Genomic DNA, 57671 nt, shown 5'->3' with positions numbered 1-57671 from the left:
TAGAAGAGGTGACGAAGGACCTGCTGGAATCCGGCGATATGCCCGATGCTCCAATCGCCCACGCAAGCGGAGGGGCGTCTGCTGCAAGCTCGGTTCCCAGTGCGCTGCATGATGCGTTGATGGCGCGTTTGGATCGCTTGAGCTCGGCCAAGGAAGTGGCGCAAATCGGGGCTGTGATCGGGCCTCAATTCTCGTACCCGCTTATCTCGAAAGTGTCGCGATTCAGCGATACTGTGCTGCGGTCCGGTTTGGACCTGTTGGTTGAGGCTGGCATCGTCACGACCTCAGGAGATGACGAGTTGCAGACCTTCAGCTATCGCCACGCCCTGATCCGCGACACCGCCTATAACAGCCTTCTGAAAACCGAACGCCGGGTTCTGCACGAACGGGTTGCCAAGACTTTGGACCAGAAAACTTCGGCAGTCGAGGATGCAGGCCCCGAAGTTCTGGCCCATCACTACACCCTTGCAGGTATGGTGGATGAGGCGATCGACTGTCGCTATTTGGCCGGTCAGCGCGCCGTCAAACGCTCGGCCAATACCGAGGCGAATACGCAGCTGTCCCTGGCGCTTGATCTGCTGGGCGACCAAACGACCAGTACTGAACGTGACAAGCGAGAGATTGAGATACAGACCCTGCGCGCAGGGGTTCTGCGCTCGACTGCCGGTATCGCCGCAGATGAGACCGGTTCGACCTATGCCCGGATACGGGACTTGTGTGAACGCATGGATGAGAAAGAGAACCTGTTCCCGGTCCTCAACGGCCTCTATTCCTTTCATCTGGTGCGCGGTGAGTATGATTTGGCGCGGGTCGTGGCGCGGCAACTTCTGGACTTGGCGGACACATCAGGCGAAACGCAACATCAAATGGTGGCCCATCGGGCGATGGGCGCGGTGCTGTTTCATATCGGAGAGCTGGACCCGGCGCACGCGCATCTCGAACTGGCGCTGGCCCTCTATCGCCCCGACCGCGATGCGCATCTGGCCTATGTCTATGGCTCCGACCACGCGGCCATAACTTCTTGCTTCCTGAGCCTCGCCACCTGGATGCGCGGTGAGCCGGACAAGGCGCTGGAAATACAGACTCAGGCGGTCGAGGCTGCCCGCGACCTAGATCATGCCCATAGCGTGGCGCAGGCTCTTACTTACCTTTGCATGCTGCATCTTCTGCGCCGCGATCCAGGCGCTGTGATCCGAGAGATGGAGCAACTGGAAGAGCTGTCGAACAAGCACGCATTCACCTTCATGACCCTGACGGCCAATGTCTGGAGAAGCTGGGTCAAGGCCTACGCATCCCCTGGCCCGGACACCATCAAGGACCTCAAAAGGGCGACGGATGCATGGTGGGCCAGCGGAGCGGGAAATCACAAACCGTTCTTCATGACACTGATTGCCGAAGTCACACTTGCCATGGGCGACCATGAAGGCGCTCTGACCGCATTGGCGGAAGCGCGTGAACATCAGCGTTTGACCAACGAGGGGTGGGCGCAGGCAGAAACTGACCGGGTTTATGCGCTGGCGAAATCCTCGACCAGTCCCGCTGAGGCGGAATTCCGACAAGCTTTGTCCCGCGCACAGAACCAGAAAGCACGGATGTTTGCCCTGCATACGGCGATAGATTTCGCCCGAACCTGCGAGCGGTTTCACTGCGCGGCGAACGCAAACACAGCGCTTCAGGCGGCGGTTGAGGCGATCTCGGGCGGGGACCAAACGGTTGAGATGCGTCTGGCTCGTGAATTGTTGGCCGGGGAGGAAACGGCCTAGGCGCGCATCCGCGTGTGTTCAGGATCATAGGGTGAGGCAGGGATGATCCGCACGTCGACCAAATCCCCGTACATATCGATCCGAACGTTGGTCCCTTCGCCCGCCAACGTGGGATCAATGAACGCGTAGGCCAGGTTTTGCCCGACCCGATGACCCCAATCGCCCGAGGTGACGGTGCCAACCACAGTGTCGCCATGCATCAACGAAGCCCCGCCATGGGCGGGTGCGTGGGTTGCGTCGATCTGCAGCGTCACGAGTTGCTTGCGTTTGCCGCTGGCGCGGCGTTCCAACAGGGCCTCCTTGCCGATGAACTCAGCTTTGTTCAGGTTTACGAACCGATCCAAGCCGGTCTCATATGGGTCAAATTCCGTGAGGATGTCGGATTTCCAATGCAGAAAACCCTTTTCCATCCGCATGGATTCCACCGCGCGCGCTCCAAACAGCTTCATGTCATGGGCCTCACCCGCCGCGCGTAGGGCCAGATAGGCCGCGTAGAGCGAGGCGTTGGGCAAGTGGATTTCATAGGCCAACTCGCCCGAGAAGCTGACACCCATAACCGTTGCAGGGGCATAGCCGATGAAACATTCGCGAACCGAAAGCCACGGGAAGGCCTCTTTCGACCAGTCGCCCCGGGCGCAGGCCGACAGAACATCGCGGGCCTTTGGGCCAGCCAGAACCAGAATGGTCTGGTCATTGGTCAGCGATCGGATCTGAACATCCTCATCCTCGCGAACATGCTGGGTCAGCCAGTCCATGTCGTGATATTCGCTGGCCGCAGCCGAGCCGTACCACACACGCTCTGGCCCCCGATCCGAGGCAGGCAGGTTTGCCACAGTGGCTTCGGCTTTGACCATGCCGTGGTGGTTCAGCAGATAGCCCAGACCCACGCGACCGTCGCGCTTGGTGACCGAGCCGCAGACCATACGATCGAGGAAGCTGTGGCGATCGGTGCCGGTGATCTCGAACCGGTTAAAGCCGTTGACTTCGCACAGGCCAACATTCTCCTGCACATTCTTCACGTCGGCGGCGACGATGTCGAACGCCTCATCGAAGTTGAAGGTGAGCGTCGGGTGAAAATCGGGTGATGGCTTGATGTAGTCCATCCGCTCCCACCCGTTCACGACGGTAAACTCGGCCCCTTCTGCCGCCAGTACGGGCGTCAGCGGGGTCGTCTTGGCCGGGCGTCCGGCGGGGCGATGTTCATGCGGGAAGTGGAACCGGAATTCGTTCTGATAGTCTTCGATAGCCTTCAGAGAGGTCAGTTCCACATTCGTATGACCAGTGAACCGGCGCGGATCGAGGCACCACGTGTCATAGCATGCCTCACCATGCACGATCTGTTGCGCCAGCAGCCAGCCATGGCCACCGCCTTCGCCAAGGCCCGCGCGCAGGCCGATGATGCAGAAGGCGTTGCGCTTGCCGGGGATCGGCCCGACCAGAGGGGCCCCGTCGATGGTATAGGTGATCGGTCCGTTCACGATGGATCGAATGCCTGTTTCTTCCAGAGCAGGCATGCGTTCAAACGCTCCGGCAAGAACGTCCATGACACGTTCCAGATCATCGGGGCAGAGCGCGTTTACAAAGTTTGGATCAATCCCGTCCATGCCCCAGGTTTTGCAGTCCTGCTCATAGAACCCGACCAGTAGCCCGCCCTTTTCCTGCCGGCAGTAATAATCACTGATCGGGCAGCGCAGCAGAGGCATCCGGTGACCGGCTTCGGCAATGCCTAGAATATCTTCGGTCAGGAAATACTGATGCTCCATCGAGGCGACGGGGTGGTGAACCTCCATCATCGCGCCCACTTCGTTCACGCGGTAGCCACAGGCATTGACGACGATATCACAATCGATGTCGCCATGTTCCGTATGCACAGTCCAAGTGTCATCCTTGTGCTGCGTCAGAGCGATGACCGGCGTATTGCGATAGACCTCGGCGCCAGCTTTGCGAGCGTGATAGGCCAGCGCCTGACACAGCTGGGCCGGGTCGATGTCACCGTCCAGAGGGTCCCACAATCCACCCAACAGGTTCGAGGTTGAGATCAAGGGGTGGCGGCGGGCGCATTCCTCGGCGTCGATCACCTCAAAATGCACGCCCATTCCACGCGCCATCGAGGCGAAATGGCGATAGCCCTGCATCTGCGCTTCGGTATTGGCCAGCCGGATGCCGCCATCGGCGTGGTGGTAGTTGATCGGATATTCGGGGTTTTCGGAGAGTTCTTTGTACAGGTTGATCGAATGCGTCTTCAGCCCGACCATGGTCTGGTTCATGCCGAAATTCGTCACCTGCGCTGCCGAATGCCATGTGGTACCGCTGGTCAGCTCGTTCCGCTCGACCAGAACCACATCGCTCCAGCCTTCCTGCGTCAGGTGGTAGAGCGTCGAGCAACCAGCAATGCCGCCGCCGATGACAACAACTTTGGTACGGGATTTCATGGCGGTTGAGCCTCCGGAGTTCGCTTGCCCTGCATACGAAGTCCGTTTGTCACCATGTGCAATTGTAGAGTGATATAATGAGACTTTATCAAAATTAGAAATCTATTTTTTCGAAGTAAAAGAGATGATCTTGCGCCACGGGCAACAATTCCTCTTGCTTCATGTCACAAACACCCTGTTTCAAAGGACTGGGAATGGCTGGACAGCGTAGCAAGCGAGGTGGGCGCGAAGGGCGTCTGGCACAACGAGCAGCCAAGCCCGCGTTTGATCCATGCCCGCCGGGTCAGATCGGCGGGATGTATAAGCCGCTCAGCGAAGCCGACCTGCGCCGCATCTATGATACTGCCCTCGACTTGCTTGAGAAACTGGGTATCGGAGAGGTGCCGGACAGATTGCGAAACGATCTGTTGGCCGTGGGAGCCGTAGACAACGGCAAGGGGCGCGTTCTGTTCCCGCCCGAGCTTGTCGAAGAGGCGATTGATCAAGCCGCAAAGACTTTCACCTTACATGGCCGCGATCCCAAGAGGTCGATCGAAGTTGGTGGCAATAAAGTGTATTTCGGAACCGGTGGGGCCGCGGTGCAGACGCTTGATATGGAAAGTGCTCTCTATCGGCCTTCGACTCTGAAGGACCTGCATGACTTTACACGGCTACAGGACACGTTGGCCAATATCAGCTGGTTTACACGTTGCTGCGTGGCGACCGATGTGCCGGACAATTTCGATCTGGATGTGAACACCGTTTTCGCGCTGCTCAAGAACACCACCAAACCGACGGCGACGTCGTTCACGCTGGCCGAATATGTCGCTCCGATTGTCAAGATGTTGGACATCGCCGCAGGAGGGCCCGGAGAATTTGCCAAACGCCCGTTCATGAAGGCTCATATCAGCCCGATGATATCGCCCATGCGTTATGGCGAAGATGCGGTGGATGTCACCTACGCATGCATCAAACACAACATTCCGATCTCGTGCATCACGGCGGCGCAGGCCGGAGCAACGGCGCCTGCGACCTTGGCGGGGTTTCTGGCGCAATCTCTGGCGGAAACCTTGGCAGCTCTATTGATGGTCCACGCAATCCAGCGCGGGTTTCCAATGGTTTTTTCGAACTGGCCTTTGGTCATTGACCTGCGCACCGGGGCATTTTCCGGTGGTAGCGGAGAGACCGCGGTGTTGAATGCCGCGTCGGCGCAGCTGTCCAATTGGCTTGGTTTGCCGTCTGGCGTGGCCTGTTCGATGACCGACGCCAAGGCAATAGATGCGCAATATGGGATGGAGAAAGGCATAACCTCCATGGCTTCGGCTTTGGCGGGAGGGAACCTGATCTACGAAAGCTCGGGCATGACTGCATCGTTGTTGGGGGCCAGTTTCGAGGCTTTCGTGCTGGATGATGAGATGCACTCCAACACCTATCGCGCCTTGCGCGGGGTCGAGGTGACGGACGAGAACCTCGGGTTCGATGCGATTTGCGATGCCGTTCTGGGCGATGGGCACTTCTTGGGGGGCCAGCATACTCATGCGGCGATGGAGCGGGACTACTTCTACCCCACACTTGCTGATCGAGCTGAGCCGCGCACATGGGCAGAAAATGGCGCTCAAGATGCATGGGGTAGGGCAAAGGCCCTCGCGGGCGAGATTCTTCGCGACCACAAGCCTTCTTACCTGACGCCCGAACAGGAGGAGGCTATCCGGTCTCGGTTCAATATTCTGATCTGATCATTCCACCAGTTTGAAGCTATCCGCCAGCCACGGAGTTTTCTCATATTGCGCAGTCAAAGCGTGATCTCGGATCAGCGCGCGCAGCTTGCCATCTATCAGGTCCAACACGGACCGCGAACAATCGGGTGTAGAGACAATCGCAAGCGTGCGGGCAAAGCTCTTGCCTGGAAACTTGTGCATGCTGAGATTTGGGTGAAACCTTTTGGCACGCGAGAACAGCAAAGGGGTGGTGATGGTCCAGCCCGCACCGGCAGCGACCATCGCCATTAAAGTCTGGTTGTTGCTGCATTCGAAATTGGACTGCGGTGAAAGCCCCAGCCGTCGCATTTGGGACTCGATCTGCCGGGCGATGATCAGATTGCTGGAAAACCGCAAGAACGGAAGTTTGGTGCGCCCTTCGACAACGTCGGAAAGGGATTTCTCGCTGAACCGAGGGAGGACCACCACAAACGGGTCTCGTAACAACGGGCGATCCTGTAGGTCCCGTAGCCGTTCCTCAGGGGTGGTCGTGATCCCCAGATCAAGATGCCGGTTGCGCAGCATCTCGACAATCGCGTGGCTGGAATCGGTGTGGTACATGAAATCGCAGCTCGGCATATGGCCCGAAAGAAAGACGGCGAGTTCTGGGATGATATCGCTGTCGAAATCCTCGATCGTGCCGATCCTGAGGTAACTCGCTTCGGCAATATTCCCGGCGGATGCTTCGGCCTTGGCCTTGCGGATGGCATAGAGCGCATCGCTGATATTGCGCAGAAAGACCTGCCCTTTTGGCGTCAGAACCATCGGCCTGCGCGAGTGGTTGAACAGCTCGACCCCAAGGTGGTCTTCGAGATTGCGCAAGTGATGCGAGACAGTGCTGATGGTCAGGCCGGTCTCTTCAGCTGCGGCCTGAAGCGATCCTTTCTGGGCGCAGATCTGAAACAACTCCAAGCCTTTAAGGTTCAGGTCTTTGGAGGCTAAATGGCGGGACATGTTTCCTCGGCGCGAACTAGGCGTGAATTAGCTACAATGATTTGAAATTATTGTTGGTAAATAATCAAATCAACGAAAAGCCGCACCTACTAACCGGTACGCTACAATCTTCTCGTGTTGCAGATGACACAACAGCGTGAAGATGCGGTATTCCTTTTTTCTTTCGCCCTATCGTTCTTTATTCGTACCCAAGCAAAATGGCACGATCCTGCGGATGTCGTGCAAATAGGTAGTGAGGCAACTCAAGTTGGAAAACGGCCTTCTCTTTTCGATTCTGTCCGATGCCACAGCATGTGAAAGCTGCGTCTCCGTGCCAATTGTCCGCAGCCCGGAGGCCAACCATGCTTGATGCTCGCATCCGCCCTCTGATCGATCCGCCGCTGAACGCGATTGGGCGGGGTTTGGCGGCGCGTGGTGTTTCGGCTGACCTTGTGACTCTGGCAGGTCTTGGGTTCGGCTTTTTGGCAGCAGGGGCGATCGTATTGGGATTGCAGGCTCTGGCCGTCCTGTTCATCCTGCTGTCGCGTCTGGCGGATGGCCTGGATGGGGCAATCGCGCGCGCTGGGCGTAAGACAGACTTTGGCGGCTATCTCGATATCACCTGTGACTTTTTGTTCTACGGTGCGATCCCCATGGCTTTTGTCTGGGCGGACCCGTCGGCAAATGCCCTGGCCGGAGCGTGGTTGCTGGTCAGCTTCTACTTCAACGGCGCGACCTTCCTGGGCTATGCGATCCTCGCCGAAAAACGTGGGCTGGAGTCGCAGAAATATGGTGCCAAGTCACTGTATTTCACCGGCGGTCTTCTGGAAGGCACTGAAACCATTGCCTTCTTCATCGCAATTTGCCTGCTGCCTAAATGGTTCGACCCGATGGCATGGGCGTTTGGCGCGGTTTGCTTTGTCACCGCCATTTCGCGCATCCTGTTGGCGCGGCAGGTCTTCACTCACTCGGAATAAACGCAAGGAAAACCCATGAAATATCTATTTGCTGCCCTCTGCGCGGCGCTGGCCGGAACAGCATGGGCTGAACCTGATCCCGCAAACTGGCAGGACGTTCTGGATAAGGCCAACGGCCAGACCGTCTATTGGAACGCATGGGGCGGCTCGACCACGATCAACGATTTCATCAAATGGGTCGGAATCCGCGTCGAAGAGGAACATGGCGTCAAGCTCGAGCATGTGAAACTCACCGATACGGCCGACGCGGTCAGCCGGGTGATTGCCGAGAAGTCCGCCGGTCAGGACACGGACGGTGCGATTGATCTGATCTGGATTAACGGAGCCAATTTCAGTGCCATGAAAGAGGCCGATCTTTTGTTCGGCCCCTTTGCTGAGGCTCTGCCCAACTGGCGGTTCGTAGACGTGGACGGCAAGACTGTCACTACCGATTTCACCGTCCCGACCGAAGGGTTCGAAAGCCCTTGGGCCATGGCGCAGGTCGTGTTCATCTATGATAGCGAGGTTCTGCCCGAACCTCCCAAATCCGCCGAGGCAATACGCGAATGGGCGGCTGCGAACCCGGGTCGGTTCACGTTCCCTCAGCCCCCGGACTTTCTGGGAACGACCTTCCTGAAACAGATGCTGATCGAATTGGTCGAGGACCCGGCTATCCTGCAGCAGCCCGCCGGCGACGACTATGCGCAGGTGACGGCACCATTGTGGGACTGGCTGCAGGATGTAACTCCGGACCTCTGGCGTGCAGGTCGCGCCTATCCGCAAACCGGGCCAAGCCAACTGCAGCTGATCAATGATGGAGAGGTCGACATGGCGATCAGTTTCTCTCCGGGTGAGGCGACAACGGCCATTGCCAACCAGCAGCTGCCGGAAAGCGCGCGGACTTTCGTTCTGGAGGACGGAACACTGGGCAATGCCAGCTTTGTTGCGATCCCCTACAATGCCTCGGCCAAGGCGGGTGCCATGGTCGTTGCAGATTTCCTAATGAGCCCCGAGGCGCAGCTGCGCGCGCAGGACCCAGATCTGTTGGGTTTTAGCACCGTGCTGGACATGGCCGCCCTTTCGGCGGAGGACCGCGCAGGCTTCGACGCTTTGGAGCTGGGCGCGGCAACCTTGTCGCCCGCTGAGCTTGGCCAAGCCCTGCCGGAGCCGCATCCCAGCTGGATGACCCGGATCGAAGCGGATTGGGCCGAGCGTTACGGCGTTGGCAACTGATCGCAGCCCCGGCAAACGATGGGAGCTGGCACCGACGCTGACGATAGCATTGCTGCTGGGTCCCATCGCAGCTGGGCTTTTGGGAACGATCCTCCCGGCCTTCGGAGGCATGCGCCCGGACGGGCAAAACGGGTTTTCATTTTATCCGTGGACGCGCCTCTGGGCCGAGCCGGGCGTGGGCAAAGCCCTCTGGCTGTCGTTCAAAACCGGTTTCCTTTCGACACTTGGGGCGCTGATCGGGTGTTTTCTGCTGATCGCAGGTTGGCAGGGCACACGCGTGTTTTCGCGGCTTGAGACGCTGCTGTCGCCCCTTTTGTCAGTCCCCCATGCGGCGGCCGCGCTGGGGCTGGCGTTCCTGATTGCACCATCGGGGTGGATTGCGCGGTTGATCTCGCCCGGTTTGACGGGATGGACCCGCCCTCCGGACGTGTTGATCCTGCAAGACCCCGGAGGGTGGTCATTGATTGCGGGGCTATTGATCAAAGAGCTGCCCTTCCTGCTGTTGATGTCACTGGCCGCGCTGCCCCAGATCAAATCGGCCGAGCGGTTGCGCGTGACGCAAGTGCTGGGCTACGGCAGGGTCCGAGGGTGGTTCTTGGCCGTGATGCCCGCGCTCTACACGCAGATCCGGCTGCCGATCTATGCGGTCCTGGCCTATGCGATGTCGAATGTGGATGTCGCGATGGTTCTGGGGCCGTCGCGCCCGCCGACGCTGTCCATGTTCATCCTGCGCTGGATGACGGACCCCGATCTGGCCCTGCGCGCGCCCGCTGCTGCGGCTGCGTTGGTTCAATTGGGGCTGGTGGCCGCAGCCATCATGGTCTGGCGGGGGGGTGAAAGGGCCGTTGCTGCGCTGATCAACCGTGGCGTTGAAAGCGGAACGCGCGGCATGGGCTTGCGCGACACGGCCCTCAGAACCCTTGGCCTCGTGGTGTCACTCACGGCGGGAATCGCGGTGTTCGGCGGGCTGATCAGCCAGTTTATCTGGTCTTTCGCCGGGCGTTGGAGGTTTCCCGACGCGCTACCGAGCAGCTTCAGTCTGATTTCCTGGGAGCGCCACGGCCCGGACGCGGTTGAGGTTACCCTGGTCACCTTGGCACTAGCCTTTGCCACCGCACTGATCGCTTTGGTTCTGGTGATCGGCTGCCTGAACGCGGAGCTCCGCGCCGGGCGTGCAATGAACAGGACCGGGATAGTTATTTTGTACCTGCCACTCATCCTGCCTCAGATCGCTTTCCTGCCGGGCCTGCAGATCCTGACGATCCAGATCGGAGCGGCACAGGGCATCCTTCCCGTGATCCTGACCCACCTGGTCTTCGTTCTGCCCTACGTTTTTCTGGCCTTGGCTGGCCCTTACCGCGCACTCGACCGCCGCTATGCCACGATAGGCGCCGCTATGGGGCTGGGATCGGTCGGAGTGCTTTGGCGTATCCGGCTGCCAATGTTGCTGGCTCCGATCTTGACCGCGCTTGCGGTGGGGATGGCGGTGTCAGTCGGCCAATATCTGGCAACCCTTCTGGCCTCGGGCGGGCGGCTGAACACGTTGACGACCGAGGCACTGGCCCTGTTTTCAGGCGGTGATCGCCGTGCGATAGGGGTCTGGACCATCGCGCTGGCGTTCACGGCATGGCTGCCGTTTCTGCTGGCCTTGATGATCCCCAGACTTGTCTATCGCAACAAAAGCGGACTGCGCCATGATTGAAACCGGCCTCTCACTGGATCAGCTTTCGATCTCTCACGCCGATGGCAGAGGGCTGGTGCAGCTATCGGCTGACATCGCGCCCGGAGAGGTTCTAAGCCTGATGGGGCCGTCCGGGGTTGGAAAATCTACTATACTTGCGGCAATCACCGGAACGTTGTCGCCCGCCTTTCGTCTTGAGGGGCGCATCACGTTGAACGGGCGGGTTCTGAGTGCCCTGCCGCCTCAGAAACGGCGCGTTGGGATCCTGTTTCAGGACCACCTTTTGTTCCCACACCTGTCTGTTGGTCAGAACGTCGGCTTTGGCCTGCCGCCCCGCACCCCGGATCGGACCGCGCGCATTCAAGCCGCCCTGTCCGAGATCGGGTTGGACGGGTTTGAAGCCCGCGATCCCGAGACTCTGTCCGGAGGCCAGCGCGCCCGAGTCGCCCTGATGCGGATGCTTCTGGCGGAGCCCGATGCGTTGCTTTTGGATGAGCCTTTCTCGCGCCTCGATGTCGGCCTCAGGGACAGAATGCGGGACCTCGTCTTTACCCGAGCCCGCGCGGCAAGGCTGCCGGTTTTGTTGGTGACGCATGACATCGCCGATGCCGATGCCGCAGGAGGCAGTGTTGTGACTCTGCCTGAAAAGCGGTGTTCGTCGAGATGATCAGCTTTGCCTAGTTCGTCAATCCGGACAGGTACTTGATCGCCGTCAGGCTGGGCAGGAAAGTGTACGCGCCGCCGCGTGTGTGTATCAGGCGGGGAAAGCCGTGCAGGCGGATCGTGTCGCCATCCGGCAGGCTGAGGTCGAACCAGCTGGTTTCCGGCGTGTTCGCCCCCAGCAGAGGGTCATTGGCCCCTGTGATTGTCGGGTCGTGCAGGCCGAGGTTGATCCAGTCGCACATCACCGCTTCAAACTGTGCGCCGATATTGGCGCCGATGAAGCTGCCTAGCAGGCCGCGCTCAGCCGTGTCGGGGTTTTGGGGGTCGAAGTCTGGACCGTAGGACATGCCGCGCCGCACCAGTCGTCGCGTATAATTGGCGATGCGCTGTACGATTCGACCGCCGCGCGGGTTGCCCCGTCGCAAATGTGACCCGGCAGGACAGCGGGAATGGGCGTTGTAGTTGAAATTCGTCAGCGAGACCTCATGCTCGGGCCATTGCGCGTCTGGTGACAGCTCGTATGGAACGCCGTTACGCCAGCGCCCGCACATCTGGGCCGCGACGACTTCGCGCAACGCGCCGTGGATGTCCAAGCCTTCGCCGATGCGATCCAGATTGTTCGGGTCGACCAGTTTGTCGCGATCCGGGTGATCCATCAGATCATCGGCGGCTTTGTCCAGATAGGCCTCGAAACCGGCCGCATCCTGCGCCAGAACACGGAACGCATTGAACGACCCGTTGAACCCAAGCGCATTGGGCGAGGGGACGCGGAACACCACGCCCTCCTGCCGTGTGGGATAACCCAGAAGGGCTGTGCCCAACGGGTCGATCGGTTCATCGACACCGGCTTGCTCGGGGTCATAGACCTGCTCGAACCGGGGCTGGGAAATGCCGTCGACATAGCCGAAAAACACCTTGCTATCGGCCAGATTGCGACCGTCGCGTTTGCCCAGAATAGTGAAGGCCGCGCCAACCTGTTCCTCGACCAGGTCGAGGTGATCCTGAACGTCGGAATAGACCGACGCCATGATGTGAACCCGGTCGGGCTGATCAAACGGAGCAGGCCAGTGATCCGGCGCGCTGGTGCCGAAATCGCCCAGTTTCATCGCGCGTTTCGTCATGCCCTGCACGAATTCGCTGGGGAAGGTCTTCAGATCCTCGGGTGCGGTGCCAAGGGCGCGTAGCCCAGCATACGTGAGGCCAACGTTAAAACAGAAGGGCGGTTTAACCTCCCACAACACACCTCGGGTGATTTCGGGGACGGTGTCACTGCCGCCATCGACAGCGGTTGCCAGAAACTGGCGTGCCGCGGCGCGGTCGGTGACTTCAAGAAACAGATGGCGCACCAGATCGCGGCGATAACCGCGCAGGATATTGCCCTGAATGTCGGCGAGATCGAGTTTTGTAGTCACCAGCCTTGTCCAAATTTTTGACGCACTTGCGCGGCGGAAACGCCCGGATAGGCGCGATAACCGCCCCCCAGCGACAGGTTAGGGTTCGCGTAGAGTTGCAGAACAAACGCACGCGGGAGGGTTTCCAGCCGATGCGGCGGCTGGTTCGGAGGCAGCCCTTTGGCCTCATCCTGCAGGTCGAACAGGTCGGTCGGGAAATCGGGCGCCTGAAACAGGTCGTGCTCATGGACCCAGTCGATGAACTCTTCGACGTTGTGCTCGGTCGGGATTAGGTGTTCCGCCCCGTCCACAAGCGAGATGACGTCGTTGAACACACTGCCGATGGTGGTGATGAAATCCCGAATGTAATTGCTGAAATCGCCGTCATAGACCGAAATCATGCAGATCTTGTCGTCGATCAGCAGAAACCGGGCGAAATGCACCGTTCCGACATTGTCGAGCCCTGCAAAGATCTCTTCGACATTTTGCGCGATGGCCAGAGCAGCATGGGCACGTCCAGCGGGCGAGGGGTCTTTCAGCGGCATGATCAGGTTCATCATACGCTGCACGTTCTCGCTGGGTTGCGGTGAGGGACGCGGGCCACCGGGCAGTTTCGGCTTGGGATCGCGCCAGTGCCAATAGGGCACAACGATGTAGCGCGACAGGAACTTGAACCATCCCCGATCCGGCAGGGTGTTGACGTAGCGGTTGAACCAGCTGTTCTGACGAGTCATGACCTTACCCCTTCGAGAACGGGCAAGGGGACCCGCCGCGCCAAGCGCTTGAGATTTTGTACGAGTCGATGCGCATTTTCAGCACCGGATCATCCGAAGCCTCGATGCCGGTGGTCAGCAAACCGGGATTGAAGCTGAGCTTCTCAGACTGTTCTATCTGATCTTCAGGCACGGCGTTCAGCGTGAGAACGCCCATCATGATCCGCTTGCGATGGGGCGGCCAGGGGCGCGAGGAGTTGTTGAAATCGTCTCCGACCTCACCGATTGTCATCATCAGCGAGAACCGCGCAGGTTCCTTGGCAAGACGTTCCCTGAGTTCGGCCTGCAGATAGTCATCCACGGGGGTCTCATCCGGGTCGGTGTTCAGCACGCCTGCGATGGGTTGCCACGAAAACCGCACCCAGCGGCGTACGCCCTCCGCTCCGGTCACGATGAATGTATGGCAGGCGTGATAGGCCGCCCGCGCATAGCTGGTCGGCGCTCCGATCTGGGCGGCCTGCAATACACCAAGCTGAGAATAGGCGTTTCGGTCGGCAAACCCGATGGCACCTTCGTCCGGGCTGATCGTCTCGCCCGGATAGGGGTCGCGTTCAGGCAGCATCAGCTGAAGGTAGCTCCAGATTTTCTGCCAGGGGGTCTGGCCGTTGTAGAGCTTGGGTTTGGCGGCCTCGGCGAAATCCAGAAACGTCTCGGGCGTCGGCGTGAAGAATTCGGGCAGATTCATCGCGATCAGGTCGGTATCGGACCCGTCCGACAGGTGAAACCGCACCGCCAGCCCCCGGACATCGGACCAGCCGTCATGCACCACGGCGCAGCCCGATCCGTTCGAAAACCGAACAATCACATCCGTCTTTTCATTGGTGAAGTGATCCGCGGCGCAGAAATTCCGGGCGATGGGTGTGGGCTTGAAATAGCCGGTCGCACTGATCCCGATTGTGTGAACGGGGCGCAGGGCCAGATCACCATCAGGACGATGCAGAACTTCTACCAGCTTCTCGGCAAGGCCGGGATCGCTCATGACTGGACCACCTGTTAACTGAAGTTACCCCAAAAATGTGGCGTTAACCATAAACACTGGTTGGGCAAAGGCAACAGGAAGAATACATAAAACCCGGCGAAGCCACTGTTTGATCACACAAAACTGAGGTCGGCTACCATTTGTTCAGCATGTCTTTGGCACGGGTCCAATATTCACTTTGCCGGCAGGTGTAGAATGCCTTCTCCATCAGATCGTAGGATTCAGGTCGGTGTGTTGCCAGTCCCACGACCTTGGGCAGCGGAGGGTTCAGACGCACCATCCGCTCTTTCAATACGAGATGGGCCATCCAATACTGGTTCTCAGCCGATGTGGTTAGCAGCAGTTCGATCAAAGCACCGCGAGGCGCGCCCGACGTGATCCCGAACCACTTCAGCAGGCCCCAGTCGTCGGGGTTCTTGATCATCTCCTCCGAGATATCTGTGGGCTGTTGACCGGTGCCGATCGACAGAGCCTCGATATGTGCCAAACCCTCGGCTCGGCCTGCCGCGATGGCCACGTTGATGCCGTTCATCACTGGATTGTTGGCAAAGGCCCCGCCATCAGCGAAATAGCCGTAGTCCACTCCATCCGAGATGATCTGATGCGGCGGGAAATAGGATGGCGCGGCCGAACTTGCCATGGCGACATCCAACAGGCCGACATCGCTCATATCCAACCATTTCTCGTAGCCCAGCGTCTGGTTGGTGATAGTGAACGGGGACCACCCTACCTTGTCGCTGCGATGCAGGCACACGGTGTTGACCGCGAGAACCAGATCCGGGGACAGAGAGTTGACTTTGCGGTCTCCAACTAGACTGCGTCCGATCTCCTCCAGCCCGGTCGCATTGTATTGCGAGGCGGTGATGCCCGGGCCGCCGCCTAGTTTGAACCGCCGCAGCACCTCATCCAGCGCCTTGTCCAGAAAGCTGTGTTCGTTTTCGCGGAAGATCTTGTCGGCATCTTCGCGGTAATGCGCGGCAAGGTCGCCGATCAGCCGGCCCATATCCTTGCCCTGCGTCCGGCCATCCGCCAGCGCCACGGCGATCAGCCCACCGGTCGAGGTGCCGGCGAACCCGTCCGCCTTGTCCAGAACGCCGGTCTCCTCCTGCAAGCTTTGCAGGATCAAGCAGGTCAGGTAGCCCCTGATCCCCCCGCCATCGCAGGACACAAGTTTGAATGCCATTCGATGCGCCTCATCGCTTTTTAGTTGTAGGAGGTTTTAGGATAACTGGGCTGGGAAAAGCCAGCCGTTTTGCGACCCGTTGAGGCTTATCCCGCATAGCAAATTGGAAAAAGCCTTGCGAAAACCTGTATTTGTCAGCACAGTTCGCCGCGAAAAGGACGGGCTTGGCCCGCAATGGCCGACCCCACCGGGGCCACGGCGCAATCAGGGAGTTGAGGCTATGGCGTTGGAACTACATGAGATGTGCAGCGGGCTGGGCTTTCCAGAAGGTCCGGTTGCGATGAATGATGGCTCGGTCCTGTTCGTGGATATCAAAGAGCAGACCCTCGTGCGCCTGTCCGTCGATGGCACCGTCAGTGTGGTGGCCGAAATCCCCGGCGGCCCGAATGGCGTGGCGATCGGCCCCGATGGCGCGGCTTACGTCTGCAACAACGGCGGTGTTTACAGTTTCGTGCCTTACGGTCCCGACGATATCACCGTCCCCGCCCCCATTCGCCCGCATTACAAGGGTGGGTCCGTGCATCGGGTCGATCTTGAGACCGGAGAGGTCACGATGCTGTTTGACTCCTACGAGGGGAAACGGCTCATCGCGCCCGACGATCTGGTCTTCGACAAGGATGGCGGGTTCTGGTTCACGGACACTGGGATCGAGGACGCGGAATCTACGCGCTATGGCGGGCTGTACTATGCCACGATCGACGGCAAGACACTTATCAAGGCTGCTACGATCCCGATGCCCAACGGGGTCGGGCTGTCGCCGGATGGCGGCACCGTCTACGTCTCGGACACGGTGTTTGGGCGGCTTTGGGCGATGAAGATCACGGGCAAGGGCCAGGTCGAGCCCGGCCCGATTCCGGGGATGCCGGGGCAGGTGGTTCAGACCTTGCCGGGGTACCAATGGCTCGACAGTCTCAAGGTCGAGGCCGATGGCCGGGTCTGCGTGGCGACGATTTTCAACGGCGGGATCACGGTGTTCAGCCCCGATGGATCAACGGAACATGTCGCCATCCCTGATCTTTTCACGACCAATATGTGTTTCGGCGGTGACGACATGCAGGATATCTGGATCACCGCCTCCAGCACGGGCAAAATCTACAAGGCCAGATGGCCGCGTCCGGGGTTGAAGCTGGAGTTTACGGCTTGATGTAAGGACCGTCGGTTTTGCGCGGTCGAGATCAGCATATGCTTGAGCCATGGCCGATAACGGAGGATGTGTCGCAGGTGTAATCCGTCGACAAAGAAACAGACGGACAAGGCCTTGGCCGGACTGCCGAGGCTTAGTCTGCAGGCGTGGGTGTGATAAGCCAGGTAATAACGCTGCGGTCCAGTTGTCGGTAGCCAATGTCGAAGACCGCCCCTGCCGTGACCGTTTTATTCAACGATTTAGTCAACCGCAGCCTCAGGACGGTTTCGCTGGGCGCGCAGTGTAGTTCTGCATGGTCAAAACCAAAGAACTGTTGAACTGCCGGGAATAGGGCTTTGTAGAGTGTCTCTTTGGCCGAGAATACAAGCGTTGCCATCAACGCCTGCGCGTCGCTTTCCCGGATCAGCCGGGTTTCTTCGGGCTGCAAAGCGACCTTGAAAATCGCATCCAGTGAGGATCCTTCGGCGATGTCCTCAATATCGACGCCAACCAAAGTGCCGGGCTGATCGGAGACAATCGCGGCACAGCGCCCCTTTGAATGCGTGATCGAACCTGCGACGCCTGCGGGCCAGATCGGCTCTCGGTTGGGACCCGTCGCGATCTGCGTCGACGCATGCCCCGTTGACGCCAAAGCGGCAATGGCTACGGCGCGGCCTGCAAAGTACTCAGCCTTTCGCTTTTCAACGGCCCTGTCCAAACGATCCGGTCGGTCGACGCACAACTTCGTGAAAAGGTCATCTTCAAAACGAGATTGATCAAACCTCGCGATCACAGCAGTCGCTGTCGCAGACCCGATGTCCATGGCCCCCACGTCCGTCAGGAACCCATCGGAGCGCGTTTCAAGGGAAGAGAGGTGTTGGGCAGGCGGTGTCATGGCCCCCTTGGCTTCCCTCAAGCGTCGCGCCACGTCAATCCGGTTTTTCAAATTGTATGACGCCTGCACAGTGGGGCAGCTTGAAATGTAGGGAACCATTTGAGCATCCGACAAAACCTACCTCTCGCGTAAAGGGTTGGGGGGCTCAGCGCCCCTCATGTCTTCAAATCTCGTAGACGCGTGTCAGACTACAATCGGAATTGGATTATGCGTCTGAAAGTGCCGAGATATCGGCCTTTGTCCACACGCAGTCGTGGTCGGACAGCGGTGTGCCAGTGGCCGAGATTGAACTCAGCACGCCTTTGTCTACGGGCGTGAGACCTCGCCCGGCCAGCCAATCCAGTTTCATCTTTCGATCCGGGTGCGGTGTGATCAGACTGGGGCGGGTCGTGTCGCCCTCGGCCGTAAACGCCCACGAATAGTCCTGATCTTCGGCCAGAGCGAACAAGGTTTCGCGGCGCCAGTCGAAATCGGGGGGAAGGTGGTTGCCGGTGTTCAGATCTCCGCCGATCAGAACGGGCATGTCGGGGGCGAAGGCGTCAATCTCCCGTAGAAGAAGTTCGAACTGACCTTGCCGGTGTTCAGCGGCGGAATTGCTTTCCAGATGGGTGGAGACCACGCAAATCGGCCCTTTCTCGGAGGGCACCACGGCGGCAATGGCCATGCGCCCGCCGACCCGGGGTTGTTCAGGGTCGGCAGCGCCGCTTTCCGGAGTGAACCAGTGGCCGTGGTCGTCCAACCGGATCAAAGCCGTGCGCTCAAACGGGACCGAGGACAGGACGGCGTTGCCGTGCCAGCCGGTCGTGTTGAAATCATCGGTGCAAAAGGCGCGCTCGGTCGGGCCGCCCAGATCAAGCTCGTGAAATTCGACGCCAAAGGCGTAGGTCATGCCAAGGGCGCGAGCGACCTCTTCAGTGGTGTGGCGTTGCGCGGTGCGGGCCATGCCGCAATCGACCTCGGAGAGCAGAACGATATCTGGTGCAATCGGGTCCAGATGCGCGGCGGTTTCTTCGGGAAACAGGCAGCGTTCAACATTCCAGGCAGCGACGGTGATCTGCGCCGTCAGTTGGGCCGCTTTGGCCTCGCCGCCCAATTGCAGCGTGTTCATCGCCGGCAAGGATGCCATTAGCGAGCGATGCGCCTGCGTTGTGCGCGGGGCGGCCATGATTTCAGCCCGCTGGTCTGATGTGACCTCGGGCAAAGTAGCGACAGTATTTGTGATCAAAGGACTTTTCCCGTTTCCACGTCAAACAGACGCAGGGCGTCGTGTTTCAGGGTGATGCGGGTTTCGCCCGTGTGCACGCTATGGTCTTTGCCGACCATGACTGTAAATGGCTGGTCCGCAAGCGTTCCGTGCAGCAAACGATGCGCGCCAAGTTCTTCGAGGATGTCGACCTGGAACGAGACGGATCCGTTCTCATCCAGTTCGACATCCTCGGGACGTACACCCATGGTCACCGGGCCGCTGACGGCCTGTGGCGCGGGCATCAGCCCGTCATAGCCGTTGAGGCGGACCTGCCCGTCTGACGCTTCGGCCTTGATCAGGTTCATGGGTGGGGCACCCATGAACGAGGCGACGAAGGTAGAAGCCGGATTGTGGTAGATCTCAGAGGGGGTACCGATCTGCTCAATCCGGCCAGCGTTCAAAACAATGATCCTGTCGGCCATCGTCATCGCCTCGACCTGGTCATGGGTTACGTAAACTGCCGTCGTGCCAAGACGACGCTGCAGGGCTTTGATCTCGATCCGCATCTGGTTGCGCAGCTTTGCATCGAGGTTCGAAAGAGGTTCATCAAACAGAAACAATGCAGGGTCGCGCACAACGGCACGGCCCATGGCGACGCGCTGGCGTTGACCACCAGACAATTGCGCCGGTTTGCGGTCCAGATATTCGGTCAGGTTCAGCATCTTGGCGGCGTCTTCGACCTTGGCTGCGATCTCGGTCGCGGGCGTGCCGCGGTTCTTCAGGCCATATCCAATGTTCTTGCGCACCGTCATATGCGGGTAGAGCGCGTAGTTCTGGAACACCATCGCGATGTCCCGATCCGCAGGGTCCACATCGTTGACCACCCGGTCGCCGATTTTCAGTGTACCTTCTGTGATATCCTCCAACCCCGCGATCATGCGCAACAGTGTGGATTTGCCGCATCCTGAAGGACCGACCAGAACGACGAACTCGCCGTCTTGAATGGTGAAGCTTGTGGTCTGAACGGCCTTGAAACCGTTGGGATAGACCTTGCGGATGCCCTCTAATGATACCTGAGCCATGCGCGTATTCCTTATTTGTCGGATTCTGTGAGGCCCTTGACGAACCAATTCTGGAAGAAGATGACGATCGCCACCGGCGGGATCATCGCAACAATGGCCAGCGCCAACGCTTGTCCATGCTCGGGGATCTGACTGTCGGTGTAGGTCAGCACGATCTGTTTGATGCCCCGGACCAGCGTGAAGAAGCTTTCATCCGTTGTGATCAGCGTCGGCCACAGGTACTGGTTCCAGCCGAAGACGAACATGATGATGAAGATCGCGGCAATCATCGTGCGGCTGAGCGGGACGAGGATGTCGATAAAGAACTTCCACGGCCCTGCGCCGTCGATCCGGGCGGCCTCGGCCAATTCTTCGGGGACGGACATAAAGAACTGCCGGAAGAAGAACGTGCCTGTGGCAGATGCGATCAGGGGAACGATCAGACCGGTATAGGTGTTGGTCAGGCCCAATTTCTGGATCGCCTCGTAGGAGGGCAGGATGCGCACCTCGAGCGGCAGCAAAAGGGTGGTGAAGATTACCCAGAAAGCCAGCGTTGCAAAGCGCAGACGGAAATAGACGATGGCATAGGCTGCCATCATCGAGATGATGATCTTGCCCACCGCAAAGCCGATGCCCAGGATGAATGAGTTCATCAGCATCAAGGTGCCATCAACGGTCTGCGTGAACCCGCCTTTTTCAAACATGGCGGCGTTGAAGTTCTTGCCCAGGTCGCCGCCAAGGCCCAGCTGGATGCCCTCGCGGTGGATGGTGACCGCATCGTGGCTGGCTGTGGTCAGCGCCAGCAGAGGCGGCAGGATCATCAGCAAGGACCCAAGGATGAGGACAAAGTGATCTCCGATCGTTTCCCAGCGGATTCGGCGGGGTTTGCGGGTCACGGCGGGTGTGTCGAGTGTGGTGTCGGCCATGATATCCTCCCTCAGGTATAGTGAATCCGGCGTTCCACCAGCCGGAACTGGAAGACGGTCAGGATCAGAACAAGGGCCATCAACACCACGGATTGCGCGGATGATCCACCAAGGTCGTTGCCGCGGAAGCCATCCAGATACACCTTGTAGACAAGCGTCATCGGGTTGTTGCCCGGCTCACCTTTCATCAGTGCGTCGATGATGCCGAACGTGTCGAACAGGGCATAAGTGATGTTGATAATCAGCAGGAAAAACGCGGTTGGGGCCAGCAGAGGAAAAGTCACATCCCAGAACCGCCGCGTGGATGAGCGGTTGTCGATCATGGCCGCCTCGCGGACCGAGCGCGGGATGGATTGCAGGCCCGACAGGAAGAAGATGAAATTGACCGGGATCTGTTTCCACACCGCGACGATGATCATTGCTGTTGCGGTGGCGTTGTAGTCAACGCCCAGCTTGAAATCCCAGCCGAACATCCCGAAGAACTTGGTCATGGGGCCAGTACTTTGATCAAAGAACAGAATGCCCAGAAAGCCTGCAACCGGGGGTGCGATCGCGTAGACCCACATCAGCAGGGTGCGATAGGATCTCGCCCCTCGGATCACCTTGTCGGCCTTCACCGCCAGCAACAGCGCGATGGCCAGAGAAAAGAAGGTGACCAGAATGGAGAAGACAACAGTAAACCACGCGATGCGTTTGTACTGATCATTGCCCAGCAATGATGTGTAGTTGTCCGCCCCCACAAAGGTCGAACCGAACCCGAACGGGTCTTGCAAAAAGAACGACGATTGCAGCGCCCATCCAGCGGGCCAGTAGAAGAAGATGGCGATGATCATGAGCTGCGGCAGCAGCAGCGCCACAGGAAGCCAGATAGTGTCGAAGCCCGCGCGTTTCATTGTTCGTCCAGTTGCAAAATGGGGGATGGCCGCGCCCAAAGGCGCGACCATCTTGGGGGTGATCCCAGAACCTTAGCCCTGAGTCTTGGCGAAGCGCGCCAGCAATTCGTTGGCTTCAGCTTCAATGTTTTGGAACGCGCTTTCCACGTCGGTCTCACCGGTCAGGATACGGCCATACTCGCGGTTCATGATGTCGCGGATCTGAACGTAGAAGCCCATGCGGTAGCCCTTGGTGTTGTCACCGGCCTTGGCTTGCAGCTGGTTTACGCCAACTTCGGCGGCAGGGTAGCGGTCATAGTGGCCGTCTGCCTTGGCGGCTTCATAAGCGGCCTCGGTGATCGGGACATAACCGGTTTCCTGGTGCCAGAAATACTGGGTCTCAGGTGCGGTCAGGAAGCGGAAGAACTCGGCAGTTGCCTTGTTTTCCTCGTCCGACTTGCCCGACATCGCGAACAGAGCGGCACCTCCGATGAAGGTTTGGGTCGGCTCAGCGGTGACGGCTTCCCAATAGGGCAGCTCGACCGCGCTGAATTCAAAGCCCAGGTCTTTCTGCAGCAACCCGCCGAAGGAACCGGACGAGCCCAGCCACATGGCAACCTTGCCTTCTTCGAACGGTTTTGCGTTGTCACCCCAACCGGTGCCATACCATTCGAACATGCCGTTGTCTTTCCACTCGGTCACGGCAGTGAAGTGCGCCTTGATCGCGTCGTTGTTGACCAGGATCTCGGTGTCCATGCCATCATAGCCGTTGTTGTTGGTCGCAAACGGCAGGTTGTGACGCGACATGAAGTTCTCGGTGAAGATCCAGGGCAGGTGCGACTGGCTGAGCGGGATGTAGCCGGCCTCTTTCAGCGCCGGAGCGGTGGTCGACTGGAACTCTTCCCATGTCTTCGGCGGGGTCACGCCCGCGGCTTCCAGAGCGTCGACATTGTAATACAGGATCGGGGTCGACGAGTTGAACGGCATCCCGATCATCTTGCCATCACTGTCGGCATAGAAGTAACGCACACCAGCGATGTAGTCATTGATGTCGAATTCGACGCCGTTTTCAGCCAGCAAGTCCTGAACCGGAACGGTCGCGCCCTTGGCCGCGATCACAGTGGCGGCGCCTGCGTCAAACACCTGCATGATGTTGGGCTGCTCGCCCGCGCGGAAGGCAGCGATCCCTGCGGTCAGCGTTTCTTCGTAGCTGCCCTTGTAGATCGGAGTGATTGTGTATTCGTCCTGCGACTCGTTGAATTTCTCGGCAACCTTGTTGACGGTTTCACCCAGCTGCCCGCCATGGGCATGCCACCAAGTGATTTCGGTTTCTGCAAAAGCTGCGGTCGCGGTGAACGCGAGCGCGGCAGCTGTTGCGCAAAACTTCAGATTGTTCATTTCGATCCTCCGGTTCGGTATCGGCCCTTTGCAGCAAAAAGACCGTTGGCATTATGTGCCAGTTTTCATGCAGGCTCCCCTGCGGCGTTTTTCGCGCACAGCCTCCGACCCGCATCAGTGGAACACGTCCGCAAACTGCACACGTGACCACATACTGTTAACGTATGACAGTTCGATGAAAGATTTCTAGCAATATTGACAAATTCGACAAAAAAGATGGACAGCTTAGGCGTGGTTGATGACAGCAAAAAACAACTGGACAGACCGCGCCGCGTTACGGCGCAGGCGGTTGCCGATGCGGCGGGCGTGTCCCGCTCGGCCGTGTCCCGAGCGTTTACGCCCGGCGCCTATCTTGATGCAGAAAAACGTATAAAAATCATGCGTATGGCCGATCGTATGGGGTATCAACCCAACGCGTTGGCGGCGGGGTTGAAGGGGGGGCGATCGCACCTCGTAGCGGTCTTTGTGGGCAACAAGCGGAGCACCTACGACTCAGAGTTCGTGAACCGGTTGGTCGGGCAGTTGAACACTCTGAACAAGTGGCCGATTCTGATTGATGGCAGCGGCGAGAGCGCGGAATCAGCCATGGATCACGTTTTGCGCTATCCGCTGGATGCTTTGATTCTGCGCGGGGGCAGCATGCCCGGCGCGCTTGTGGAGCAATGCAGCAAATTCGGGGTCCCCATGATCTCATCCGGGCGGATCGTTGATGCGGCGGGGATCGACAACGTGTGCTGTAAGAATGCTGACGGGATGACCATCGCGACCCGTGTTCTGTTGGACAAGGGCCGCACACGGTTTGGGTTCATTGCAGGTGCCGCCGAGTTCGGATCTTCAGATGATCGCAGGGCCGGGGTGGTCAACACTTTGGTGGCCGCAGGATTGTCCCTGATCGCGGAAGAGGTCGGAGATTTCACGGTTGGTTCTGGTTACGAGGCAGCACAGAAATTGCTGCGGGAAAACAGCCTCGATGCGCTGATCTGTGCCAACGATGCCAGCGCGATCGGGGCGTTGACCGCTGCGCGAGAGCTGGGCGTGGACGTGCCCGAAACACTCTCGATTGTGGGCTTTGACGATATTGAAATGGCCGGGTGGCCTGCGTTCAATCTCAGCACGATCAACAATCCGATCGACCTGTCGGTCGAACATGTGATCACCTTGCTCGAAAAGCGTCTGGCTGAACCGGCTAAGGCCAGTGAGACTCTTCTGATCGAGCCCTTCTTTGTCCCGCGCGGTACCCATTGACGCTGATACGGCCCGACGTGCCTGAAATCGCGAAGGGTTCGTCCGCGCGTGTTGGATTTTGATATTTTTCACACCGCCTCTCACCCGATTTTGCCGTCAAAGGGAGACAGGTTTCGACAAAGGTGCCTTTCTGCTGCCGCAAGTTGTTGTGAGTGTGGGTCGGGGCCTGTCTCAGACCTCTTTGATCGACGTCTCTGACAGTCTTTCTACCAAGCTCTGCTCAATCTCTTCCAGAACGCCGCGCACGCGTTTTTGCAAGGCATGTTCGACAGAACAGGTTGGCGCCTCATCTTCACTGCCGCTTGCGACAAGGCGCTCGTCCAGCGCAAGGTAGACATCGGCTAGCGTGATTTCGCTCGGAACGCGGGCCAGACGCCAACCGCCTGCATGGCCTTTCTCGGACGTCAGCAGACCGGCGGCACGCAATTTTCCCAAGACGCGACGCACAACAACCGGGTTGGTTCCGGCATGGTCCGCAATTTCGGTTGAGGTGCGCACACGGTCCGGTTCTCCGGCCATATGGCTGAGCGTATGCAGGGCAAGTGACAGGCGGCTATTGCGCTTCATATGACGGGGTTCTCCTAACCTGCTGGAAACGTAACTTTGGCTGTTGCATTAATCTAGTAACTATGAAAGTTACAAGAACCACATACAGAGCTATGGAGACTCATATGTCAGATACGCGCCTTCCCGTCACGGTGCTTTCCGGATTTCTTGGGGCTGGCAAGACCACTTTGCTGAATCGGGTTCTCAACAACCGCGAAGGTCGCCGTGTCGCGGTGATCGTGAACGACATGTCCGAGGTGAATATCGACGCCGACCTTGTGCGCGCCGATACCGAGCTGAGCCGGACGGACGAGACGCTGGTTGAAATGTCGAATGGCTGTATCTGCTGCACCCTGCGCGATGACCTTTTGGATGAGGTCCGCCGACTGGCGGCCGAGGGGCGCTTTGACTATCTGCTGATTGAATCAACGGGTATTTCTGAGCCTCTGCCGGTGGCTGCGACCTTTGATTTCCGCGATGAGTATGGCGAAAGCCTGTCCGATGTGGCGCGTCTGGACACGATGGTGACGGTTGTCGATGCGGTGAACCTGCTTGGGGATTTCTCCTCGCATGACTTCCTGCAGGATCGCGGTGAGACTATGGGCGAGGAAGACGAACGCACCCTCGTCCATTTGCTAACCGATCAGATCGAGTTCGCCGATGTCGTGATCCTGAACAAGGTCGACGATGCCGGGCCGGAAAAGGTCGACGCGGCCCGCAAAATCATCCGCAGCCTCAATGCGGATGCCGAGATCGTCGAGGTCAATCACTCCGCTGTGGCGGCTGAGAAAATCCTCGATACCGGGCTGTTTGACTTCGAAAAAGCCCATGAGCATCCGATGTGGGCCAAAGAGCTGTATGGCTTTGCTGGCCACGTGCCGGAGACTGAAGAATATGGTGTTGCGTCTTATGTCTACCGGGCGCGTCTGCCCTTCGTGCCCGAGCGTATCCTTGAGGTTCTGAACGGCGATCTGCCGGGTGTGATCCGGGCCAAGGGGCATTTCTGGATTTCTACGCGTCCCGATTGGGTGGCTGAGTTTTCGCTGGCCGGAGCGCTCTCTAGCGTGCAGCCTTTGGGCACTTGGTGGGCTTCAGTTCCGGAAGAACGCCGACCGACCCATGACAGTGCCCGTGCCTATATGCAGGCCCATTGGCAAGAACCATGGGGAGACCGCCGGCAAGAGATCGTGTTCATCGGGGCAGGGATCGACTGGCCGACCCTCAGGGCGCGATTGGATGCCTGTCTTGTGCCCGCCGTTGCGGGTTTGGGTCCCGACAATTTGCCGGACTATCCCGACCCGTTCCCGATCTGGCGTCGGGCTGAGGCAGCAGCATGAGCGTTGTGCGCCAAACCGTGATCGGTGCGGCCGTTGGGGTTGGCGTTGCGGATACGCCCGAGGCGCTGAGCGCCTTTCTCAACCCAGGTTGCGCCGCAGCACTTTGGCGGCGTCAAACTCCGCCCAGTGTTCAAAGCTGGCTAAATGATCTTGACCCCGAGGACCTGCCCAAGGGGCGGGTGATCCTTCTGTTGGGCAAGGTGGCCGAAACGGTCGGCCATCTCTGCGACATGTCCGGTTTGACAACATGCCCCGAGCGGGATTGGCTGGAGGCAGACATCGCCTTACTGGCAGAGGTGTTCTCAGATCTGGTCTCGGCCCGTTATTTGCGGTTGCGGCTGGATGTTGTCACGTCCAATGCCTGCCGCAAATTCCATATCGACGCCATCACGGCACGACTGGTCTGCACCTATCGCGGCACCGGTACGCAATACGGCATTTCGCGCGATGGCGCTGAGCCTCAACGTGTCTTTACGGTGCAAACCGGGTCTCCGATCCTGTTGCGTGGAACACGCTGGCCGGAAACACCGCGGTCGGGTCTTTTGCACCGTTCCCCTCCGATCGAAGGCACCGGCGAGACCCGGCTCGTACTGGTATTGGATCCGATCACCGACCCGGAAGAGGCTGCATGACCGGAAATCTGGGGCAAAGCAGCTTGCGGCGTAGGAAGCGCGCGGGCGATCCTATGGCCGTCTTTGACAGCCTGCCCGCCCCGTTGCGGCAGTGGTTGTCCGAAGCGGCCCTGCCATGGTCGCCCGTCACGGCGCGCCGGATTTGGGTCAAAGCGCTGGCCAAAGGTCTTACACCGGAAGAAACGTTGCTATCGCTGAATCGGGCCGAGGCGAGTACACTGGCACGTGACAAGGTGATGGCCCTGCCGCGCCGTTAAGGCACCCAGGCTTTGGGGTTGCTTTGACTTGAAACTGTTACGCTCTGCCGTCACCATCCGATCATTGTTGATTGATGAATTACGGAGGGCGCAATGGCCTATAAGCTGATTAAGGGCGAGTTTCATATTTTCTATCCCGACATTCCAAAGCAGGGCCCGGAACCTGACGGAGATACTCTGAAATTCAAACCAGATGACCCGTCGTTTGTTCAGGACCTTTGGCGTTCGGGTCAGCCCCGGCCCGGCTTCAATGGGCGTGGGATGATCAATCTGCGGTTTGAAGGGCTGGATGCGCTCGAAACCCATTTCCGCAGCGCGCATCAGAACAAACCCCTTGCGGAGGCGTCGCGCGATTTTCTGTTGGATTGGGCCGGGTTCGGAGACGTGGTGTTCTGGGAGGACAAGCCCAACAAGGTAAAGCAGGTCGAAAACAACCCGGTTCGCGGTTACATCCTGACCAATGGTCTGGACGGTCACGGCCGGATCGTGGCCTTTGTCTACGCGGGTGATGCGCCCGAACCGGACGGTGAGGTGTTCAAACTGATGCCAGAGCGCGTGGATCAGAGCTTCAACGCGCGCAGCCTGGAGGCGGGTCAGTCCTATCCGCTGTTCTACCTGACGCTGCCGATCTCACTTGCGCAGCATCTCGGAGGGATTGCGGATCAGGCCCGTGCGACTGGAAATGGTCTGTATCCCGATGATGCGTCGGCCCCCGAGCAAGACTTCGAAGTAACCCCTGCGAATTATCAGGATCTGGCAATCTGGCCCAAGCTTTTCCGTCGCTTGCATGACTATTTCGCAGATGAATTCGATGATTTGAACGGGTTCGATACCTGGTTGCGCGCGGACCCGAGGGACCGGGACGATCGCATGCTTCTGCCCGAAGACTATGACGCCCATTTCCATAATGTGGTCGAGGTGACCTCGCCCACGTCGATGAGGCTGACAGTCGACCCCAAGGATATCGTGATCCTGCCGGACGATTTCACCATGCCCGACACCGGCCTGCCGTCACAGTAGCGCCAGGTCTAAAGCTCCGCCGAAGGTGCCGGGCCGCGCCAGTCCAGACTGAGATCATGGCGCAGACTATGTGGGAAGGGGATCATCCGATTGGTATCCTCGTCCCACAGCCTCCATTTCAAGCAACTGAGCGCGCCTCGGACGTCGATCGCAGCGCTGTTCCAGTCCTGCGCAATTGAGGCGTTGCAGGTTTTGAGGTGATAGCAGGGGATTTTGGCGTTCAGGTGATGCAGGTCGTGGAAGCCGAAATTCAACAGTACAAAATCCACAACCGGTCCTAGTCGGAGCGAACTCGCACCGTGCAGAGCGGCTGCATGGGCGGTTTTGTCGGCCGACTGCCGCCAATAGGTTTCTTCGAAGTTGTGCCCGACATAGACGACAAATATTCCGAAACTGCCTGCAAGAAGGCTGCCAAGGATCAGGGCGTAAAAACTCCACCAGCCAAGAAGTGTGATGATCAGGCTCCAGAAGGTGAACATGGCTATGTTTTGCAGCAGTACATCCCGGACGCTGACTTTCAGCGTGTTTCGGGGCCAGCGGTATTGGACGAAGTAGATCAGGACCGGGCCGATCAGGAACAATGTGATGGGGTGCCGATAGGCGCGGTAGAAAAGTTTCCTAGACAGGGGCGCGGCTTCGTATTCGCGCCGGGTCATGACATAGACCTCGTGGGCGTCCCGGTGATCCAGATTGCCCAGATGCTGGTGATGTAGGTTGTGATTATACCTCAGAACGCTATGCGCGATCCCGGAAACGAGGCAAAGGAAGTTCCCAAGGAGATCATTCCACGTGCGGTTGGTGAAAAAGCTGTAGTGCCCACAGTCATGCTGGATGGAATAGAGCCGAAGGATTCCTGCCGCAAACAGAAACGAACCCAAGGTCAGGGAAAGCCATGCTCCGGAAAATAGGGCAGGGATAGCAAGCCCCGCAGCGACGACGCCTGCGCTGATTGCCAGCGCTTTGCAGGCCATCCTGTCGTCTGGTTTTGCGAATTCCCTCGGAACCTTGATCGAACTCATTATCGTCACTGAAAATGATTGAGACTATGAAACTGGTTGGCGTCCCCAATCGTTAGCACGGCTTTGGGTTTCCGCCAACGTGGTTAAGGTCCACGGTTCAGGCGTCGGTTTGGGACAGCTCCAGAAACATATAGGGCTGTATGTTCTCGAATGGCCAAACGCGGACCACCTGCGTCAGGCCCAGTTTCTTTGCCCCACGCCCGATCGCGTTAAACACTCCGATATGTTCCTGAAACACCGGATCGTCGCTGAACCTGTCGATCATGCTGTCGGTGATCTCAGACCGTACGCGCAGGCGCAGGCCGGACCCCTTCAGGTGACGTTTGATCTGGGCCAGACGGACGAAATTGAGGCTGTTCCACAGCCCATGAACTTCGTAGGTGTCCTCAACCCATGTAATCCGCTTTCGAAACAGTCGCCCTGTCAGGGTCTTTGAGCGAAGCGCGGGGATGTTGAAATGTGGCTCATACGGGAAGCCGTAGTTGGGGCAGAGAATCAGGCAGCGGCCCTGTGGGGCCAGAAAACGCGGCAGCGTATCCAGGAAATGCCGCCAATCCGGCAAGTGCTCCAGAACGTTGACCATGTAGATCAGGTCATAGGGTTGTGACGGAGTGAACGCCTCATAGGTGCTGCGTTGAATGTCTCCGCCCTGCTTGGCGGCGTGATCCAGAACATGCTCCATCGGTGCGAAGCCTTCGGCGAAAGGCTCAATGGCGTCCAGCGTAATGTTAGGGTTCCGCTGGCGCAGCATGGTCAACAGGATACCTGCCCCGCAGCCGATCTCCAGTGCCCGCGCGCCGGGGGGCAGGGCGCAGATTTCAGGGTCGAGATTCTGGAAATGAAACCGCGCCGCGCTAAGCCAGATGTCTTTCAGGGGAAAGTCGAACCGCGCGAAATCCTGAAGAATGTCTTCGACTGAAAAAAGGCTTTCTTGAAGGCTGACCGAATGCATACTTATCCCAAGACGAGTGGTTTGAAGGAACGATATTACAATGTGTTGGAGCGGGCCAGCGTCCTATACCATTGCCGCCGTCGGGGTAGTCGCCACCGTCAAGGCCATACGCCAAGGCGAGAGCCCGCTGCTTTGGTCTCCGCTGGTGTATTTCACCGCGATTGAGGTGCTGCAGGGCTATTCCTATTCTGTCGAGGGGCAATGCGCATTGCCCCAAAATCAGGTCGCCGCGTTGCTGGCCTATATACATATCGCCTTTCAGCCGCTGTTTACCGGCATTCTCGCGTTGTATTTCATCCCAAAGGATGTGCGCGGTATGATAGCTCCCGTGGTCTTAGGTCTTGGCGCAGTGACTGGAGCGTATCTGTTGCTGCAAATTTATCCGTTCGAGTGGGCAGGCCCGTGCCGACCGGGTCGTCTTTTGTGCAGCGATCATCTGTGTGTGAAGGCGGAAAGCTGGCACATAGGGTGGCATTTGCCACTGAATGATCTGGGTGAAAGCCTGCCTGCAACGATTCTTGGGCAGCAATATGATCTGAACTTCCCGGTCTATTTTACGGTGATGTTTCTGCTGCCCGCCGCTCTGGGCGCATGGAAAGTCGCGGGGTTTCAACTGCTTATCGGGCCCACGCTGGCCTGGGCCTCAACCGATAGCCCTACGGAAATGCCTGCGATCTGGTGTCTGTTCTCGCTGGGCATTGTCATGATGATCGTGTTCACGCCGCTCAAGACGGCGCTTCAGGCAAGTTCATGGCCTTTATGGACTGTGCTGCGCTGGGTGAACGGGACCAACAAAAAAACCACTCTAGTACCCTAACAAACCGTTCACCCGCGCACCACTTTCTTTACCTCGTGCCTAACCTGCGAACCGCGGATCCAATCTGGTCGGAGACCCGGTTCCCCCTCAAGCCGGTGGGAGGCAAGAAACTCTATGGAGGCGACTAAGTCTCGTCGTCATCCTCCAGTTGATAAAGAACCCAATCGTCACTCAGGCCTTTCAGCTGTTTGGGTCCAATTTCCTGAAACTCCAGCCCCAGACCCAAAACCAGATCGCGCACGGTGCTGGAAACCCATGTCTGCCCACCAGGTGTCAGGCTGAGAACACGTGCCGCGATTGCGATTGCGATGCCTGTCACATCGTTGGTGGTGCGCAAGCACTCGCCACAATGAATACCGGCCCGAAGCTTTAGGCCAAGCGCGTCTGCCGTGGCCCGAAAGGCCTTGGCGCAAGCGATAGCGGCGCTGGGGCGGGGAAAGATCGCCAGCATGCCGTCACCCATGAGCTTCACAAGTGTGCCTTCGTGTTCTGCAACGGTTTCAAGTGCTGCCGTATCCAGGGCATCCATGATATCGCGCCACTCGGCATCGCCAAGACGCGCAACGATCTCGGTCGAGTTCACCACATCGGTCATCATGATTGTGACCAACAGGCTTTTGTTTTCACCATCGGCCGCGCATTCGGCGATATTATCCTCGAACGTTTGGTCGATCAATGCGCTCGGCTGAGGGTGGATGATCGTCGGGCGAACCGGGAAGGTCTTTACGACCGCTGGTTCGTTACTCTCCATATCAACGACTGCCAGAGTGCTATGCTTGCTGCATGACGCTGGAAGTTCAGACAGTTCGGGATCGTCGATAGGCTCAATAATTTCAAAAGACGTATTAAACATAACTGCACCAACAAATTGGGACGTTGAAACAGAGGTTAAAATCAAATTGTCACCAAACCGCGATGCAGATGTTAACCAGATGTTAACAGGCCCGGTTCTTACGCACGCTAGGCTTGTGTCCCTGGCTGAACATATTCCAAAAAGAGTGTGGGGATGGTTTGGACGAAAACACTCACACGTGCCAAGCTGTGTTTAGAAACAGACAGGTAGGACCGCAGAGTTGAAGAAGTTGAACGTATTGTTGGTAGAGGACGACCCGTCATTGCTTGCTCTGACGTCCGCGCTCCTTCGGCCGCATTACAATGTTCTTCAGGCGTCCAATGTTGCGGATGCGCGCGCGACGCTTGCGTCTCAATCGGTGGATATCGCTTTGCTGGACCTCGGATTGCCGGATGAGGACGGTCTGGTACTGGCGCGTTCCATGCGGGCGAAATCGGCGCATCCTCCGATTATCTTCGTGTCGTCCCGAAACAGCGCCAGCGACAAGATCAGCGGGTTGGACATTGGGGGGGACGACTATCTGACCAAGCCGTTTGACCCGGATGAGCTTTTGTCCCGGATCAACGCAGTGCTCAGGCGCACAAACCCCCAGGCGCATATGCCGCGGCAGGATACCAAGGTCCGGCTGGGAGAGATCGAAATTGATCTGGACAGTCGACAGGTCTGGAACGCCCAGCACGAGGTCATACCCGTCACGCGGGCCGAATTCGACGTGCTGATGGCTATCGTAAACGCGAACGGTCGGGTGCTGTCCCGCTCGGTGCTGTTGGATGCGGTCGCCCTGTCGCCGGATCATGACGCCGGAGAGCGAACAATTGACGCTCTGGTTGCCAAGATCCGCAGGAAGCTGTCGGATGGCGGCGATGGTCCAAAGATCATCGTGACGGTCCACGGGGTCGGCTATCGACTGGGGGTGACACGACAGTGAAACCGCGCGCCTTCATATATGACGAACCGATCAACGCGGTCACCCAGAACTTTCTGGACAAGAAGTTCGAGGCCCAATACCGCGATTGGTACTTCGAATCCACGCGCGGGCAATTCCGCACAGCGCTACTGTTTGGCGCGTCTTTCTACGTCGTCTTTGCCTTTCTTGAGGTTTTTGTCCTGCATTCCCGCAGCTTCTCTGGTCAGGATCTGGCCGTTTGGGGCGCGCGGCTGTTCATCATCTCGTTTATTTTTGGGCTTTTCTTTTTTTCGCACAAACTTCCGGCGCGCACATTGCCCGTGATCATCTCCACCGGCTGGTCGATGATGTATCTGGCCATCTGGGCCGCCTTCGCCTTTTCCGGGGATCATGAATCCAAGGACTTCCTGTATCGCTTTGCGCTGATCAGCCTTGCGGGCACCGTTTTCCTGCCCTTTGTCTTTTCCCACTCGGCCGCGTTGCAACTTTTGCTGTTCGTGCCTGTCTCATACTATCTGGTGTTCGACAAAACGAGCCTGAGCAGCGGGATGGACACCTGGATCGGCCCCTCCTTCGTTCTGGCTTCTACTGTTCTGATTGGTCTCTATGCGAAGTTCTTTTCCGAACGCACGCTGCGGGCCAATTTCGTGCAGAGCGTCTATCTGGAAAAAGCGCGCAACGATGCGGAAAAGGCGAATGAGGCGAAATCCCAGTTTCTGGCAACTGCAAGCCATGAGCTGCGCACGCCGCTGAATGGCATCGTGGGCAATATCCGCCTGATCAAATTGACCCCGCAGGACCCCGAGTCCCTAGACCAGAGACTGGATGAGATTGAACGCTCCAGCCTTGCGATGCGAAATCTCATCGACGATGTCCTCAACATCGCGCGTCTTGAGGAAAAGCCCGAAGATCGCGAGTTCCGAACCTTCAACCTGTCCGAGGTTCTGCAAGACCTCGAGGCCGTCTTGCGCCCGCTGGCCCGATCGAAGAACGTACAGTTGATCATCCCGCAGTTTGACGATGGCGTTTATCTCAGCGGCAACAGTGGCCACCTTAGACACATTCTGCTGAACCTACTGGGCAATGCGGTGAAATTCACGAATGAAGGCTCGGTCACGTTGTCTTTTGAGCAATCAAAGCAGTCGGTGGCCTTTACGGTCAGCGATACTGGCATTGGTGTGCCCGAAGATCAGGTCAAAGATATCTTTGAACCCTTCACGCAGGCCTCGAACATCGACTCGCGCAAAACAGGTGGAACCGGGCTGGGGCTTTCGATTGTGCGTGGGCTTGTCTCAACGCTGAACGGGCAGGTGTCGGTCAAAAGCAATCTGGGCGAGGGGACTGTGTTCCGGGTCGAAGTGCCTTTCCACGCAGCCCCGGCCCCAAGCCCGCGATCCGAGATGGCGGGTTTTGCAGCCACGGTCGGGACAAAGCAAAACGTTCTGATCATCGAGGACGACCCGACCAGCATGGAGATCCTCAAAAGCCTGCTGGAGAGGGATGGTCACACGGTCACCGCCGCGGCCAACGGCAAAGAGGCAATTGCCCGCTTCCGTCCAGATGACACAGATTGCATTCTAACCGATATCCGACTGCCCGATACGACTGGCGTTCAATTGGCGCGCGACCTGAAGCAGATTGCCAAGGAAACGGGATTGGACAAGTCAATCACCACTATTGCAGTGACTGCCAACGTAATGCCCGAAGATCTGGATGAATACACGAACGCTGGCTTTGACGCGGTTGTCTCAAAGCCTCTGGATGAGCGAGTGCTATATGGCGCCATGCGAGCCTCACTCGGGCAGCCATCCCCTGAGATATCGTACATTCCAAATACCGATGACACCAAGGAACGCCTGAGGAAATTCCTGAGCAATGAAGAGTTGGATCAGGTTTTCCTGACATTCCGCGAGTCGCTCGAAGACTGCTATGTCGAGCTTAAGAAAGCGCAGGGGCAGGGCGACAGGGACCGGATCGAGTTCCTCGTTCACCGTGTCTATGGTAGCGTCTCCAGTTTTGGAGAGACGGAATTGGCCGCCAAGGCACAATCGGTCGAGGGGCTTTTGCGAAGCGGCGCCGAGAATTATAGCGCTGAGTTGGACAAGCTGATTCAATCCTGCGGGGTTGTCATTCAGGGTCTTAAAAGACAGGCCTCATGATGTGATCTGTCAAAGCGCGGCCTGCGCCCGTTTGATCATCACCACTGATGCCGGGTCGCCACCGCGTAGCGTGTCGGCAGATTTGAACGCATCGATGGCCTGGGCAAAACGCCCGGCCCGGAAATGCGCTAGGCCAGACTCGTAGGCCGCGATCCAAGCTGGCGGTTCAGGCGTGTCGCCGGCCATTGCGATCAGTTCAAAGACGACCAATTCCTCGGTGCGGCCCGCGATCTCCATCGTGTCCAATTCACGGGCAATGATCGCATTGCCCGCTTCGCGCCGGGTTTCGGGGCCGATCAGGATTGCAGTGCCGTAGGTTTTGTTGACGCCTTCCAACCGGCTGGCCACGTTCACCACGTCGCCAATTGCGGTGTAGTTCAAGCGATGCTCGGACCCGATATTGCCAACCAGTGCTTCTCCGCTGTTCAATCCGATACGCACGTGCAAGGCCTCGTCCGACTGGCTTTGCAGGGCCGAGTTTTCAATGTCTTCCACCAATTCCAACGCGGCACGGCAGGCGTGTTCCGCGTGGTTCGGATTCTGCCTTGGCGCACCCCAGAAAGCCATCACAGCGTCGCCGATGAACTTGTCGAGCGTCCCGTCATGGCGTTCGATCGTAGAAGAGGCCGCGTTGAAAAACGGCTCCATCAGTTCCACGACCTTTGGGCCGTGTTTCTCGGCCAGACCGGTGAAGCCAGACACGTCGCAGAACAGGACCGAGATTTGTTTGGTCTCGCCACCGGGTTGCGATTTCACACCTGCGGCGACCAGCATTTTCACCAGATCGGTCGGCACGTATTTCCGAAAGGCCGACAGCCCGGCCGCCATGCTCGCCGTCGCAGCCGAGAGGTTCTCGAGCTCGACCAAACGCGAGGGACGACGTGAGACCTGCTCGACATCGAACCGCTCAATCCGGCTGAGGTCTTCAGCGACGCGTGACAGCGGGTTGGCAACGACCCGGCGCACCAGCCAGATTGCGGCGATGGTCGCCAAGGCCACCACGCCCAGCAGGATGTAGACCAGATTGACCAGCGTCCGGTCGATCCCGGACAGAAAGGCCGATTCCGGGATAACCGTCGCCACACGCCAACCGTAAAAACCCAGCGGTGTCAAAGCGACCGCATAAGCCACGTCGTCGTAGACGATCCGTTTCGTCAGGGTGCCCGCAACGACCCCGTCTGCGTCGGTCAGCAGTTTCTGGCCCGAGAGTTTCGCCACTTCGTACAGCTCTCCCTCACCCATGCGGGCGGGGGTGATTTCGTCCGCGTTGGGATCGGGCACGGCAATGACCTTGCCATCGGCGCTGAGGATAAAGGCCGCACCGAACTCACCGGGGCGCAGGGAGCCCAGAAAGCGGGACAGGCGGTCGGTATCAATGGCAACCGACAGCACGCCTTGCCGTTGGCGACGTACATCGATTGGGCCGGAATATGCAAACACCGTTTTGTCGCTGTTTGGCAGATCACGCACTTCGATCCAATCTGGCGTGTCGCGGTCGATGAAGTTGTCATACCAAGGATGATCGCGTGGGTCGTAGTCTGTCTCGGCAAAGCTGCGTTCTTCGAACTGAATGTCGCCGGGGATGAAGATATAGCGGTCTCTACGCAGCTTCCTGTCTTGAATGTTCTCGTCGATCTCGATCATCTCAAGCCCGCTATCCCCCAGCCGGTGGGCTGCAAAGAAATTACCATCGGGCCAGCCGAATGTGATCCATGAGATATTTGGCTGAGATTGCAGCTGAGACAAGAATACAAATTCCCGCTTGTCGGCCTGACGTGTCTCGATCACGTTTTGAATGAAGATCGTTCGGACAGCGGCCCAGGCAGCCTCGGCGGATCTGAGGGTTAGGCCAACCTCAATACGGACCGTGTTCGAGATCTGGCTGTTGATCTCGGCGGCCAACATCTGACTGTTGTCCCGCGCCGTTGTCCACCACAGAGAATGCACAATGAAGGTTGACACGCCGATGGACAAAGCGACGAGCATTGACACAGCGATCCCAACAGTGACACGCATTGAAGCTCCACGGCGGCCTATAGCGACTGGCGCTGCAATGCGGACAGTCAGGTTCTAGGTCAAGTCTAGGGGCTGCAACCGTCAGTTGCCAGTTGGTTTCAATCTGCGCGCTAACTTGTGTAGTTGGCGAGAGAAACGCTTGGACAGAAAAACCGGCAGATCGACGAGCGGGTCGATCTGCCGGCGTTTTTGGTTTCTTAGGTCAGCTACGACCTTTCCATGGAACCAGCACGTTCTCGGCCTTGCGCATCAGGATATCGATGCCGTAGCCGATAATGCCAATCAGGACGATGCCCATGATCACGATGTCGGTCAGCTGGAACTTCGAGGCCGCGATGATCATCATACCAGCCCCTTTCTGCGCCGCGACCAGCTCCGCCGCAACAACTGTTCCCCAGCAGACGCCCATCGCGACCCGCGCACCCGTGAAGATCTCGGGCAGAGAGTTCGGGACGATCACGTGACGCATGATCTGCCATTTGGATGCACCCAGCGAATAGGCCGCGTGGATCTTGGAGATATTCACACCCGAAACCCCCGCACGTGCGGCAATGGTCATGATCCAAAGGGCGGCAAGGAACAGCAGAACGATCTTGCCGGTCTCCCAGATGCCGAACCAGATGATGACCAGCGGGATCAGCGCCAGCGGAGGGACGGGTCGCATGAACTCGACAATCGGGTCGAACCAACCGCGGAACCAGCCCGACAAGCCCATCGCATAGCCCAACGGAATACCCACGATGGCCCCTGCGATGAAGCCTGCGATGACGCGAAGCAACGACCAACCCAAGTGCTGCCAGAGCGAGAAGTTCTGATAGCCTTCATTGGCGATCTCGAAGAAACGCGCAACGACCGTTTCCGGCGCAGGTAGCCAGATCGGGTTCATTTGCAAACCCTGCGCTGGCGTAAAGCTGATGGCGCCCTTCCCGGTCAGCGATACAGTGCCGTCGCCAACATTGACTTTTGCGTCAGGACCGATCGGATTGCCATTGATCGCGATGATCTTTGCGCCATCTGCGCGTTTGGCGTCGTCGTTCTTGTCAAACAAGATGGTCGAGGACCGCCCGGTTGGCGCAGCAAATGCATCGTCTTTGGCGAAGCCCGTACCGGGATCAACCTCGAAGTCTTCTGCATCTTCTCCAAAGGGTGGGACGCGGATGAAGACGGTGGCGTCATCGGTCGTGCCGTCTGCATTCTCGACGGTGTAAGTAAATTGGGTTTCCCCCACAAACGGCCCCGGAACGTGCAGGGGGATCAGTTTCGATCCTGTGAATGCCGCCCAGATCACGAAGATTACCAGAATCGAGATGATCGAGGCTGCGCGATCCGCGCGTACAGCGCTTTCATCGCCAAAGGTCACAGTTTTCAGGCTGGTAAAGTCCTGACGGCTTTGCAGGCCCTTGCGCAGCAGGTGAACGATCAGAAACGCGCCGCCGAACAGGCCGATATAAAACAGAAGTACGATCATGATGCTTGCTCCGTCCGGCCCATGATTTCTTCTTCCATTTCCCAGATCATGGACAGGATTTCATCTCGGGTTTCGGCGAAACCTTCGGATTTTTTGACATCGCGAAGGTCGGCGTTCACGCCGCGTTCCGCGAAAGGCAGATTGTATTCCTTGTGGATGCGCCCCGGACGTGGGGCCATCACGATCAAGCGTTCACCCAGCAGCAGGGCCTCTTCGACCGAGTGGGTGATCAGGATGATGGTTTTACCCGTTTCTTTCCAGAGCTTAAGGACCAAGCCTTGCATCTTTTCCCGGGTCAGCGCATCCAGCGCGCCCAAAGGTTCATCCATCAGGATCACGTCAGGCTCATTCGCCAGACACCGGGCCAGGGCCACGCGCTGCTGCATACCGCCCGAAAGCTCATAAACGGCCTTTTCCTTAAAGTCCTGAAGGCCGACGACCTCAAGAAGATGGTCCGAGATCTTATCGCGCTCTTCCTTGGGCATGCCCTTCATGCGCGGGCCGAATTCCACATTTTCGCGCACGTTCATCCATTCGAACAAGGCGCCTTTCTGAAACACCATGCCGCGTTCCGCGTCTGGCCCTTCGACCACGTGGCCATTTAGCTCGACCCGGCCCGAGGTGGGCGCAAGGAAGCCCGCGACGATGTTCAGCAACGTTGTCTTGCCGCATCCCGAGGGCCCGAGGACCGAGACCAACTCACCTTCTTTAAGGCTGAGCGTGACGTCCTGAAGGGCCTGTACCGAGGTGCCGTTGGGCAAGTCAAAGCGCATGGACAAATCAATGATGTCCAGTTCAGGCATTCCGTTTCCTTCCTGCTGTTGTTTCCGAAGGCCAGCCGGATGACCGGCCCCCGGAATATGTATGTTTTATTAGTTGGACGCGGCTGCCAGCGGCGCGCTATTTACAGCGCCCTCATAGGAGTCCAGCGCCGAGTCGATGCTGCCCGCATCCACAAAGACGTTGGCAACGCCGCCCATGAACTCATGCGCGCCACCACCCAGCCATTTGTCAGACAGCTGCTCTTCGGCGGAGGGGAAGGTGAAGGTCGCGATGGTTGCCTCGGCATCGGCCAGGTCCATACCTGCATCCTTTGCAATCGCGGCCAGCATCTCATCCTTGGAGTCACCCGCGTTCCACTGCGCGTTTGCGTCAGCAGTCACTTTGAGGAACTTGGACAGCAGTTCAGGCTCTTCCTGAATGAACGAGGTCGGTGCACTCGTTACGTCGAACACCAGAATGCCAAGCTCTTCCTTTTCGGCGCCGGTCAACAGGATGTTGCCGTGGTCGAGCATACGACGCAGCGCGCCACCCCAGCCGCAGACCATGTCCAGGTTACCCTGAGCAAAGGCTGCCGCGCCATCGGCGGGTGCCATGTCGACGATTTCGAGCGAGCTGGTATCCACACCGAAATGGGCCATCTGAGACAGGAACCCGTAGTGCGCGGCTGTGCCGATCGGAACACCGACTTTCTTGCCGTTCAACTCGCCGGCGTTGGTCTTGTCGATTTCCAGAGCTTCGGCGACGACGCAGTTGTCATTGTCCGAATAGCTAACCGCAACATCGACGGCCTGCAGGTCCTGACCAGCTGATGTGGCCACAACGAACGGCGGAACGCCTTGGCTTACAGCTATCTGAACATCGCCGGATGCCATAGCAGCCGACATCGCAGTCCCGGTGTCGAAGGACACCCAGTTGATCTTGACGCCCATCTCTTCTTCATAGGTGCCGTTGGCCTTGGCGTATTGGAACGGCATCGGCCATTCGAGGAAATAGGCGACGGTGATTTCATCCGCAGCCGCTGCTTGTGATGCCGAAAACGCGGCAAGACCGGCGCAGGCCGTTGAGAGCAGATACTTTTTGATCATTGGTTTATGTTCTCCCTGTTGTGATGATCATTTTTTTATATGGCCCGACTTTTTGTCTGACCGATACCTGAGACAATAGACCCAAGATGGTGAAACAGCGAAACAAATTGTGCTGCGGCGCTGTAAAAACCGGGGGCAGCGCTGCGAAATTGAGCGCGAAGGCGCGCAAAATCCGTTTGGCAGCCCTGCCGGGAATTGCTGTTTGTTTTCAAAATGGTATCATTTTGAAGCGTCCCTGCGCGCGGTTGCGCCAAAGACGTCTGGCAAAGTAGGATTGGGCTGGTGTTTGCTGCCAGGATCGACACCTCTGATCGCTGTTCCAAAGCGGGCGTCATAGTAGATCCCGTTCCTCCAGCACCTTGCGCGCGACGCGGAAGCATTCAAGCGATTGAGGAACACCGCAATAGATTCCAACCACGTGAATGATCGACTGGATTTCCTCCTTGGTGACGCCGTTGTTTAGCGCGCCGTTACAGTGGATTTCCCATTCATGCATCTTGCCCAACGCCCCCAGCATGGCGAGGTTCATCATCGAGCGTGTTTTGGCGTCAATCGTGCCGTCGCCCCAGCCAAAGCCCCAGCACCAGGCAGTCATGGCCTCCTGAAACGGGCGAGTAAAGTCATCCGCCGCCGCAAGGTTCTTTTCCACATATTCTGCGCCCAGGGTCGATTTGCGTTGCTTTAGCCCGGTTTCGAACAGGGTGTCATCCATAGGTCTTCCTCGTGATTATGCGACCCGTTGACTATTGGTCAGTCAATCCGGCAGACGGGTCTCCTGCCAGATGGGACTTGCCTTTATATCCAAATTCAAAAGCAATGAGTCGCAGGTCAACCTGCGTAGTGGCAGGTTCTACCGTACGGAATCCAAAAGCGATTCAGGTCAGGCGGGGGTTTCCACGCCGTCCCGCATCCATTGCTGCAGCCGGGCGATGGAATGTTCGCTCATCACGCCGCATTTGGGGTCCAGAACCAGTGGGCCGGGCACATAGCCCTTTGACTTGAGGCCGCGATACACAGATTCGACCAAGCGAATATCCTCGGCCACGGTGGTCTCGCGATCCTGTACAGCCAGCCCACGGATCACGTCGCTTTCATGGCCGCCTTCCGTATACCAGCCCCGCCAGACGGTACATGTGTCCACGGTTTCGGCCCGCCAGTGATAGGTGTTTAGCACATTCCCGGGATAGCACTGGAAGGAGAACATGGGCCACAGGAACCACGACTGATAGTCGCCGGCATGGGGCACCGACAGGTCAATCGGATAGGTCATCTTGTCCAGCGCCTGACACTCTGTCGTGTGGCGCAGCACGTAGCCGCCTTGCTCGTCTGGCCGGATGTCATAGGTTTCCGGCTTCACCACACCTTCAGCAAAGGTGGGGTGGTTCGATGGGCAATGATAGCATTCCGAATAGTTCTCGACCGAGACCTTCCAATTGCAATCCTCCGGAATCTCGACCCATTCCAACGGCGCGAGGTCATCTATATGGGGTACGAATTCGGCAATTTCTTTACGTACGCCGGGATACCAGTGGTCCATCGGGGCGGCATCTTTGTCGAGATTGACGAAGATGAAACCCAGAAAAATCTCGGTCCGAACTTCGGTTAGGCAGATTTTTTCCCGTTCAAAGCCGGGTACCGATTTGATGTTGGGCCCAGCGCGCAGCCCGCCCGTCAGCTCATACGTCCATTGGTGATAGGGGCAGACCACAACACGGGTGTTGCCGGTCCCGGTCACCATCTCATGCGCGCGGTGTTGACACACGTTGTAGAAGGTGCGCACCACCTCATCCCTACCGCGAATGGCAAACAGGTTCTGACCAGCAATCTGAAAGGCAAAATAGTCACCCACATTCGGGATATCGGCCGCATGTCCTGCGAATTGCCATGTCCGCGCCAGCAGCCCGTTCATCTCATCTTCGAAGACGGCGGGATCGGTGTAGTAGCGGGCCTCGAGCGAGTGGATGAGCGGCTTGGTCATGATGGATCCTCAACTTGGAAACCGAGGGGCTTGCCTTGGGTAGCGTTCATTTGTGTCGTTATGTGTTGACCGTGGTACATTTGTTTGATTATCAAATCCACAGAAATCTGCGACTCTGGAACAGGAATCCTGCGATGTCCAAGAAAGAACTGCCCGAACGCGCAAAGGTCGTCATTGTTGGCGGCGGGGTCATGGGCTGTGGCCTGGCCTACCACCTTGGCCACGAAGGATGGGGGGAGGAGACCATTCTGCTGGAAAAGGCCGAGCTGACCAGCGGCTCGACCTGGCACGCGGCGGGCCAGATCACGCATTCCACAAGCTCTTATGGGCTGGGCAAGATGGTCGACTACAATATCGGCCTCTATTCGAAAACGCTGGAAGAAGAGACCGGTCAGGCCGTCACGTGGCACGGTTGCGGCTCGTTCCGACTGGCCTATACCGAGGATGAGATGGACTGGCTGCGCCACACACTGTCCGTCGGTCGCGCCCTGGGCTTCAAAATTGAGCTGGTGGGCCCCGAGTTCATTGCCGAAAAGCACCCGTTCTACAATCTCGACGGTGTCCTAGGCGCGCTATACACGCCCGATGATGGCCATGTTGACCCTTCGAACTTGACCATGGCCATGGCGGCGGGTGCGCGGCAGAAAGGTGTGAAGATCTTCCGCCATTGCCGCGCGACCAACATCACGCAGAACGATGCAGGCGAATGGGTGGTCGAGACCGAACAGGGCACGATCACCTGCGAACATGTGGTCAATGCGGGTGGCACCTATGCGCGGCAGATGGGCGAATGGTCGGATCTTCAACTGCCCATGACCTCGATGACGCACCACTATTTTGTCACCGAAAACGTGCCCGAATTTCAGGATCTGGATAAGGAACTGCCGGTGATCCGCGATGACAAGATGGTCTCGGGCTATATCCGGATGGAACAGAAAAAGGGCCTGATCGGGATCTATGAGAAAGAGAACTCGAACTCAGTTTGGCATGATGAATGCCCATGGGAGTATGAGAACTGGCTTTTTGAGGCCGACTATGACCGCGTTATGCCCTGGTTGGAAAACTCGCTGGTGCGGATGCCGATCTTTGCCGAACTGGGTATTGCCCGCGAGGTGCACGGTGCAATCAGCCACCCGCCCGATGGCAACCCGATGGTTGGTCCGGCGCCGGGCGTCAAGAACTACTGGTGCTGCTGCGGCACGCAGATCGGCATCGGCTGGGGTCCGGGTCTGACTCGCGAACTGGCGAAATGGATGGTTCACGGCGCTGCCGATATCAACATGCGCGACTATGACCCGCGCCGCTTTGGCAGCTACGCCAAGAAAGACTGGCAGGTCGTCAAGGCGCATGAAGACTATAAGCTGCGTCACGAGATCCCCTTTCCGCATTTCAACCGTCTTGAGGGGCGTCCGATCAAACCGTCTCCGCTATATGAGATCCTCAAGGAAAAAGGTGCGGTTTATGAGGAGGTCTTCGGCCACGAACGCCCCCGCTGGTTTGCCCGAAATGGCGTGGAACAGCGCGACCACTACTCGTTCCGCCGCAACGAGGTCTTCGACATGGTTGCGGTGGAATGTCAGGCCGTGCGTGAGCGCGTGGGGATCATGGACGTGACCGCCTTCACCAAGGTTGAGGTCTCGGGGCCGGATGCCTATGCGCTGCTGGATCGCCTGACCGCGAACAAGATGCCTCAGAAAGACGGTTCGATCACGCTGACTCATTTCTTGAACCGCAGAGGGCGGATCGAGCTTGAGACCACGATCGTGCGCATGGCCGAAGATCGCTACTATCTGGTCTGCGCCGCGTTTTTCGAACAACGCCTTGTGGATCACCTGAACCAGAACCTCGCGGGAGAGACCGTCTCCGTTAAAACGCTCTCCGAAGATTGGTCGGCTTTGTCCCTGAACGGGCCAAAATCCCGCGAGGTGCTGGCCCAATGCACCGATGCTGACCTGTCCAATGCCGGTTTCCGGTGGTTGTCGGCGCGGGAAATCACCATCGCCGGGCACAAGGTCTGGGCCTTCCGCATGTCATATGCGGGTGAATTGGGCTGGGAATTCCACATGCCGGATGAAGCTTGCGTTGACGTCTACAACGCGCTTTGGGCCGCAGGAGAGGCATTCGGGATCGAGAACTACGGCTCGTTCGCGATGAACAGCTTGCGGATGGAGAAAGCCTTCCCTGGCGCCGGTGAGCTGACCAATGAGGTCACTTTGCCCGAGGCGAATGTGGGCCGATTCTTCAAACTGGACAAAGAGTATCTGGGGGTTGAAGCCACGCGGGCCAGCGCCGCACAGGCCCAAGCCGGTCAAATGCCTTGGATCTGCGCCTATCTTGAAATCGAGCCGGACGGCATCGAAGACGGTCATGGGGGTGAGGCGATCCGGATCGACGGCAAGGTCGTTGGCGCGACGGCTTCGGTTGCCTATGGTCATAGCGTCGGCAAGATCCTCGCCTTTGCTTTCGTCAAGCCGCATGTGAATGTCCCTGGCACTGAGGTTGAGGTCGTGATTGCCGGCAGCCCGCGCAATGGGCGTATCCTTGGCGAAGCGGCCTATGATCCGAAGTCCGAGCGTCCCAGAACGGATGTTCCAGCCGCCGTTCCCGCATAAACACGAAGGGGGTAGGGCGCGCGTTTCTGCCCCCCTCAACACGCTCTGCGCCAAAAGGAAGCCTCAGTTGAAGATCACCCGCATTGCCGTTTGGGAAGTCCCTCTGACCAGCCATGAAACCTATTACATGGCGGATGGGAAAACCTGCGATACAACGACGTCAGTGGTTCTGCGGCTTGATACGGATACAGGTTTGCAGGGCTGGGGGGAAGTCTGCCCGATCCCTCATTATCTGCCGGCCTATGCCAAGGGTGTCGTTCCGGCCGTGACCGAGTTGGCCCCGGTCTTGATCGGGGCCGATCCTGTTGGACCCGAGGCTTTGATGGAGAAACTGAACGCATACCTTCCGGGCCACGACTATGCGAAATCGGCCATTGATACGGCGCTTTGGGATCTGACTGCGCAGGCCGCCGATCTGCCTTTGCACAAGCTTTTGGGTGGGCGCCAGGTTAAAGATATGCCGCTCTATCATTCGATCACATGCGTCGCCCCGGATGAAATGGCCCGGATGGCGCGCGACGCGCATGACAAAGGTATGCGCCAGTTTCAAGTCAAGCTGGGTGCGGATGCAGACTGGCAAACGGATGTCGAGCGATTGGCCAAAGTGCGTGAGGCAGTTGGCCCCGGCCCGCTGGTCTATGGGGATTGGAACTGCGGCAGCGATGCGTTGACAGCGATCCGCGTGGGACGTGCGGCGTCCCATCTGGATGTGATGCTGGAACAACCCTGCGCGACGCTGGAAGAATGCGCCCATGTTCAGCGCGCAACCGGTCTGCCGATGAAGATCGACGAGAACGCCTTAGATATTGCCACTGTCATTCAGGCGCATCAGTTGGGTTGTATGCAGGCCGTTGCGTTGAAACTATCCAAGATGAGCGGCCTGTCCGCTATGCGCCAGATCCGCGACCTGTGCCTGACCCTGGGCACACAGATGTGTGTCGAGGACACCTGGGGTAGCGATATCACTACGGCCGCGCTGTTACATCTGGCCGCCTCGACCCCTGCGCGCGGGATCATGAATACCTGTGACCTCAGCCACTATGTCGGCCCCCGCCTCGCACCGGATGGGCCAGTGCGCGAAAGGGGCCGTATTGCCCCAACCGAAGGTGTTGGGCTTGGGGTGACCCCCGATACCGAAGTCTTGGGTCAGCCCGTTGCGATCCTTGACTAAGCTGTCTACGCCAGTTGTCCGGTTTCTATCTGCAAGGAGCTTGAGATTGCAATGTCCTGAGCCGCCAGCCCTGTCAGATCCGCGACGGTGATCTGATCAGCCGATTGCCGACCGGGATGCGCTCCAGACAGAATGTTCCCGAGTATGACAACATCGGCCTCGGTGAGTTGGCCGGTCTTGGCAAGGGTCTGGAACTCACCATGATCCAGACATTGCTGAGGCGCGTCGCAGACCAGTAGATCGGCGCGGGTGATCAGATCTGCCTCAAGCTCCTGTTTGCCGGGGCAATCGGCTCCGATGGCCGAGATATGCGTGCCCGGTTGTACCCAGTCACTTGCGATCAGAAAGCTCTGAGCGGGTGTTGTCGTGATGATAGCCTGCGCCGTCTTGGAGGCCGAGGGCAGGTCATCGGCGCGTTCAGCCTTTATCCCCATTGAGATCAGGTCTTCGGCTGTCGCCTTGGCCTGATCCAGGGACCGCCCCCAGATTTGGAAAGACAGACGGCGATCCGGGATCAACTGTTGCAGACACTTCGCCTGATGGCGGGCCTGCAAGCCGGTGCCGACGATCAGCACATTCTCAAACCCCTCAACCGCAAGCGCCTGCGTCGCCAATGCCCCGCCGATACCGGTGCGGATATCGGTCAGCCAGCCCTCGTCCTGCAAAAAGGCCACCGGCGCACCGGTTTTGGCCGAAAAGACAAGGTTCATGCCGTTCGAGCTGGGCAAGCCTTTGGAGGGATTGTCGTAAAACCCGGTCGCGATCTTGATGACAAAGATATCGTCATCTTCGATATGGCCGGATTTGACGTGACAATCCCCTGCGGCCTCGGGGAAGCCCAGATAGGTGACGGGCGGGGTCTGAACCCGTCCCTGCGCCACGGCGGTATAGGCCGCGCGGATCGCATCGACGGCCTTGGGGAAGTCGAAACGATCCTGAATCTGCGCCTTGTCCAGCTGGATCATCCATGTCCCTCTCAGGTGGCGCTGTGACGGACCAGAAAGCCCGAGAATTTCTCAAGACCCGCTACCAGATCCGCCGTGGGATTGGTGTAACCCAGACGCAGCCAGCCCTCCATGTCCATGGCGCTGCCGGGGGTCAGCATCACGCCGTCCTCTTTCAGCAAGGTCACGCACAGTTCACGAGAGGACATGGGCAGATCGTATTTAAGCAGCGCGGTGGTGCCTGATTTCGGCTTGACCCATGAGATCAGAGGCTCCTGCGCGATCCAGTCTTCGACGATCTGCAGGTTCTCACGGGTGATTCGCTGGGCGCGATCCAGAATTTTGTCGCGATTTTCCAGCGCCATGGCGGCCAGCAGCTCATCGACCTGACCGACCGAGATGGTGTTGTAATCACGGTGGATCATCACGTCATGCAGCATATCCTTGGGCCCCGCGATCCAGCCAACGCGCAGTCCGGCCAGAGAATAGGCTTTGGACATCCCCGCTGTGCTGATCCCCTTTTCGTAGAGATCAGCGACCGCCGCCGTGAAGCCATCCTCTGTCTGATCGGTACCGCGATAGACCTCATCACACAGTAGCCATGCACCGACGCTGCGCGCGATCTCGACGATTTGTTCCAGAATCTCGCGATCCATCAGCGCGCCCGTTGGATTGTTGGGGTTGTTGATCGCGATCAGGCGCGTGTCGGGGCGGACCATGGCGCGCAATTCATCCAGATCGGGCAGGAACGCGTTTTCGGGCTTCAGGTGCAGTAACTCGATCTCGGCCCCAATGCTTTCGGGGATCGAGTAGTGCTGCTGATAGGTCGGGATCACCGAAATCACGTGATCCCCGCGCGCCACGAGGGCCTGATGCACCAGCGAGTTCGCCCCGATAGTGCCATGCGTGGTCAGGATGTTTTCGCGTGTCTGGTTTTCGTATAGGCTGCAAATCGCGTCGCGCAACCGGTCCGAGCCTTCGATCGCGCCATAGGTCATCTTCATCGCTGACAGGTCGTTCAGGATGCTGTTGTGCTGCCCGGCCATCTCGAACAGTTCACCCAGAGTTATGGATTCCACGCAGGTTTCCGCGAGGTTGAGGTCGCATTTCGTCTCGAACTCATTCATCCACATTTCGACGCCGAAAGGTCTGATATCCATGGGTCTCTCCTAGCTTTTTTGTTACGCCGAAGCCGCGTCATAGACGGCGCGGGCCATGAAGATGTCCTCCAGCCCCAACCCGATTGAGCGGAAGAAGACGGGTTTGTCGCCTGACGGTGTCTCGCAGGCCTCAACCTGCAATTCGGCCAGATCACCACGAATGCTGTCGGGGTGCCAACCGGCCTCGGCCGCCAGTTTCATTTCTCCGGCCGAACCGGGCGTAGTGGCGCGATAGTCGCAATAGACCTCGGCTATGGTCAGGAACGCCGGGTCGACCTCATGCGCGTTGGCGACATTTGTGCTGATCGAGGTGACCAATGTTCCCGCGGCCACTGACGCGGTGTCGAACACGGGCGTACCGGAAGAGGTGCAGAGCATGACGACATCCGCGTCCTGACCGGCGGCCTCGGCGCTGTCAGCCAGCTGGACGCGGCTATCTGTCGCCTGCCACTGGGCTGCCAGCTCGGCATTTTGCGCAAGGTTGGGGGAATAGACGCGAATGACGCCCCAGTCGCGCAGGGCCAGCACATGTTTCAGATGCGCTTGCGCCACCTTGCCGGAGCCGATGATCGACAAAACTTTTGCCTCAGGACGGGCGAGGTGGTCGACGGCCAAAGCGGTCGTGGCAGCGGTGCGTTCGGTTGTCAGCTCACCGGAATCGCACAGCATCAAGGGCTGACCGGTTTCCATCGACATGAGAACTGTCCACGCCGTGATCACGGGCTTGCCGGGGCGCACCAGATAGGGCGAGAGCTTGGCGCCAAACAGATCGCCCCCCGTGCTGGCGCCCAGATAGGTGATGAAATCGCCCTTGTCTTCGGGGAACAGGGTCAGGGTTTGCGGGGGTTGCACGGCTTGCCCGCGCCCAAGCTCGGTAAACAGCGCGCGCATCGCGGCCAGCGCGTCAACTGAGGGCAAAAGCGCGGCAACGTCTGAGGCGTTCAGCACGATTGCGGATTTGGAGGTGTCGGTCATGACGGAGTCCTTGGTCTTTCGGTGCGGGGCAATCCCCGATGTGTCTTAGCGGGAGGGACGCGGGCAGGAAATGCCCTTTCATCCACGTGGGGATCAGACCCCTGCGTCCTTGATCACCGACAGAAACGTCGGCAGGCCGATGTTGCGGCCACTCATGACGACGATGGCGCGATCGGGGGCCATCTCGCGGACCTCAGGGCTGAGCGCTGCGATCACCGAGGTGATTGAGCCGCCCTCGACAATCATACCTTCGCTATTGGCAAACCGGGCTATTTCAGGCACCAGCGCGTCCTCGGGGATCAGAACGGCGCGATCCATGAAATCGCGAATGATCGGAAAGGTATAGCGATTGCGCAGGCCGATTGCCCCCGTGATGCTGCTGGCGAGGCTTGGGAATTCCTCGACATGGACCGGTTTGCCCGCCTCAAGACTGCGCACCATGCCCGGTTCGACCTCCATCGACGACCCGACAACGGAGATCTTGGGTGAGATCGACTTGGTGGCCAGCGCAATGCCAGACAAAAGACCGCCACCGGACAAAGGCGCGATGATCATGTCCGCATCGGGCAAATCGGTCAGCGCCTCTAGCGCGATCGTGCCTTGCCCTGCGATGACGTTCAGATCGTCAAAGGGATCGGCCCAGGTATAGCTGTGCTGCTCCATCAGCCGATCCGCGTGATCCTGCGCCTCGTCCTGGGTGTCGCCATGCACGATCACCTCAGCCCCAAGGTCGCGCATTGCCTGACGTTTGTTTTCCGGACAGAGCGAGCAGACGACCACACGCGCCGTGATCCCCAGACGTTTGGACAGATAGGCGACGGCCCTGCCGTGATTGCCGCTGGAGACGGCAATGATCCCGCGCGCGCGTTCCTCGGCGGTCAGTTGCAGAATACGGTTTGAGGCCCCCCTCAGTTTGAAGCTGCCCGTGGTTTGCAGGTTCTCCAGCTTCAGCCAGATTTCAAAACCCGCGCGCTCCGACAGGGCCTCGGAAAACACCAGGGGTGTCTTGCGCACGATGGGCGCAATCCGTTGTGCGGTGCACATGATTTCTTGCAGCGAGACATAGCTGTCGGGGGTCGTCATGTCAGGGGTCCTGCCGTTGCGTTCGATGCCATCGGGACACCATGTCAGAAATCGGATGCGAGAAAATCTATTTTTTCTGAAGTGAACTTTTTGCGGTGCAAAAGTGAGGGCGCTCAGGTTTGAGTTTCAGCCAGCGCGGCCAGAAACAGATCGACGCGTTTGTCCCCGTGGCCCTTGCGGGAGACCAGCTGAATATCGGTGTCATAGGCAAAGACCTGCGGTAGAACTGATTTCAGCTCACCTCGCTCGATCCATGGCTCGCAGGCGTGGCGGGGCAGGTAGCCGAGGTAAAGGCCGCTAAGGACCATCGCTAGCATCCCCTCCATTGTGGCCGCAGTTGCCGTGCTGGTGAAAGGCCCGGGTGCCTGATGCCGGTCGCGATCATCAAAGCTGCGTTTGGAAAATCGCGCTTTGGTCACTGCCTCTTCGATTTCGTCGGGATCCTGGAGATCATAGATCGGATTCGACCACCCGCAGCACAACAGCTGCTGTTCGACATAGACTGTTTCGCCGCGAAGCGAGGGGGACAATTCCTGAAACGGCCCGACGGCGATGTTGAGTTCATTGTTCAGCAAGGCGCGCTCCATTTGAGGGGCGCTCATTATGGTGATGTTCAGCGAAATCTCCGGCGCTCGCGCGGCAAACCTCTGGATCACCTTGTAGATCGGACACGAGAGATTGGTCAGAATCGCATCGTCCATCGCGATGTTGAATGGACCCTGCATGTCGCTCGTATAGGCCTGAACCGACCTGTTGAAGGACCCGATCGCAACGCTGAGCGAGCGGAGTTCCTGATACACGAGAAGCCCCCCTTCGGTCAGCTGAAACCCACCGCGTCCGCGGTCACACAGGCGAAAGCCCAGCCGCGTTTCCAGGTTCGAGATTGCGGCGCTGACGGCAGACAAGCTCATGTTCAGCCCATATTGCGCGGGGGATAGCCCTCCGGCCTCGACGACATGGGCAAACACCTGCAAAAGCTTCATGTCCGCATCTTGCAAACGCAGTTGAACAGCGGACGTTCCGCCCTGATTAGCCGTACGCAAGTCTTGGGTCTTGTTTTTCAATTGTTCCGCCAGTCGCTGATCCGGTTTCACCACTATCTTTAAGTTAGGACGAACAAGAGGTGCAACTCTCAGAGCGTGTAGAAGCCGGAATAGCTGAAACGCCAAAACCCTAAGGTCCGCAAGGCAATCTTTCGCTTTAAGTACATGGCGCAGAGGCCAGCATCAAAACCTGTGACCCAACACCTAGGGTCAGGATGCAAATCCAAAAAATGACCGTTGCTGCGAGGGCGATTGCAAAAAGAAAGACTTTGGCGGCGATCACAACGTGTCGCCACGCACATCTAATCCCTGAACCTACCAAACAGGATCTCGCATCACTTCCAGGCAGCGCATAGCGGGGCGATGTCCCGAAAGGGGATCACCATGGTTTTTTCCTCGCAATATTCGGCAGCTGGGCCGACCATCATTTGAGTAAAGTGCTTTTCTCGCTCTTACGCTTCCATCGACTGCAGAGCGTCTTGCGCCGCACGTAGACCTCGAGCGCGTCTCGCCATTATGTCCCACAACGATTGATGAAGAAAAGCTCGCTCAGCACTCGTCCATCATCGACCCGTGGCCTGCCGAGCGACTTCGTGAAGAAAGGGGAAAGTTTGGCCATCTGCTCGTCGCTCAGTCAGAACAGATCGGTCGTGCCATCGCTCCGTTTCCAAGACGTGCATGATGCAACGCATCGAAAATCAATGCATCCTGACTCTATGGCCTGACTTGCGTTCCTTTAATTCGGATAACGCTCCCTAAACCGCCCGCACATACGCCAACCAGTATTGCAATCACGAGCTCAAGAGTTTCGATTTGAGCAAATTTAAAGCCGGCAAAGACCAGTGTTTCGAACACGCCGACAAGCCCGCCCAGCGCCGCGCCCAACCAAATTTGTCTGGTCATCATTCCCAGCGCAAGCCCAAGAATGCCGGGCAGGCTGAGGATGTTTCCACCGATTGTTCCAAGTATATCTAACATTTCTGCCCCCTTCTTAATCGGTGTTGGTGTTGAGGAAGGACCGGATATCATTGCCCGAAACCGCCGCCTGTTTGTGCAGCGGTTTGCCATCAACCGCTTCGGCTATGTCCTGATAGGTCTCAAGATATCCCGGTGGCAGGCTGTGAGCGATGCCCTGGTGGCAGTCGATACAGGTCATCCCTGTGTCAATCGCACGCTGATGCTCGCTGGCGGCGCGTGTCTCCTGCAAGGTAAAGTCCATATAGTCGAAGTTGTGACAGTTCCGGCATTCGCGGCTGTCGGATTCCTTCATCTTCTTCCAAACCGCCGAGGCCATTGCGAGACGGTGATCCTCGTATTTCTCGGGGGTGCTGATGGTACCTGCTAGTTCGTGATAGACATCTTTCACGGCCATGATCTTGGCTTTGATCTTGTGGTTCCACTCATCCGGCACGTGACAATCTGAACAGATCGCGCGCACGCCCGAGTGGTTGTTGTAGTGGATCGTCTCGCGGTATTCTCCCAGATTGGTTTCCATCGTATGGCAGGACACGCAGAATTCTTCGGTATTTGTCAGTTCAAGCGTCCAGTGAAAACCACCCCAGAACAGGATACCCCCCAGAAAGCCGGCCAAGATCAAAAACCCCGAACTGAACAAAACAGCCGGTGTCCAGAACGCGTTCCACAAGCGACCGATCCAGCCGCGTTTTTCAGGAGAGTCTGCCATCTTGGTGCTCCTTTCAATCATACGTTGGATTAGTTGCTGTGGGATGGTTCAAACAAGTTATCGACCAAGGTAGGCGCATTTACCTGCGGCACGTGGCACTGATTGCAGAAATACCGGGTCCCTGCGATGTGATCCAACTCATTGCCGTCGCGATCGAGATAGTGGGTCATCGACAAGGTGGGCGCGTTGCGTTCGCCCGCAACTGTCCAATCATGGCAGGACAGGCACTGGTTGGTCCGCGTGTCGATCTGGTATTGTTCGATAGAATGTGGGATCAGCGGCGGCTGCTGCCGGTAGTTCCGAACTATGCGACCTTCCATCGTTTTGTGGACTTGATCCAGCGGGACCGTTTCATCCACTTCGCCGCCTCGTAGAGTCTCGACCTGGGTAGATTGCGCAAGGGCGAACCCGCTGAGGAGTACGACTGGGATCAGGGCGGCGACGCCTGTCAGGATTGGCTTGTTCATCTGTGCACTCCCTTAGATAGGTCTGGCTGTACGCGCATCGGGCGCGGGAACGGGATCGAAAGGCGCGACGACGTGGTCGTCGAACCGGTTAGTAAACTTGAAGACATCCACGGCACATGCATCGATGCAGCGGCCGCAATTCGAGCAATCGGGCGACAGGATCAGCGGCGTCGCGTCCCGTTTGCCTTTCAGCGCTGGCGAGATGACCTGGTTCTCCGGGCAGACGGCGTAGCAATCCATGCAGTCATTGCAGGCCGTCCGGTTGGCGGCGCTGACACGCAGCAGGCTTTTACTGCCGATCAGGCCATAGAAGGCGCCGACGGGGCAGATATGGCCACACCAACCGTGACGGGCGACGACCAGATCAAAGATGAAGATCGCTGTGATCAGTGCCCAGACAAAGCCCGCGCCGAAAATCAGTCCGCGATGCAGCATGGTGATCGGATTGACCAACTCCCACGCGATGGCGCCAGTCAGGCCCGAGACGATCAGGACCGTCGCCAGTATCCACAGACGGGTGCTGCGTTTGGGTTGCCAGCCTTTGGGCAGGTCCAGCTTGCGGTGCAACCAGTTGGCGGCATCAGTCACCGGGTTGATCGGACAGACCCACGAACAATAGACGCGCCCGCCAATCAGCGCATAGGCGACCAGAACGATGATCCCGCCGATCAGGGCGGTCAGTTCCGGCCAGTGCCCAGCCACATAGCTTTGCAGCAGCACAAACGGATCTGTCAGGGGCAGAATGCCAAGGGTCAGCGACCCCGCCAACGTTCCCTGCACGATCCAGAGACCGAACCATGGCCCCAGCAGAAACAACGCCAAAAAGAACAGTTGGCTTGTCCGACGCAGCAGCAGGAACTTGTGCGCACCGACCCAGCCTTTGGCCTCAATAGCCTCCTGACCAATCGGAACATGAGTGTGAGCGCTCATTGGCCTGCCCCCGGTAGGTTATAGGAGGGCGCAAAGCCGCCCGGCGCGGCCAGATTGTCTGTGCCAGGCCCCGGCAGGCGGTCGGGTAGGTCGATCAATCCGTCCACAAGCGGACCGCCGTGGCTTTCTTTTTCTTCCCAGCCCTTGCGATAGTGGTCCGCGCTGCTACCGCGCGCCAATCGGGCGGGCAGTACTTTGATCGCAGCTTCGGGTAGAACACAGCTTTTCTCGCACATACCGCAGCCGGTGCAGCGGTCGGCATGGACGGTGGGGATGAACATCGCATGGTGGCCTGAACGCGCGTTGTGCGCGGTTTCCAGGGTGATTGCGTCGTCAATAACGGGGCAGACGCGGTAACAGACATCGCAGCGCAGACCGAGGAAGTTCAGGCAGTTTTCCTGATCGACCAGAACTGCAACGCCCATGTTGGCATCATCGATATTGTCCAAACCCGGGTCCAGCGCGCCGGTGGGACAAGCGGCAACACAGGGGATGTCATCGCACATCTCGCACGGCACATCGCGGGCGGTGAAATAGGGCGTGCCGGTCGCAACGGCATCGACCCCAAGTTCCGCCAGTTTCAGGGTATCGTAAGGACAGTCCCGCACGCAAAGCCCGCAGCGGATACAAGCCGACAGGAAATCTTTCTCAGACAATGCGCCGGGCGGGCGCAAGGCTTCCGCCGGAAGCGCGCGGGCATCGCGCGCCAACCAGGCCAGCAATGACCCGGCGACTACGCAGCCACCTGCCGCGCGCGCCGAATCCTGCAGGAAGCGACGCCGTTGCGGCGAGATAGGAGTACCGGTCAGGGACATGGGGACAACCTTTGCGATCCTTCCCGGTTACGCACGCTCGACCTTGCAGGCGCATTTCTTGAAGTCGGTCTCTTTCGACAGCGGGCAGGTCGCGTCCAGCGTCAACTTGTTGGTCAGCTGATGCTCATCGAACCAGGGCATGAAGACCAGACCGCGCGGCACCTTGTTGCGCCCACGAGTCTCGACCCGGCTGGTGACCTCGCCGCGGCGGGTGGACAGAACGATCTCTTGTCCACGGCGAAGACCCCGATCTTCGGCGTCCTGTGGGTGCATGTAGACAACCGCGTTTGGATAGGCGCGGTGCAGCTCCGGCACCCGGCGGGTCATCGAACCCGAGTGCCAGTGCTCCAGCACGCGGCCCGTGGACAGCCACAGATCAAATTCTTCATCGGGCTCTTCGGCGGCGGGTTCGTAGGGCGCAAAGATGATGCTAGCCTTGCCATCGGGCTTGCCATAAAACTTCACGCCCGCGCCTTCGGGCACGTAGGGGTCATAGCCTTCGCGGAAGCGATAGAGCGTTTCCTTGCCGTCCACGACCGGCCAGCGCATACCGCGCGCCTCGTGGTACATTTCGAACGGTGCCAGATCGTGCGCATGGCCACGCCCGAAATCGGCATACTCCTCGAACAGGCCTTTCTGGACATAGTAACCGAAGTGTTCCGCATCGTCGTTGTGGAACCCTTCAGCGGTCTCGGACAGCGGGAACTGGTCGATCTTGCCGTTGGCATAGAGCACGTCATACATCGTCTTGCCGCGATGCTCGGGCATGGTGGCTAGCAGCTCTTCGCCCCAAACCTCTTCGACGGAGAAGCGTTTCGAGAATTCCATAAGCTGCCAGAGGTCCGATTTCGCCTCACCCGGCGCTTGCACCTGTTGCCGCCAGAACTGGGTGCGGCGCTCGGCGTTGCCATAAGCGCCTTCCTTTTCGACCCACATGGCGGTGGGCAGGATCAGGTCGGCAGACACGGCTGTGACCGTAGGATAGGGGTCGGACACGGTGATAAAGTTTTCCGGGTTGCGATAGCCGGGAAAGCCTTCTTCGTTGATATTGGGCGCGGCCTGCATGTTGTTGTTGCACTGCACCCAATAGGCGTTCAGGTCACCATCTTTCAGCTTGCGGTGCTGCAGAACAGCGTGGAATCCGGGTTTGTCCGGGATGGTGCCAGCAGGAATGTTCCACGCGGTCTCACAAATCTCACGGTGCTTATCGTTCGTAACCACCATGTCGGCGGGCAGACGGTGGGCAAAGGTGCCAACCTCCCGTGCGGTGCCACAGGCCGACGGCTGACCGGTCAGCGAGAACGGCGAGTTGCCCGGTTCGGAAATCTTCCCGACCAGCAGGTGCACGTTATACATCAGCGAGTTCACCCAAGACCCGCGTGTGTGCTGGTTGAAGCCCATGGTCCACAGGCTCATGACCTTGCGGTTTGGGTCGGCATATTGCTGGGCCAGACGCTCAAGCTGTTCGGCGGGCACACCCGACAGCTCGGATGTGTATTCCAGCGTGTATTTCGAAACCGCCTCGGCATATTCCTCAAAGCTGATCGGTTCCATCTTGCCGCCATTTGGGTTCTCGGCCGCTTCCTGCAGCGGATGGTTGTCGCGCAGGCCATACCCGATATCGGTGACGGTTTTGGTGATGTTGACGTGGTTCTGGACGAAGTCCTCGTTCACCGCGCCATTCTGAATGATGTAATTGGCGATATAGTTCAGGATCGCCAGATCGGTCTGAGGCGCGAACACCATCCCATTGTCGGCCAGCTCGAAAGAGCGATGTTCGAAAGTGGAGAGAACATGCACCTCGGAACCCGGTTTGGTCAGGCGCGTATCGGTAAGGCGCGACCACAGGATCGGGTGCATCTCCGCCATGTTCGAGCCCCACAGCACGAAGGTGTCCGCGTGCTCAAAGTCGTCATAACAACCCATCGGCTCGTCAATGCCGAAGGTCCGCATAAAGCCTACAACGGCCGATGCCATGCAATGCCGCGCGTTGGGGTCGATGTTGTTCGAGCGGAACCCGGCCTTCATCATCTTGGCAGCCGCATAGCCTTCCCAGACGGTCCACTGGCCAGAGCCGAATATGCCAACGCTGGTTGGACCCTTCTTGGCAAGTGCCTCTTTCCACTTGGCGGCCATGACGTCGAAGGCTTCGTCCCAGCTGACCGGCTCGAATTCACCGTTCTTGTCGTATTCGCCATTGGTCTTGCGCAGCAAAGGCGTTGTCAGTCGGTCCTTGCCGTACATGATCTTGGACAGAAAATAGCCTTTGATGCAGTTCAGGCCCCGGTTCACAGGCGCGTCCGGGTCACCCTGGGTGGCCACCACACGACCTTCCTTGGTGCCGACCAGAACCGAGCAACCTGTGCCGCAGAACCGGCACGCCGCCTTGTCCCAACGAATGTCAGACGTGCCGACTTGCGCCTGCGCTGCGCCTGTGGCCAGCGGAAGACCAGCCGCCGAAGCGGTCGCGGCGGCAGCAGTTGATTTCAGGAAGGTCCGGCGGGATTCAGAGATGGTCATAGCATGGGT

Annotated in this window: 50 protein-coding genes and 2 pseudogenes (1 of these 52 running past the window's edge); 17 read left to right on the top strand and 35 right to left on the bottom strand. The window is 58.4% G+C overall.

Annotated features, from left to right (window positions below):
• Window positions 1–1763 carry the 3' portion of an AAA family ATPase gene (locus ACR0J4_RS15595; RefSeq protein ID WP_170641085.1) on the top strand. Its footprint begins 1558 nt before the window's first position, so 1763 of the gene's 3321 nt are visible here — the last part of the coding sequence; its start codon lies beyond the left edge, outside the window; it ends in the stop codon at window positions 1761–1763.
• Here ACR0J4_RS15595 and ACR0J4_RS15590 read toward each other — a convergent pair.
• Window positions 1760–4195, bottom strand: coding sequence for a GcvT family protein (locus tag ACR0J4_RS15590; RefSeq protein WP_170641087.1), 2436 nt, complete (start codon window positions 4193–4195; stop codon window positions 1760–1762). The two genes, ACR0J4_RS15595 and ACR0J4_RS15590, sit on opposite strands and share 4 nt — an antisense overlap.
• Window positions 4196–4389: 194 nt before the next feature.
• Here ACR0J4_RS15590 and ACR0J4_RS15585 point away from each other — a divergent pair, with 194 nt between their 5' ends.
• Window positions 4390–5910 carry a trimethylamine methyltransferase family protein gene (locus tag ACR0J4_RS15585; RefSeq protein ID WP_170641089.1) on the top strand — a complete coding sequence of 507 codons (1521 nt, stop codon included), beginning with the start codon at window positions 4390–4392 and terminating at the stop codon, window positions 5908–5910.
• Here ACR0J4_RS15585 and ACR0J4_RS15580 read toward each other — a convergent pair whose 3' ends face one another.
• The gene (locus ACR0J4_RS15580; RefSeq protein WP_170641091.1) at window positions 5911–6885 is read right to left on the bottom strand and encodes a LysR family transcriptional regulator; all 975 of its coding nucleotides are present in this window, start codon (window positions 6883–6885) and stop codon (window positions 5911–5913) included.
• A 341-nt stretch (window positions 6886–7226) separates the two neighbouring features.
• Here ACR0J4_RS15580 and ACR0J4_RS15575 point away from each other — a divergent pair, with 341 nt between their 5' ends.
• The 4 genes from ACR0J4_RS15575 to ACR0J4_RS15560 are packed head-to-tail and all read left to right on the top strand — an operon-like array spanning window position 7227 to window position 11401.
• Window positions 7227–7841 (top strand): CDP-alcohol phosphatidyltransferase family protein, encoded by a 615-nt coding sequence (locus ACR0J4_RS15575; protein ID WP_170641093.1) that lies wholly within the window; start codon window positions 7227–7229, stop codon window positions 7839–7841.
• Window positions 7842–7856: 15 nt separating this feature from the next.
• On the top strand, window positions 7857–9053 hold the full coding sequence (locus tag ACR0J4_RS15570) for an ABC transporter substrate-binding protein (protein WP_170641094.1): 1197 nt from the start codon (window positions 7857–7859) through the stop codon (window positions 9051–9053).
• Window positions 9043–10755: an ABC transporter permease gene (locus ACR0J4_RS15565; protein WP_480668723.1), complete on the top strand. Its 1713-nt coding sequence runs from the start codon at window positions 9043–9045 to the stop codon at window positions 10753–10755. Before ACR0J4_RS15570 ends, ACR0J4_RS15565 begins: the two co-directional genes overlap by 11 nt.
• The gene (locus ACR0J4_RS15560) at window positions 10751–11401 is read left to right on the top strand and encodes an ATP-binding cassette domain-containing protein (RefSeq protein ID WP_170472646.1); all 651 of its coding nucleotides are present in this window, start codon (window positions 10751–10753) and stop codon (window positions 11399–11401) included. Before ACR0J4_RS15565 ends, ACR0J4_RS15560 begins: the two co-directional genes overlap by 5 nt.
• 10 nt (window positions 11402–11411) lie before the next feature.
• On the opposite strand, the gene ACR0J4_RS15555 is transcribed toward ACR0J4_RS15560, so the two are convergent.
• From ACR0J4_RS15555 to ACR0J4_RS15540, 4 genes are all read right to left on the bottom strand, one after another.
• Complete coding sequence (locus ACR0J4_RS15555) at window positions 11412–12809, bottom strand: Dyp-type peroxidase (RefSeq protein WP_170472334.1); 1398 nt, start codon at window positions 12807–12809, stop codon at window positions 11412–11414.
• Window positions 12806–13522 (bottom strand): hypothetical protein, encoded by a 717-nt coding sequence (locus tag ACR0J4_RS15550; RefSeq protein ID WP_170641096.1) that lies wholly within the window; start codon window positions 13520–13522, stop codon window positions 12806–12808. Before ACR0J4_RS15550 ends, ACR0J4_RS15555 begins: the two co-directional genes overlap by 4 nt.
• A 4-nt stretch (window positions 13523–13526) precedes the next feature.
• The gene (locus ACR0J4_RS15545; protein ID WP_170554847.1) at window positions 13527–14540 is read right to left on the bottom strand and encodes a catalase; all 1014 of its coding nucleotides are present in this window, start codon (window positions 14538–14540) and stop codon (window positions 13527–13529) included.
• A gap of 133 nt (window positions 14541–14673) precedes the next feature.
• Window positions 14674–15723, bottom strand: a complete 1050-nt coding sequence (locus ACR0J4_RS15540; protein WP_170641098.1) for a patatin-like phospholipase family protein — start codon at window positions 15721–15723, stop codon at window positions 14674–14676.
• Between the two features lie 115 nt (window positions 15724–15838).
• On the opposite strand from ACR0J4_RS15540, the gene ACR0J4_RS15535 reads away from it, so the two are divergent.
• The gene (locus ACR0J4_RS15535) at window positions 15839–16867 is read left to right on the top strand and encodes an SMP-30/gluconolactonase/LRE family protein (RefSeq protein WP_480668722.1); all 1029 of its coding nucleotides are present in this window, start codon (window positions 15839–15841) and stop codon (window positions 16865–16867) included.
• 133 nt (window positions 16868–17000) lie between these two features.
• On the opposite strand, the gene ACR0J4_RS15530 is transcribed toward ACR0J4_RS15535, so the two are convergent.
• From ACR0J4_RS15530 to ACR0J4_RS15505, 6 genes are all read right to left on the bottom strand, one after another.
• Complete coding sequence (locus ACR0J4_RS15530; protein ID WP_170641100.1) at window positions 17001–17741, bottom strand: 4'-phosphopantetheinyl transferase superfamily protein; 741 nt, start codon at window positions 17739–17741, stop codon at window positions 17001–17003.
• 205 nt (window positions 17742–17946) lie between these two features.
• Complete coding sequence (locus tag ACR0J4_RS15525; protein WP_480668721.1) at window positions 17947–18966, bottom strand: endonuclease/exonuclease/phosphatase family protein; 1020 nt, start codon at window positions 18964–18966, stop codon at window positions 17947–17949.
• Entirely contained in the window at window positions 18963–20009 is a 1047-nt protein-coding gene (locus tag ACR0J4_RS15520; RefSeq protein WP_170641102.1) for a sn-glycerol-3-phosphate ABC transporter ATP-binding protein UgpC, read from the bottom strand. The genes ACR0J4_RS15525 and ACR0J4_RS15520 overlap by 4 nt, the downstream gene beginning before the upstream one ends.
• Window positions 20010–20020: 11 nt before the next feature.
• Entirely contained in the window at window positions 20021–20914 is an 894-nt protein-coding gene (locus ACR0J4_RS15515; protein WP_170641104.1) for an ABC transporter permease subunit, read from the bottom strand.
• Between the two features lie 11 nt (window positions 20915–20925).
• Window positions 20926–21807, bottom strand: a complete 882-nt coding sequence (locus ACR0J4_RS15510) for an ABC transporter permease subunit (RefSeq protein ID WP_170641106.1) — start codon at window positions 21805–21807, stop codon at window positions 20926–20928.
• 72 nt (window positions 21808–21879) lie between these two features.
• Window positions 21880–23184, bottom strand: a complete 1305-nt coding sequence (locus ACR0J4_RS15505; RefSeq protein WP_170376927.1) for an extracellular solute-binding protein — start codon at window positions 23182–23184, stop codon at window positions 21880–21882.
• Between the two features lie 231 nt (window positions 23185–23415).
• On the opposite strand from ACR0J4_RS15505, the gene ACR0J4_RS15500 reads away from it, so the two are divergent.
• On the top strand, window positions 23416–24429 hold the full coding sequence (locus ACR0J4_RS15500) for a LacI family DNA-binding transcriptional regulator (protein WP_480668720.1): 1014 nt from the start codon (window positions 23416–23418) through the stop codon (window positions 24427–24429).
• 171 nt (window positions 24430–24600) lie between these two features.
• On the opposite strand, the gene ACR0J4_RS15495 is transcribed toward ACR0J4_RS15500, so the two are convergent.
• Window positions 24601–24996: an RrF2 family transcriptional regulator gene (locus ACR0J4_RS15495; protein WP_170376931.1), complete on the bottom strand. Its 396-nt coding sequence runs from the start codon at window positions 24994–24996 to the stop codon at window positions 24601–24603.
• A 104-nt stretch (window positions 24997–25100) separates the two neighbouring features.
• Here ACR0J4_RS15495 and ACR0J4_RS15490 point away from each other — a divergent pair, with 104 nt between their 5' ends.
• The 4 genes from ACR0J4_RS15490 (at window position 25101) to ACR0J4_RS15475 (ending at window position 28221) form a co-directional block, all read left to right on the top strand.
• Window positions 25101–26312, top strand: coding sequence for a CobW family GTP-binding protein (locus tag ACR0J4_RS15490; protein ID WP_170641111.1), 1212 nt, complete (start codon window positions 25101–25103; stop codon window positions 26310–26312).
• Complete coding sequence (locus tag ACR0J4_RS15485; RefSeq protein ID WP_170554859.1) at window positions 26309–26944, top strand: DUF1826 domain-containing protein; 636 nt, start codon at window positions 26309–26311, stop codon at window positions 26942–26944. Before ACR0J4_RS15490 ends, ACR0J4_RS15485 begins: the two co-directional genes overlap by 4 nt.
• Entirely contained in the window at window positions 26941–27201 is a 261-nt protein-coding gene (locus ACR0J4_RS15480; RefSeq protein WP_170641113.1) for a DUF6525 family protein, read from the top strand. The genes ACR0J4_RS15485 and ACR0J4_RS15480 overlap by 4 nt, the downstream gene beginning before the upstream one ends.
• A 93-nt stretch (window positions 27202–27294) precedes the next feature.
• A complete protein-coding gene (locus tag ACR0J4_RS15475) occupies window positions 27295–28221 on the top strand; it encodes a hypothetical protein (RefSeq protein ID WP_170641115.1) in 927 nt (308 codons plus the stop codon).
• A gap of 8 nt (window positions 28222–28229) precedes the next feature.
• On the opposite strand, the gene ACR0J4_RS15470 is transcribed toward ACR0J4_RS15475, so the two are convergent.
• Window positions 28230–29240 carry a fatty acid desaturase gene (locus tag ACR0J4_RS15470; protein WP_170641117.1) on the bottom strand — a complete coding sequence of 337 codons (1011 nt, stop codon included), beginning with the start codon at window positions 29238–29240 and terminating at the stop codon, window positions 28230–28232.
• A 97-nt stretch (window positions 29241–29337) separates the two neighbouring features.
• Window positions 29338–30192 (bottom strand): class I SAM-dependent methyltransferase, encoded by an 855-nt coding sequence (locus tag ACR0J4_RS15465; RefSeq protein WP_170641119.1) that lies wholly within the window; start codon window positions 30190–30192, stop codon window positions 29338–29340.
• 40 nt (window positions 30193–30232) lie between these two features.
• Between ACR0J4_RS15465 and ACR0J4_RS15460 the strand changes: the two genes are divergently transcribed.
• Window positions 30233–31009, top strand: a complete 777-nt coding sequence (locus tag ACR0J4_RS15460) for a DUF5765 domain-containing protein (protein ID WP_170641121.1) — start codon at window positions 30233–30235, stop codon at window positions 31007–31009.
• A 124-nt stretch (window positions 31010–31133) separates the two neighbouring features.
• Here the strand turns inward: ACR0J4_RS15460 and ACR0J4_RS15455 are convergent, their stop codons facing one another.
• The gene (locus ACR0J4_RS15455) at window positions 31134–31760 is read right to left on the bottom strand and encodes an adenylate/guanylate cyclase domain-containing protein (RefSeq protein ID WP_170641123.1); all 627 of its coding nucleotides are present in this window, start codon (window positions 31758–31760) and stop codon (window positions 31134–31136) included.
• 322 nt (window positions 31761–32082) lie between these two features.
• Here ACR0J4_RS15455 and ACR0J4_RS15450 point away from each other — a divergent pair, with 322 nt between their 5' ends.
• Together ACR0J4_RS15450 and ACR0J4_RS15445 are read left to right on the top strand one after the other, a co-directional pair.
• Entirely contained in the window at window positions 32083–32790 is a 708-nt protein-coding gene (locus ACR0J4_RS15450; RefSeq protein ID WP_170641125.1) for a response regulator transcription factor, read from the top strand.
• A complete protein-coding gene (locus ACR0J4_RS15445) occupies window positions 32787–34928 on the top strand; it encodes an ATP-binding protein (protein WP_170641128.1) in 2142 nt (713 codons plus the stop codon). Before ACR0J4_RS15450 ends, ACR0J4_RS15445 begins: the two co-directional genes overlap by 4 nt.
• Before the next feature lie 9 nt (window positions 34929–34937).
• On the opposite strand, the gene ACR0J4_RS15440 is transcribed toward ACR0J4_RS15445, so the two are convergent.
• The 6 genes from ACR0J4_RS15440 to ACR0J4_RS15415 all read right to left on the bottom strand — a co-directional run bounded on the left by ACR0J4_RS15440 (window position 34938) and on the right by ACR0J4_RS15415 (window position 42258).
• A complete protein-coding gene (locus tag ACR0J4_RS15440; RefSeq protein WP_170641130.1) occupies window positions 34938–36944 on the bottom strand; it encodes an adenylate/guanylate cyclase domain-containing protein in 2007 nt (668 codons plus the stop codon).
• Between the two features lie 202 nt (window positions 36945–37146).
• A complete protein-coding gene (locus ACR0J4_RS15435; RefSeq protein WP_170376954.1) occupies window positions 37147–38412 on the bottom strand; it encodes an ABC transporter permease in 1266 nt (421 codons plus the stop codon).
• Window positions 38409–39215 carry a taurine ABC transporter ATP-binding protein gene (locus ACR0J4_RS15430; protein ID WP_170376956.1) on the bottom strand — a complete coding sequence of 269 codons (807 nt, stop codon included), beginning with the start codon at window positions 39213–39215 and terminating at the stop codon, window positions 38409–38411. Before ACR0J4_RS15430 ends, ACR0J4_RS15435 begins: the two co-directional genes overlap by 4 nt.
• A 69-nt stretch (window positions 39216–39284) precedes the next feature.
• Window positions 39285–40280: a taurine ABC transporter substrate-binding protein gene (locus ACR0J4_RS15425; protein ID WP_170641131.1), complete on the bottom strand. Its 996-nt coding sequence runs from the start codon at window positions 40278–40280 to the stop codon at window positions 39285–39287.
• 331 nt (window positions 40281–40611) lie between these two features.
• Window positions 40612–40992, bottom strand: a complete 381-nt coding sequence (locus ACR0J4_RS15420; protein WP_170641132.1) for a carboxymuconolactone decarboxylase family protein — start codon at window positions 40990–40992, stop codon at window positions 40612–40614.
• Window positions 40993–41160: 168 nt separating this feature from the next.
• Entirely contained in the window at window positions 41161–42258 is a 1098-nt protein-coding gene (locus ACR0J4_RS15415; RefSeq protein ID WP_170641133.1) for an aromatic ring-hydroxylating oxygenase subunit alpha, read from the bottom strand.
• Window positions 42259–42392: 134 nt separating this feature from the next.
• On the opposite strand from ACR0J4_RS15415, the gene ACR0J4_RS15410 reads away from it, so the two are divergent.
• Both ACR0J4_RS15410 and ACR0J4_RS15405 read left to right on the top strand, forming a co-directional pair.
• Window positions 42393–44870 carry an FAD-dependent oxidoreductase gene (locus tag ACR0J4_RS15410; RefSeq protein WP_170641134.1) on the top strand — a complete coding sequence of 826 codons (2478 nt, stop codon included), beginning with the start codon at window positions 42393–42395 and terminating at the stop codon, window positions 44868–44870.
• Between the two features lie 67 nt (window positions 44871–44937).
• The gene (locus ACR0J4_RS15405; RefSeq protein ID WP_170641135.1) at window positions 44938–46041 is read left to right on the top strand and encodes an enolase C-terminal domain-like protein; all 1104 of its coding nucleotides are present in this window, start codon (window positions 44938–44940) and stop codon (window positions 46039–46041) included.
• 5 nt (window positions 46042–46046) lie between these two features.
• On the opposite strand, the gene ACR0J4_RS15400 is transcribed toward ACR0J4_RS15405, so the two are convergent.
• The 13 genes and pseudogenes from ACR0J4_RS15400 to napA form a co-directional block, all read right to left on the bottom strand.
• Window positions 46047–47006 carry a Rossmann-fold NAD(P)-binding domain-containing protein gene (locus ACR0J4_RS15400; protein WP_170641137.1) on the bottom strand — a complete coding sequence of 320 codons (960 nt, stop codon included), beginning with the start codon at window positions 47004–47006 and terminating at the stop codon, window positions 46047–46049.
• 11 nt (window positions 47007–47017) lie between these two features.
• Complete coding sequence (locus ACR0J4_RS15395) at window positions 47018–48145, bottom strand: aminotransferase (protein ID WP_170641139.1); 1128 nt, start codon at window positions 48143–48145, stop codon at window positions 47018–47020.
• Between the two features lie 21 nt (window positions 48146–48166).
• Window positions 48167–49120 (bottom strand): ornithine cyclodeaminase family protein, encoded by a 954-nt coding sequence (locus ACR0J4_RS15390; RefSeq protein WP_170554888.1) that lies wholly within the window; start codon window positions 49118–49120, stop codon window positions 48167–48169.
• 93 nt (window positions 49121–49213) lie between these two features.
• A complete protein-coding gene (locus tag ACR0J4_RS15385; protein WP_170641141.1) occupies window positions 49214–50203 on the bottom strand; it encodes a pyridoxal-phosphate dependent enzyme in 990 nt (329 codons plus the stop codon).
• 113 nt (window positions 50204–50316) lie between these two features.
• Complete coding sequence (locus ACR0J4_RS15380) at window positions 50317–51297, bottom strand: LysR family transcriptional regulator (protein ID WP_170641143.1); 981 nt, start codon at window positions 51295–51297, stop codon at window positions 50317–50319.
• 169 nt (window positions 51298–51466) lie between these two features.
• Window positions 51467–51578 (bottom strand): annotated as a pseudogene (locus ACR0J4_RS15375) (IS5/IS1182 family transposase); the annotation flags it as partial.
• Between the two features lie 45 nt (window positions 51579–51623).
• Window positions 51624–51865 (bottom strand): annotated as a pseudogene (locus ACR0J4_RS15370) (transposase); the annotation flags it as partial.
• 95 nt (window positions 51866–51960) lie between these two features.
• On the bottom strand, window positions 51961–52224 hold the full coding sequence (locus ACR0J4_RS15365) for a hypothetical protein (RefSeq protein WP_170641145.1): 264 nt from the start codon (window positions 52222–52224) through the stop codon (window positions 51961–51963).
• A 13-nt stretch (window positions 52225–52237) separates the two neighbouring features.
• A complete protein-coding gene (locus tag ACR0J4_RS15360; RefSeq protein WP_170641147.1) occupies window positions 52238–52930 on the bottom strand; it encodes a NapC/NirT family cytochrome c in 693 nt (230 codons plus the stop codon).
• 29 nt (window positions 52931–52959) lie between these two features.
• Window positions 52960–53397, bottom strand: a complete 438-nt coding sequence (locus ACR0J4_RS15355) for a nitrate reductase cytochrome c-type subunit (RefSeq protein ID WP_170641149.1) — start codon at window positions 53395–53397, stop codon at window positions 52960–52962.
• Between the two features lie 12 nt (window positions 53398–53409).
• Window positions 53410–54327 carry a quinol dehydrogenase ferredoxin subunit NapH gene (gene napH, locus ACR0J4_RS15350; RefSeq protein WP_170641151.1) on the bottom strand — a complete coding sequence of 306 codons (918 nt, stop codon included), beginning with the start codon at window positions 54325–54327 and terminating at the stop codon, window positions 53410–53412.
• The gene (napG, locus tag ACR0J4_RS15345) at window positions 54324–55142 is read right to left on the bottom strand and encodes a ferredoxin-type protein NapG (protein WP_170641153.1); all 819 of its coding nucleotides are present in this window, start codon (window positions 55140–55142) and stop codon (window positions 54324–54326) included. The genes napH and napG overlap by 4 nt, the downstream gene beginning before the upstream one ends.
• Window positions 55143–55169: 27 nt before the next feature.
• The gene (napA, locus tag ACR0J4_RS15340; RefSeq protein WP_170747345.1) at window positions 55170–57662 is read right to left on the bottom strand and encodes a nitrate reductase catalytic subunit NapA; all 2493 of its coding nucleotides are present in this window, start codon (window positions 57660–57662) and stop codon (window positions 55170–55172) included.
• Window positions 57663–57671 lie beyond the last annotated feature (9 nt).

The organism is Ruegeria sp. B10 (assembly GCF_056539825.1).
Note: the sequence above shows the minus strand (reverse complement) of the source record. Positions and strands in the feature narration are given on the sequence as shown.

Bases quoted from the DNA above. Each gene is read 5' to 3' on its own strand.
- ACR0J4_RS15590 (WP_170641087.1), bottom strand. From the start codon at position 4,195: ATGAAATCCCGTACCAAAGTTGTTGTCATCGGCGGCGGCATTGCTGGT.
- ACR0J4_RS15585 (WP_170641089.1), top strand. From the start codon at position 4,390: ATGGCTGGACAGCGTAGCAAGCGAGGTGGGCGCGAAGGGCGTCTGGCA.
- ACR0J4_RS15580 (WP_170641091.1), bottom strand. From the start codon at position 6,885: ATGTCCCGCCATTTAGCCTCCAAAGACCTGAACCTTAAAGGCTTGGAG.
- ACR0J4_RS15575 (WP_170641093.1), top strand. From the start codon at position 7,227: ATGCTTGATGCTCGCATCCGCCCTCTGATCGATCCGCCGCTGAACGCG.
- ACR0J4_RS15570 (WP_170641094.1), top strand. From the start codon at position 7,857: ATGAAATATCTATTTGCTGCCCTCTGCGCGGCGCTGGCCGGAACAGCA.
- ACR0J4_RS15550 (WP_170641096.1), bottom strand. From the start codon at position 13,522: ATGACTCGTCAGAACAGCTGGTTCAACCGCTACGTCAACACCCTGCCG.
- ACR0J4_RS15545 (WP_170554847.1), bottom strand. From the start codon at position 14,540: ATGAGCGATCCCGGCCTTGCCGAGAAGCTGGTAGAAGTTCTGCATCGT.
- ACR0J4_RS15540 (WP_170641098.1), bottom strand. From the start codon at position 15,723: ATGGCATTCAAACTTGTGTCCTGCGATGGCGGGGGGATCAGGGGCTAC.
- ACR0J4_RS15530 (WP_170641100.1), bottom strand. From the start codon at position 17,741: ATGACACCGCCTGCCCAACACCTCTCTTCCCTTGAAACGCGCTCCGAT.
- ACR0J4_RS15520 (WP_170641102.1), bottom strand. From the start codon at position 20,009: ATGGCTCAGGTATCATTAGAGGGCATCCGCAAGGTCTATCCCAACGGT.
- ACR0J4_RS15515 (WP_170641104.1), bottom strand. From the start codon at position 20,914: ATGGCCGACACCACACTCGACACACCCGCCGTGACCCGCAAACCCCGC.
- ACR0J4_RS15510 (WP_170641106.1), bottom strand. From the start codon at position 21,807: ATGAAACGCGCGGGCTTCGACACTATCTGGCTTCCTGTGGCGCTGCTG.
- ACR0J4_RS15505 (WP_170376927.1), bottom strand. From the start codon at position 23,184: ATGAACAATCTGAAGTTTTGCGCAACAGCTGCCGCGCTCGCGTTCACC.
- ACR0J4_RS15495 (WP_170376931.1), bottom strand. From the start codon at position 24,996: ATGAAGCGCAATAGCCGCCTGTCACTTGCCCTGCATACGCTCAGCCAT.
- ACR0J4_RS15490 (WP_170641111.1), top strand. From the start codon at position 25,101: ATGTCAGATACGCGCCTTCCCGTCACGGTGCTTTCCGGATTTCTTGGG.
- ACR0J4_RS15485 (WP_170554859.1), top strand. From the start codon at position 26,309: ATGAGCGTTGTGCGCCAAACCGTGATCGGTGCGGCCGTTGGGGTTGGC.
- ACR0J4_RS15480 (WP_170641113.1), top strand. From the start codon at position 26,941: ATGACCGGAAATCTGGGGCAAAGCAGCTTGCGGCGTAGGAAGCGCGCG.
- ACR0J4_RS15475 (WP_170641115.1), top strand. From the start codon at position 27,295: ATGGCCTATAAGCTGATTAAGGGCGAGTTTCATATTTTCTATCCCGAC.
- ACR0J4_RS15470 (WP_170641117.1), bottom strand. From the start codon at position 29,240: ATGAGTTCGATCAAGGTTCCGAGGGAATTCGCAAAACCAGACGACAGG.
- ACR0J4_RS15465 (WP_170641119.1), bottom strand. From the start codon at position 30,192: ATGCATTCGGTCAGCCTTCAAGAAAGCCTTTTTTCAGTCGAAGACATT.
- ACR0J4_RS15460 (WP_170641121.1), top strand. From the start codon at position 30,233: ATGTGTTGGAGCGGGCCAGCGTCCTATACCATTGCCGCCGTCGGGGTA.
- ACR0J4_RS15455 (WP_170641123.1), bottom strand. From the start codon at position 31,760: ATGGAGAGTAACGAACCAGCGGTCGTAAAGACCTTCCCGGTTCGCCCG.
- ACR0J4_RS15440 (WP_170641130.1), bottom strand. From the start codon at position 36,944: ATGCGTGTCACTGTTGGGATCGCTGTGTCAATGCTCGTCGCTTTGTCC.
- ACR0J4_RS15435 (WP_170376954.1), bottom strand. From the start codon at position 38,412: ATGATCGTACTTCTGTTTTATATCGGCCTGTTCGGCGGCGCGTTTCTG.
- ACR0J4_RS15430 (WP_170376956.1), bottom strand. From the start codon at position 39,215: ATGCCTGAACTGGACATCATTGATTTGTCCATGCGCTTTGACTTGCCC.
- ACR0J4_RS15425 (WP_170641131.1), bottom strand. From the start codon at position 40,280: ATGATCAAAAAGTATCTGCTCTCAACGGCCTGCGCCGGTCTTGCCGCG.
- ACR0J4_RS15420 (WP_170641132.1), bottom strand. From the start codon at position 40,992: ATGGATGACACCCTGTTCGAAACCGGGCTAAAGCAACGCAAATCGACC.
- ACR0J4_RS15415 (WP_170641133.1), bottom strand. From the start codon at position 42,258: ATGACCAAGCCGCTCATCCACTCGCTCGAGGCCCGCTACTACACCGAT.
- ACR0J4_RS15410 (WP_170641134.1), top strand. From the start codon at position 42,393: ATGTCCAAGAAAGAACTGCCCGAACGCGCAAAGGTCGTCATTGTTGGC.
- ACR0J4_RS15400 (WP_170641137.1), bottom strand. From the start codon at position 47,006: ATGATCCAGCTGGACAAGGCGCAGATTCAGGATCGTTTCGACTTCCCC.
- ACR0J4_RS15395 (WP_170641139.1), bottom strand. From the start codon at position 48,145: ATGGATATCAGACCTTTCGGCGTCGAAATGTGGATGAATGAGTTCGAG.
- ACR0J4_RS15390 (WP_170554888.1), bottom strand. From the start codon at position 49,120: ATGACCGACACCTCCAAATCCGCAATCGTGCTGAACGCCTCAGACGTT.
- ACR0J4_RS15385 (WP_170641141.1), bottom strand. From the start codon at position 50,203: ATGACGACCCCCGACAGCTATGTCTCGCTGCAAGAAATCATGTGCACC.
- ACR0J4_RS15365 (WP_170641145.1), bottom strand. From the start codon at position 52,224: ATGTTAGATATACTTGGAACAATCGGTGGAAACATCCTCAGCCTGCCC.
- ACR0J4_RS15360 (WP_170641147.1), bottom strand. From the start codon at position 52,930: ATGGCAGACTCTCCTGAAAAACGCGGCTGGATCGGTCGCTTGTGGAAC.
- ACR0J4_RS15355 (WP_170641149.1), bottom strand. From the start codon at position 53,397: ATGAACAAGCCAATCCTGACAGGCGTCGCCGCCCTGATCCCAGTCGTA.
- napH (WP_170641151.1), bottom strand. From the start codon at position 54,327: ATGAGCGCTCACACTCATGTTCCGATTGGTCAGGAGGCTATTGAGGCC.
- napG (WP_170641153.1), bottom strand. From the start codon at position 55,142: ATGTCCCTGACCGGTACTCCTATCTCGCCGCAACGGCGTCGCTTCCTG.
- napA (WP_170747345.1), bottom strand. From the start codon at position 57,662: ATGACCATCTCTGAATCCCGCCGGACCTTCCTGAAATCAACTGCTGCC.